Source organism: Pantoea sp. A4, from assembly GCF_000295955.2.
Taxonomy (GTDB): Bacteria; Pseudomonadota; Gammaproteobacteria; order Enterobacterales; family Enterobacteriaceae; genus Pantoea; species Pantoea multigeneris.
This window is the reverse complement of the sequence record NZ_ALXE01000027.1, coordinates 172,137-219,674: the sequence shown is the minus strand read 5'-3', so window position 1 is coordinate 219,674 and position 47,538 is coordinate 172,137. Positions and strand designations below refer to the sequence as shown.

General features: G+C 54.7%; 44 protein-coding genes and 1 tRNA gene (1 of these 45 cut by a window edge). 24 read left to right on the top strand and 21 right to left on the bottom strand.

The annotated features are described in order from the left end of the window. Positions 1-339 precede the first annotated feature (339 nt). Positions 340-1,137 (top strand): endonuclease/exonuclease/phosphatase family protein, encoded by a 798-nt coding sequence (locus B880_RS0113865; RefSeq protein WP_026042645.1) that lies wholly within the window; start codon positions 340-342, stop codon positions 1,135-1,137. A 177-nt stretch (positions 1,138-1,314) separates the two neighbouring features. Here the strand turns inward: B880_RS0113865 and mltD are convergent, their stop codons facing one another. Both mltD and gloB read right to left on the bottom strand, forming a co-directional pair. After that, positions 1,315-2,703 carry a murein transglycosylase D gene (gene mltD, locus B880_RS0113860; protein WP_026042644.1) on the bottom strand — a complete coding sequence of 463 codons (1,389 nt, stop codon included), beginning with the start codon at positions 2,701-2,703 and terminating at the stop codon, positions 1,315-1,317. Positions 2,704-2,774: 71 nt separating this feature from the next. Then, positions 2,775-3,530: a hydroxyacylglutathione hydrolase gene (gloB, locus tag B880_RS0113855; protein ID WP_017348028.1), complete on the bottom strand. Its 756-nt coding sequence runs from the start codon at positions 3,528-3,530 to the stop codon at positions 2,775-2,777. A 39-nt stretch (positions 3,531-3,569) separates the two neighbouring features. Here gloB and B880_RS0113850 point away from each other — a divergent pair, with 39 nt between their 5' ends. Beyond that, positions 3,570-4,307 carry a class I SAM-dependent methyltransferase gene (locus tag B880_RS0113850; protein WP_017348027.1) on the top strand — a complete coding sequence of 246 codons (738 nt, stop codon included), beginning with the start codon at positions 3,570-3,572 and terminating at the stop codon, positions 4,305-4,307. Here B880_RS0113850 and rnhA read toward each other — a convergent pair. Then, on the bottom strand, positions 4,289-4,756 hold the full coding sequence (rnhA, locus tag B880_RS0113845) for a ribonuclease HI (RefSeq protein WP_017348026.1): 468 nt from the start codon (positions 4,754-4,756) through the stop codon (positions 4,289-4,291). The two genes, B880_RS0113850 and rnhA, sit on opposite strands and share 19 nt — an antisense overlap. A gap of 55 nt (positions 4,757-4,811) precedes the next feature. On the opposite strand from rnhA, the gene dnaQ reads away from it, so the two are divergent. Continuing rightward, complete coding sequence (gene dnaQ, locus B880_RS0113840; protein ID WP_017348025.1) at positions 4,812-5,543, top strand: DNA polymerase III subunit epsilon; 732 nt, start codon at positions 4,812-4,814, stop codon at positions 5,541-5,543. Positions 5,544-5,678: 135 nt separating this feature from the next. Beyond that, positions 5,679-5,755: transfer RNA gene (locus B880_RS0113835), tRNA-Asp, on the top strand. 48 nt (positions 5,756-5,803) lie between these two features. On the opposite strand, the gene B880_RS0113830 is transcribed toward B880_RS0113835, so the two are convergent. The 4 genes from B880_RS0113830 to B880_RS0113815 all read right to left on the bottom strand — a co-directional run bounded on the left by B880_RS0113830 (position 5,804) and on the right by B880_RS0113815 (position 11,550). Then, a complete protein-coding gene (locus B880_RS0113830; RefSeq protein ID WP_026042642.1) occupies positions 5,804-7,291 on the bottom strand; it encodes an FGGY-family carbohydrate kinase in 1,488 nt (495 codons plus the stop codon). 55 nt (positions 7,292-7,346) lie between these two features. After that, positions 7,347-8,189, bottom strand: a complete 843-nt coding sequence (locus B880_RS0113825) for a class I fructose-bisphosphate aldolase (RefSeq protein WP_017348023.1) — start codon at positions 8,187-8,189, stop codon at positions 7,347-7,349. Further along, on the bottom strand, positions 8,173-9,909 hold the full coding sequence (locus B880_RS0113820; protein WP_017348022.1) for a glycerol-3-phosphate dehydrogenase/oxidase: 1,737 nt from the start codon (positions 9,907-9,909) through the stop codon (positions 8,173-8,175). Before B880_RS0113820 ends, B880_RS0113825 begins: the two co-directional genes overlap by 17 nt. A 162-nt stretch (positions 9,910-10,071) precedes the next feature. Further along, positions 10,072-11,550 carry an NCS1 family nucleobase:cation symporter-1 gene (locus B880_RS0113815; protein WP_017348021.1) on the bottom strand — a complete coding sequence of 493 codons (1,479 nt, stop codon included), beginning with the start codon at positions 11,548-11,550 and terminating at the stop codon, positions 10,072-10,074. A gap of 147 nt (positions 11,551-11,697) precedes the next feature. Between B880_RS0113815 and B880_RS0113810 the strand changes: the two genes are divergently transcribed. From B880_RS0113810 to puuE, 3 genes are read left to right on the top strand one after another with little or no spacing between them, the layout of a single operon-like run. Continuing rightward, positions 11,698-12,420, top strand: coding sequence for a GntR family transcriptional regulator (locus B880_RS0113810; protein ID WP_017348020.1), 723 nt, complete (start codon positions 11,698-11,700; stop codon positions 12,418-12,420). Beyond that, positions 12,417-13,148 carry an allantoin racemase gene (gene hpxA, locus B880_RS0113805; RefSeq protein WP_017348019.1) on the top strand — a complete coding sequence of 244 codons (732 nt, stop codon included), beginning with the start codon at positions 12,417-12,419 and terminating at the stop codon, positions 13,146-13,148. The genes B880_RS0113810 and hpxA overlap by 4 nt, the downstream gene beginning before the upstream one ends. 32 nt (positions 13,149-13,180) lie before the next feature. Further along, complete coding sequence (puuE, locus tag B880_RS0113800) at positions 13,181-14,140, top strand: allantoinase PuuE (RefSeq protein WP_026042641.1); 960 nt, start codon at positions 13,181-13,183, stop codon at positions 14,138-14,140. 37 nt (positions 14,141-14,177) lie between these two features. On the opposite strand, the gene hpxZ is transcribed toward puuE, so the two are convergent. From hpxZ to B880_RS0113780, 4 genes are read right to left on the bottom strand one after another with little or no spacing between them, the layout of a single operon-like run. Then, positions 14,178-14,561, bottom strand: a complete 384-nt coding sequence (gene hpxZ, locus B880_RS0113795; protein ID WP_017348017.1) for an oxalurate catabolism protein HpxZ — start codon at positions 14,559-14,561, stop codon at positions 14,178-14,180. A gap of 54 nt (positions 14,562-14,615) precedes the next feature. Further along, complete coding sequence (locus tag B880_RS0113790) at positions 14,616-15,995, bottom strand: AtzE family amidohydrolase (protein ID WP_017348016.1); 1,380 nt, start codon at positions 15,993-15,995, stop codon at positions 14,616-14,618. Beyond that, positions 15,986-16,177 (bottom strand): oxalurate catabolism protein HpxX, encoded by a 192-nt coding sequence (gene hpxX, locus B880_RS0113785; RefSeq protein WP_017348015.1) that lies wholly within the window; start codon positions 16,175-16,177, stop codon positions 15,986-15,988. Before hpxX ends, B880_RS0113790 begins: the two co-directional genes overlap by 10 nt. 12 nt (positions 16,178-16,189) lie before the next feature. Further along, the gene (locus tag B880_RS0113780; protein ID WP_026042640.1) at positions 16,190-17,776 is read right to left on the bottom strand and encodes a gamma-glutamyltransferase family protein; all 1,587 of its coding nucleotides are present in this window, start codon (positions 17,774-17,776) and stop codon (positions 16,190-16,192) included. 132 nt (positions 17,777-17,908) lie between these two features. Between B880_RS0113780 and hpxU the strand changes: the two genes are divergently transcribed. From hpxU to katG, 10 genes are all read left to right on the top strand, one after another. Continuing rightward, entirely contained in the window at positions 17,909-18,748 is an 840-nt protein-coding gene (hpxU, locus tag B880_RS0113775) for a MurR/RpiR family transcriptional regulator HpxU (RefSeq protein WP_017348013.1), read from the top strand. 191 nt (positions 18,749-18,939) lie between these two features. Next, positions 18,940-19,725, top strand: coding sequence for a transporter substrate-binding domain-containing protein (locus tag B880_RS0113770; RefSeq protein ID WP_017348012.1), 786 nt, complete (start codon positions 18,940-18,942; stop codon positions 19,723-19,725). Positions 19,726-19,734: 9 nt separating this feature from the next. After that, entirely contained in the window at positions 19,735-20,403 is a 669-nt protein-coding gene (locus B880_RS0113765; protein ID WP_017348011.1) for an amino acid ABC transporter permease, read from the top strand. Continuing rightward, entirely contained in the window at positions 20,400-21,056 is a 657-nt protein-coding gene (locus B880_RS0113760) for an amino acid ABC transporter permease (protein WP_017348010.1), read from the top strand. The genes B880_RS0113765 and B880_RS0113760 overlap by 4 nt, the downstream gene beginning before the upstream one ends. Then, on the top strand, positions 21,037-21,768 hold the full coding sequence (locus B880_RS0113755; RefSeq protein WP_017348009.1) for an amino acid ABC transporter ATP-binding protein: 732 nt from the start codon (positions 21,037-21,039) through the stop codon (positions 21,766-21,768). The genes B880_RS0113760 and B880_RS0113755 overlap by 20 nt, the downstream gene beginning before the upstream one ends. Before the next feature lie 25 nt (positions 21,769-21,793). Then, a complete protein-coding gene (locus tag B880_RS0113750) occupies positions 21,794-23,029 on the top strand; it encodes a pyridoxal-phosphate-dependent aminotransferase family protein (RefSeq protein WP_017348008.1) in 1,236 nt (411 codons plus the stop codon). Next, complete coding sequence (gene hpxK / locus B880_RS0113745) at positions 23,026-24,285, top strand: allantoate amidohydrolase (RefSeq protein ID WP_026042639.1); 1,260 nt, start codon at positions 23,026-23,028, stop codon at positions 24,283-24,285. Before B880_RS0113750 ends, hpxK begins: the two co-directional genes overlap by 4 nt. 9 nt (positions 24,286-24,294) lie before the next feature. Next, positions 24,295-24,789, top strand: coding sequence for a 2-oxo-4-hydroxy-4-carboxy-5-ureidoimidazoline decarboxylase (uraD, locus tag B880_RS0113740; protein WP_017348006.1), 495 nt, complete (start codon positions 24,295-24,297; stop codon positions 24,787-24,789). Further along, the gene (uraH, locus tag B880_RS0113735) at positions 24,786-25,121 is read left to right on the top strand and encodes a hydroxyisourate hydrolase (RefSeq protein ID WP_017348005.1); all 336 of its coding nucleotides are present in this window, start codon (positions 24,786-24,788) and stop codon (positions 25,119-25,121) included. The genes uraD and uraH overlap by 4 nt, the downstream gene beginning before the upstream one ends. Positions 25,122-25,237: 116 nt before the next feature. Further along, positions 25,238-27,436, top strand: coding sequence for a catalase/peroxidase HPI (katG, locus tag B880_RS0113730; protein ID WP_017348004.1), 2,199 nt, complete (start codon positions 25,238-25,240; stop codon positions 27,434-27,436). Positions 27,437-27,492: 56 nt separating this feature from the next. On the opposite strand, the gene B880_RS0113725 is transcribed toward katG, so the two are convergent. Together B880_RS0113725 and B880_RS0113720 are read right to left on the bottom strand one after the other, a co-directional pair. Then, on the bottom strand, positions 27,493-28,263 hold the full coding sequence (locus B880_RS0113725) for an amidohydrolase (protein WP_017348003.1): 771 nt from the start codon (positions 28,261-28,263) through the stop codon (positions 27,493-27,495). Next, a complete protein-coding gene (locus B880_RS0113720) occupies positions 28,251-29,411 on the bottom strand; it encodes a pyridoxal phosphate-dependent aminotransferase (RefSeq protein WP_017348002.1) in 1,161 nt (386 codons plus the stop codon). Before B880_RS0113720 ends, B880_RS0113725 begins: the two co-directional genes overlap by 13 nt. A 132-nt stretch (positions 29,412-29,543) precedes the next feature. On the opposite strand from B880_RS0113720, the gene B880_RS0113715 reads away from it, so the two are divergent. Genes B880_RS0113715 through B880_RS0113705 form a run of 3 tightly spaced genes read left to right on the top strand, consistent with a single transcriptional unit; the run spans position 29,544 to position 31,382 of the window. Next, positions 29,544-30,155 carry a methylthioribulose 1-phosphate dehydratase gene (locus B880_RS0113715; RefSeq protein ID WP_017348001.1) on the top strand — a complete coding sequence of 204 codons (612 nt, stop codon included), beginning with the start codon at positions 29,544-29,546 and terminating at the stop codon, positions 30,153-30,155. Next, on the top strand, positions 30,155-30,838 hold the full coding sequence (gene mtnC, locus B880_RS0113710) for an acireductone synthase (protein ID WP_017348000.1): 684 nt from the start codon (positions 30,155-30,157) through the stop codon (positions 30,836-30,838). Before B880_RS0113715 ends, mtnC begins: the two co-directional genes overlap by 1 nt. A gap of 1 nt (position 30,839) precedes the next feature. Next, the gene (locus B880_RS0113705; protein ID WP_017347999.1) at positions 30,840-31,382 is read left to right on the top strand and encodes a 1,2-dihydroxy-3-keto-5-methylthiopentene dioxygenase; all 543 of its coding nucleotides are present in this window, start codon (positions 30,840-30,842) and stop codon (positions 31,380-31,382) included. Positions 31,383-31,834: 452 nt separating this feature from the next. On the opposite strand, the gene mtnA is transcribed toward B880_RS0113705, so the two are convergent. Beyond that, entirely contained in the window at positions 31,835-32,854 is a 1,020-nt protein-coding gene (gene mtnA, locus B880_RS0113700; protein ID WP_017347998.1) for an S-methyl-5-thioribose-1-phosphate isomerase, read from the bottom strand. Positions 32,855-32,959: 105 nt separating this feature from the next. Here mtnA and mtnK point away from each other — a divergent pair, with 105 nt between their 5' ends. Continuing rightward, positions 32,960-34,159: an S-methyl-5-thioribose kinase gene (mtnK, locus tag B880_RS0113695; protein WP_017347997.1), complete on the top strand. Its 1,200-nt coding sequence runs from the start codon at positions 32,960-32,962 to the stop codon at positions 34,157-34,159. Between the two features lie 45 nt (positions 34,160-34,204). Here mtnK and fadE read toward each other — a convergent pair whose 3' ends face one another. Further along, entirely contained in the window at positions 34,205-36,652 is a 2,448-nt protein-coding gene (gene fadE / locus B880_RS0113690; RefSeq protein ID WP_017347996.1) for an acyl-CoA dehydrogenase FadE, read from the bottom strand. 244 nt (positions 36,653-36,896) lie between these two features. Between fadE and lpcA the strand changes: the two genes are divergently transcribed. Together lpcA and B880_RS0113680 are read left to right on the top strand one after the other, a co-directional pair. Next, a complete protein-coding gene (lpcA, locus tag B880_RS0113685) occupies positions 36,897-37,475 on the top strand; it encodes a D-sedoheptulose 7-phosphate isomerase (RefSeq protein WP_017347995.1) in 579 nt (192 codons plus the stop codon). An 88-nt stretch (positions 37,476-37,563) separates the two neighbouring features. Then, positions 37,564-38,331, top strand: coding sequence for a class II glutamine amidotransferase (locus B880_RS0113680; protein ID WP_017347994.1), 768 nt, complete (start codon positions 37,564-37,566; stop codon positions 38,329-38,331). On the opposite strand, the gene dpaA is transcribed toward B880_RS0113680, so the two are convergent. After that, complete coding sequence (gene dpaA, locus B880_RS0113675; RefSeq protein ID WP_017347993.1) at positions 38,302-39,042, bottom strand: peptidoglycan meso-diaminopimelic acid protein amidase; 741 nt, start codon at positions 39,040-39,042, stop codon at positions 38,302-38,304. The two genes, B880_RS0113680 and dpaA, sit on opposite strands and share 30 nt — an antisense overlap. 244 nt (positions 39,043-39,286) lie before the next feature. Here dpaA and dinB point away from each other — a divergent pair, with 244 nt between their 5' ends. After that, positions 39,287-40,342, top strand: coding sequence for a DNA polymerase IV (dinB, locus tag B880_RS0113670; protein WP_017347992.1), 1,056 nt, complete (start codon positions 39,287-39,289; stop codon positions 40,340-40,342). Here the strand turns inward: dinB and B880_RS0113665 are convergent. The 5 genes from B880_RS0113665 to pepD form a co-directional block, all read right to left on the bottom strand. Next, positions 40,293-43,049, bottom strand: coding sequence for a hypothetical protein (locus B880_RS0113665; RefSeq protein ID WP_157060556.1), 2,757 nt, complete (start codon positions 43,047-43,049; stop codon positions 40,293-40,295). The two genes, dinB and B880_RS0113665, sit on opposite strands and share 50 nt — an antisense overlap. A 160-nt stretch (positions 43,050-43,209) precedes the next feature. Next, a complete protein-coding gene (locus B880_RS0113660) occupies positions 43,210-44,280 on the bottom strand; it encodes a sugar ABC transporter substrate-binding protein (protein WP_017347990.1) in 1,071 nt (356 codons plus the stop codon). Between the two features lie 24 nt (positions 44,281-44,304). Beyond that, complete coding sequence (locus tag B880_RS0113655) at positions 44,305-45,303, bottom strand: ABC transporter permease (RefSeq protein WP_017347989.1); 999 nt, start codon at positions 45,301-45,303, stop codon at positions 44,305-44,307. Continuing rightward, positions 45,300-46,805 (bottom strand): sugar ABC transporter ATP-binding protein, encoded by a 1,506-nt coding sequence (locus B880_RS0113650; RefSeq protein ID WP_017347988.1) that lies wholly within the window; start codon positions 46,803-46,805, stop codon positions 45,300-45,302. The genes B880_RS0113655 and B880_RS0113650 overlap by 4 nt, the downstream gene beginning before the upstream one ends. Before the next feature lie 323 nt (positions 46,806-47,128). After that, positions 47,129-47,538: the final stretch of a beta-Ala-His dipeptidase gene (gene pepD / locus B880_RS0113645; protein WP_017347987.1), read on the bottom strand. The gene runs 1,048 nt beyond the window's last position; the window shows 410 of its 1,458 coding nt (coding positions 1,049-1,458); its start codon lies off the right edge, out of view; its stop codon occupies positions 47,129-47,131.

Here is a 47,538-nt window from a genome sequence, read left to right as displayed (position 1 = left end):
AGCCCCGTCCGTTCCGCCACTTTATTGAATAGCCCTGACAGAGATGTCAGGGCTTTTTCATTTTGCGCTTTAAAGTGATGTTTTAAGAGCTGTAACCACCGCTTATCGTTAGCATGATCTTGTTTTGAAGCTTCTGCTAACTGCCAGAACCGCACTTCATAGTGCACATTCTCGCCATACTGCTTGCCTTCTCCTCTCTTTTCCTTCAGACCAGATGTTACTTCGGGTTAATTATCCGCAAAACATCATGCTGAATCTCCTGAACGCCCATTGAAAGCCAGTGTCATAGCTCTTATAACAGGAAGAGCGAAACAACTATCACCAACTCCAGGCGGAAACGTGCGAAAGAAAACCTATGCCATGCGTTATGTGGCAGGACAACCAGCAGAACGGATCTCTCCCCCTAATGCGATGTTGCATATGGGGCAGGGACTACCACCTGGAGCGCCTCTGCCTGCACATCCGCAGCTTAAAGTCCTGGTGTGGAATATTTTCAAACAACAGCGCAGCGACTGGATGTCAGTGTTACAGGGCTTTGGTAAAGATGCGCACTTAGTTCTGCTTCAGGAAGCACAAACCACCCCTGAATTGATCCACTTTGCCACCAGCAACTACCTTGCGGCCGATCAGGTGCCCGCTTTTGTCCTGCCCCAGCACCCCTCTGGCGTCATGACACTGGCTTCGGCACATCCCGTCTATTGCTGCCCGTTGCGTGAGCGAGAGCCGCTGTTGAGGCTGGCTAAATCAGCCTTAGTCACGGCCTATCCGCTGCCAACAGGGGAGATGCTGATGGTGGTAAACATCCATGCAATCAATTTTAGTCTTGGTATTGATGTTTATAGCAAGCAACTGGGGCCGATCGGTGAACAGATCGTACATCATCGTGGCCCGGTGATCATGGCAGGGGATTTCAATGCATGGAGTCGTCAGCGTATCAATGCGCTGTACCGCTTTGCTCAGGAGATGGGGTTGGAAGAGGTCATGTTTGCTCACGATCATCGACGCACCGCTTTTGGCCGCCCGCTGGATTTTGTGTTCTATCGCGATATGAAAGTCAGTGAAGCGTCTGTGCTGGTAACACAGGCCTCAGACCATAATCCTTTACTCGTGGAATTCCTTTCTCAAGGCGTCATCTGATTTGCCGTAAGGCTGCACGGCAGAATGACAATAGGATGAAAAACGTGATGTGCTTGCCCTGATGAACCGTTCAGAGGTGAGACTGGCTGAGGGAAGATAAATAAAAACAGGCTATCCCACAGAGACAGAGGAACGCAGAAAGAGAAAAGGCTGACAAATGTCAGCCTTTTCGCGTCATCAGGTATCTGGTGTTGAGCTATTATTAACATACAACGTCAGCTTATCGCCGGGTTGGATGTTATGCGCGTTGCTTAGCACACTGTTCCAGCGCATCACGTCTTTAATATTAACGCCGTGACGTTGCGCAATACTGGCAAGAGAATCACCCTTACGAACACGATAGGTGATGCTGTTGCCGTTATCAGCCAGCTTGGTGCCACTATCGCCAACAGTCAGAGTCTGACCTGGACGTAAAGCTGCACTGCGCAGGTTATTTTGCTGTTTCAGTGTTGCTACGCTGACGCCAAGCTTACTGGCAATGCCAGACAAGGTGTCACCGCTTCGTACCTTATAACTGCTGCCTGCACCGCTGGACGTCGTATTACTCGCCAGTTGCGTCGGCTGTACCGCTGCAATATCGCCTGAAGCTAATGAGCTACGTAGCTGAGCAACATTTGCCTTGGGAACCATAATGTAATGGGGACCGTTTGGCGCGGTTGCGTTGCCTTTGTAGCCGGTGTTAAAGCTCTTCAGCTTATTCACTGAAATGCCAGCCATTTCGGCTGCCTGAGTCAGTTTGATCTGCTGTCCTACTTCAACACGTGCCAGTGCTCGGCTTTCGTTCGCGGTTGGCAGTTTAACGCCATACTGCTTGCTGTTTTTGAGGATTTCACTCAACGCCAGCATTTTTGGTACATAAACTTCGGTCTCGCGTGGCAGAGAAAGATGCCAGAAGTCAGCGGGCTTACCGCGCGCCTTGTTCTGTTTCACTGCCTTGAGCACACGTCCTTCACCGCTGTTATAGGCGGCTACGGTTAATAACCAGTCGCCGTCAAACATCTTGTTCAGACGTTGCATCATGTCTAGCGCAACCTTTGTTGAGGCAACCACATCGCGGCGTCCGTCATACCATTGGTTTTGCTTAAGACCGTAGTTTCTCCCCGTGGCTGACACAATCTGCCAAATGCCTGCGGCATTGGCGCTTGATGTCGCGTGAGGATTAAAAGCGCTCTCCACTATGGGTAGCAGTACCAGTTCCATCGGCATTTTACGTTTATGTATCTGCTCGACTATCCAGTACATATACGGCTCTGCCCGTAATGTTACATCGTGGAGATAGCTCTTGTTTTTCAGGTACTTCTGTTTCTGTTCGCGGATCCGGCTGTTTTCCGGGATCCCCATCTTCAACTCGTCACTAATGAAATTCCAGAGATCGGTATCTTCTGCGAGGCCTGTTCCATCATCCTGCCATCGCGGCGATAATAACTGCTCTCCGTACTTTCCGTTTTCACCTTGACCAGCTGAAGACAGACTCTGGGCATGCTGTTCGGGGATATTGGCGTCATTCCTTGATGCCTGACATCCAACCAGCAAGACCGAGGCGAGTAATATCGCTTTAGCCTTCATATGTGTGTCAATAGTTCGCTTAAAAGACGAGCAACTATACGTTACGAACTACCTCAACACAACCAGAAATATCAAAAATGATCTTTCTTCTCGCGTAGAACCGCAAAAGTTTGCCAGACGGGATGTTGTGCTGCATCAACTCCAATAGTTCTTTGTAAATCAATATCTTGTGTGCGCAAAAATAAATTTATTTGCCGTTCGTGCCCCAGTTTTGTGGGCAAACTAATGCCATTTTTAGCACGTAAGTCCTTAATTTTCTGATACTCCGCCAAAATTTGTGGGTCTTGCGGCATAATTGCACTGGCAAACTTCATATTGGATAAAGTGTATTCGTGCGCGGCACAAACCAGGGTTTCATCGTCATATTTACTAAGCTTTTGTATTGAATCATACATTTGTTGCGGAGTGCCTTCGAAAATACGGCCGCAGCCGCCAGAAAACAGCGTATCACCACAAAAAAGATAAGGCTTACTGTAATATGAGATATGTCCTAAAGTGTGTCCGGGCGTCGAAATAACCTCGAATTTCAGGCCAAGTAAGTCAAATTCATCGCCCTCAGTGACGATTTTTTGTGCCCCTTTGCTGCGTGTTTCCTCCGGACCGTACACTACCAACTGTGGATAGTGCCGCAGCAATTCTGCCACTCCTCCGACATGATCGTTGTGGTGATGGGTCAGGAGAATGGCCACCGGCAACCAGCCATTAGAGGCGATTTTTTCCAGAACGGGCTGGGCTTCACCTGGGTCAACAATGATGCAATGCTGGTGGTCATCTGTCAGCGTCCAGATGTAGTTATCCTGCAACGCGGGAATGCTGGTAAGATTCATAATCACCTCTCCAAGGCCGTAAAACGAGAATAGTAAAGCATGAAGTCTGCAAAAACTTGCCAGAAACTGACTGCCCCGGTCTCCTGGCGCGATATGCCGTGGGGAAACTATTTCAGTGCTGCTCTTACGCAAAATCTCCAGCCTTACCTCGGAAAGCTCTATGGCTTTCATATGCTTAAGCTTGGCAGCCTCAGCGCAGAGATCAATACCGAAAACTGCGCCATTTCACATCAGGTGAATGTTGGGCCCGAAGGTGAGGAGATGCAGGTGATAGCCCGGCTGGATCAACTGCCGTTTGAGTCCCGTTCAGTAGATGCTTGTCTGTTGGTTCATACGCTTGCCTGGAGTCAGGACCCTCACCGGGTGCTGCGCGAGGTTGATCGCGTATTAATTGATGATGGCTGGATGGTGATCAGTGGTTTTAATCCCTTTAGCCTGCTCGGGATCAGCAAGCTGGTGCCGTGGGTGGGGCGTAAAGCACCGTGGAGCGGTAGGATGTTCAGCCAGATGCGTTTGCTCGACTGGTTGAGCCTGCTTAATTATGAGGTGGTGTACCGGACACGTTTTCAGGTACTGCCGTGGCATCGGGAAGGCGGGAAGCTCATTAGTGCTCATCTTCCCGCGCTTGGCTGCCTGAATATTGTGCTGGCGCGTAAACGGACGCTACCGCTAACACCGGGCAAGGCTAAAAAGCCCCTGGGCCAGCCTCAATTGCGGCCTGCGGTAAATGCGACACGCCAGTTACGTGAAAGCAGCGATCAGGATTCCGGACGGTAGCCAATATCTTCAGATTGCGGGTTAGATGCAGCGGCGCGAGCCAGCTCATCGCAGCGCTCATTCTCCGGGTGGCCGGCATGACCCTTAACCCACTCCCATTGAATTTTGTGTTGACCGAGGGCGGCATCAAGACGCTGCCACAGGTCGACGTTTTTAACCGGCTTTTTATCGGCCGTTTTCCAGCCGCGTTTTTTCCAGTTATGGATCCAACTGGTAATACCCTGACGCACATACTGGCTATCGGTACTCAGTATGACCGAGCAAGGTTGAGTAAGTGCTTCCAGGGAGACAATCGCGGCCATCAACTCCATACGATTATTGGTGGTAAGATGAAAACCAGCACTGAAGGTTTTTTCGTGCTGTTGATAGCGCATAATTGCGCCATAACCGCCGGGACCAGGATTACCAAGACAGGAACCGTCGGTGAAAATTTCTACCTGTTTAAGCATCTCTGGTAGACTTCCTCGACTGATAAAAACGCCAAGTCTGACATAAACGGATAGCATGAGCACTGTAAATAACCGCCAAATCATTCTCGATACTGAAACCACCGGCATGAACATGATCGGCGTGCACTATGAAGGGCACCGCATCATTGAGATTGGCGCTGTGGAGGTGATCAACCGCCGTCTGACCGGTAATAACTTCCATATTTACCTCAAGCCAGATCGTCTGGTCGATCCGGAAGCGTTTGGCGTACACGGCATCGCAGATGAGTTTCTGGCAGACAAACCCAGCTTCAGTGATGTTGCCGATGAGTTTCTTGAGTACATTCGTGGGGCCGAACTGGTCATCCATAATGCCTCGTTCGATATCGGCTTCATGGACTACGAGTTCAGCCTGCTTAAGCGTGGCATCGCGAAAACCGATACCTTCTGCAAAGTTACCGATAGCCTGGCAATGGCGCGTAAGCTCTTTCCGGGCAAGCGAAACAGCCTCGATGCGCTGTGCTCACGTTATGAAATAGACAACAGCAAACGTACTTTGCACGGCGCACTGCTCGATGCCGAAATTCTGTCTGAAGTCTTCCTGACCATGACGGGTGGGCAAACGTCACTGGTGTTTGCCCATGACAGTGACAGGGCCGAGCAGACAGGTGGGGATGAAATTCAGCGCGTGGTGCGTTCTGCTTCCGCTTTGCGTGTGGTTAAGGCTAGTGAAGATGAAATGGTGGCCCATGAGTCACGTCTCGATCTGGTACTAAAAAAGGGCGGTAGCTGCCTGTGGCGCGGTTAATTAGCGCGTAATTGCAGATAAAAAGCACGAAAAGAAGAAAAAAGAAGCAAGTGATTCATCTGGTGAAGAAAAAGCATTGACGGGTTCGGCACTCACGATTAATATTCGCCTCGTTCTCGACGGGGAACACAGCGCGGAGCGGTAGTTCAGTTGGTTAGAATACCTGCCTGTCACGCAGGGGGTCGCGGGTTCGAGCCCCGTCCGTTCCGCCAAATATCTAACAAAGCCGATTCAGAAATGAATCGGCTTTGTGCTTTTTGTTATCCGGCTTTTTGCCACAGTACGCTCATCGCCTGCTCAAGCTGCTTAAACATGACAAAGCGCTCCTGATGGAAGGCGATGTGCTGTTCATCCGGTTGAATGATGCCCGGCCGCAGTTGAACTGCTGCCGCAACGCCCTCAGCCAGGCCTGGCCATAATCCCACACCGACGCCCGCACAAATTGCCGCACCCAGCGCGCCGGTTTCCTGGCACTCCGCCACCTGAACAGGCATGGCCAGCACATCAGCAAACATTTGTGGCCAGATGCAACTGCGAGCCGCGCCACCAGAGAGCGTCACTTGATGAAAGTCGATACCTGCCGCGCGTAAACGGTCAATATGCGCGTGATGTGCGAAGGTCACGCCTTCAAACAGGGCAAACAGCATATCTGCTCGCGTATGCCAGCCGCTGAGTCCGTAAAAGCCAGCTTTGGCACATTCGCCTTTGCGGCCCGACCATAAATAGGGGTGATAGAGCGGTAGCTGTGATGATCGGGCGACATGGGCCACGCTGTCGCTACAGCGCTGAGCACCCTGGCCGCCGCGCCCGTCGTCAAACTCACGAATAAACCAATCCAGATTTGCCGCCGAGGTGGCGCTGGCTTCAATCGCCATAAAGCGATCGCGTTCAATCATCGAATTCATAAAAATGGGGCGACGATAGTGCGGCTTGTCGACCACCACCTGATTGATGCTCCAGGTCCCTGCCACAATTGAGGCCTGGCCGCAGTTCACCACGCCCGATCCGACGGCGCTGGCAACCACATCAAACATCCCGGCAACCACGGGGGTTCCAGCTAATAAGCCGGTATGTGCTGCGGCCTGAGGCGTGACATAGCCAATAACGTCACTGGACTCATGCAGCGGTGGTAAAGCAGGCAGAATATCTTCAATCTCATACAGCGCCAGCAGCTCGCGATCGTAGCCACGTACGGCATAATCGATAAGCCCTGCACCGGCAGCATCGGAATAGTCCGCTGAAAATGCGCCACTGAGATAGTGGGCAATCACATCTTTGGCGCATAGCACCGTACCGATCTGGCGGTACACATCAAGCTGGTAGCGCTTTAGCCAGCTAAGTAATACTGGGGTGGAGGCCGCCCAGGGCTGTTGCAGGGATCGACGATAGATTTCCGCGCTGCGCACTGGCTCAGCCAGCTCATGGGCTAACTCGATGGCGCGATTATCAATCGACTGAATGCCAATCAGCGGCTGCTGCTGGCGATCCAGCGCATACAGGCCATTGCCATGTCCGGTCGCCCCGACAGCAATAATCTCGCCCCGTCCTGCTCCAGCTTGCTGTAGACAGCGCTGAATGGCCTGCTCAACGCCATGCCAGATATCCGTTATCGGACGCTCGGCAAAGCCAGCCTGCGGCTGATGGGTTTCGCCTGCGCACTCGCCGGTCGCGATGACTTTTCCGCTGGTATCAAACAGTATGGCTTTAATCATGGTATTACCGGCATCAATGCCGAGAATCTGGCTCATGGCTAACCCCGCAATCTTGTTGATGCGGCGCACCGCTTAAGCGCCGGGAGCTGATTTATTCACTGCGTAGGTAGAGATCGAGGGCTTCTGCTCCCGTTACGCCTTGATGAATAATAGCCATCAACGCGCGTACTACCCGTGCTGGATTTTGATGTTGATAAACGTTACGGCCATACACCATGCCGCTGGCACCCTGTGCCATCAGGCGGGCGCTTTTTTCTAACACTGCGCCTATTTCACCTTTGCCCCCGCCGCGCACCAGCGTCGGGCAGCGCGCCGCTTCCACCACGCGATAGAAGTCATCTGGGTTATCGGTAGGATCGGCTTTGATGATATCGGCCCCCAGTTCACGCGCCAGGCGCACTAGCGGCACAATTTTTTCCACGTCGCCCAGCGAGCCGTAGGCGGCACCTTGTCCGGCAGGGGCCATCACCAGAGGTTCAATCATTAATGGCATCCCATAACGTTCGCAGGCATGGCGCAGACGGCCAATGTTCTCCACACACTGACGGAAGATGCCCGGCTCATCAGGGATAAGATAGAGATTGACCACCACCGCAGCAGCATCTTGTTGCAGTGCCGCGAGGATCGGCGCTTCCGGGTTATGTAACACGGCCCACATTTCGCGATGGCGTGCCTGGTTGTAGGCATTGCCCACATCGGTACGCAGTACCAGTGCCGGTTTGCTGCCCGCGTGCTGTTGCAGTAAGTCGGCCTGCCCATAGTTCACCTGAATGGCATCGGGCTGGGCGTTAATCAGGTTGCGCATCACCTGCGTGATATCTTCCAGGCCGAGCAGAAAATCCGGTTCATTAGCAATACCGTGGTCAATCGCCACGTCCAGGCATTTGCCATGCTGAAACAACCGGTTCATGCGCACTTTACTGAGGTGTGACATCCGCTATCTCCTGAAGATTAAGGTGTTTAAAGACACATTGATGCTGTTGCTCCAGCCGGGTGCGGCAGGTCTCGACTTGCTGCTGGCGCTGGGTTTCACTCCAGCCCAGTTCGGTGGCGAGCAACTGACTGATCTCTTCCATCGTGGTTTGCGTAAGCGTGCCGCTCATGGCCAGTGAAGTACGGCGCACCAGCAGGTCTTCCAGCTGCATCACGTGTTCATGACGCGTCAGAAACAGCAGTTCGCTGGCACTGTAATCTGGTTGGCTACGGAGGGGCTGGTCATCCTGCTGCAACAGCGGCAGCATCAACAGAATGCGGCTGCCATAGCGCTGCACCAGCTGTTCAATACGGGGGAGTGGGAGTGCGGAATGGCGCACCAGCTGCTGTAACCACTGCTCGCGAGCTGGCCCTTGTGGGAGCTGTCTGCCACCGCCAATCGCGCGGTCTTCAGTGGAGTGCAGGCGGGGCTTGTTCAGGCGCAGTAATACCGCGTCTGCTGCCTGTTCACCGAAGCGACGGAACGTGGTCCATTTCCCGCCCACCAGGCTCAGAGTGGGAAAAGGCTGCTGGGCATCGGCTTCCTGAACCACAATGGCATGATTGCGTGAGATGCGGCCATTAACGCTGGCACTGCTGGCAGGCAGGGGGCGCACGCCGCAGAAGCTGTAAATCACATCGTCGTCATTGACGGTAAAATGCGGGAAGACAAAACGTAACGAGTTCAGAATGTAGGCGCGTTCCTCGGGGGTACATACCGCGTGGTCAGGATCGTCAGTACGGATATCCGTCGAACCCACCAGAACATGACCAAACCACGGGAACATAATACAGACGCGGCCCTCCTGGTTTTCAAAATAGACCATCTCATCGCCCAACTCCGTCAGCAAATGGGGATGATGCAAAATCAGATGTGATCCTTTGGTCCCCCCCATCAGGTGCGAAGGGCGCTGCAGCGTAGTGTTGAGTTGATCAATCCACGCGCCGCTGGCATTGACCAGCACTTCGGGCCGCAACAGGAAACGTTGTCCGCTCAGGCGATCTTCCAGCTCAATCGCACCATTGTGGATGCCGATAGCTGCCATATAGTTGAGGGCGAGTGCATCGGGGCAATTTTGCTCTCCCTCTTCAATCAGTTCGATACCGAGTCTTTCCGGCGCGCTGATCCAGGCATCGTAATAGCTGGCGCTACAGCGCACCCAGTCGGCAAAGCCGGGCCAGCGCGCACGCGTAGCCTGCTGACCAGACAGCCGGTGTCTGGGCATTGATGATGAACCCGCTGTGTAGAGATCGTAGAGCATCAGGCCGGTTTTTATCAGCAGTGCGCCACGGCGGCTCGGCCGCTCACTCAGGCGGAAAAAGCGTTTAACGGCGTTGATCAGTCCGCTGTGCCAGTTCTCAATGGGCACCGTAGTGCGCAGAGGAAAAACATAATGCGGGGCGTTTTTTAACAGGCGATTGCGCTCCTGGACCGACTCTTTCACCAGACCAAATTCGCCACTTTCCAGATAGCGCAGCCCACCGTGAATCATGCGCGAAAGCGCACCGCTGGCGGCCTGGCACCAGTCGTCTTTTTCCACCAACACCGCCGGAATGCCTTGCAAGGTCAGTTCACGCCAGGTGCTGATGCCATTGATGCCACCGCCAACAATCAGCACTGGCACCTTATTGCGCAGCTGAAGTTCGGCCAGCCGTGTGGCGCGAGATTTACCGTGATGCATAATCAGCTCCCTGCCAGAGAAAAAAATAATGTCTTAAGCAGGTATAAGAGACAAGCGGCGACAGGGCCAAAAAGTCGGCGGGTAATGTTATTAAAATGTGAACATGATCGGGCGGACATGATGTTTGAGCACGGCAAGTGGCAGCCGTGCTCAGAATGTGGATTACTCAGTAACGCTGGCGCGCACGGGCTTAACCTGGGTAATCACTTCACGCTCATGACGGGCAAGGAAGCGATAGAAGCCCAGCCCCAGGGCAACGCCAATGAACCAGCTAAAACTGGCAACCTCATGCAGCGCCGGCGTAAAGCTGATCGCAACCCCTATCGCCACCGCAGGCAGCAGGGCGGCAATCGCTTTCGGGTTAAAGCCACCGCGATACCAGTAGCGTCCTTTTGGCGTGGCATCAAACAGATCGTCGACTGAGATCTGGCTGCGTTTAATCAGATAGAAATCTGCCAGCAGGATGCCAAACAGTGGGCCGATAAAAGCACCCAGTACATCCAGCGTGTAGTGGATCAACTCCGGTGAATGGAACAGATTCCACGGTGTGAGCAGCACAGAGCCTACTGCGGCAATCATGCCACCGGCACGGAAGCTGATTTTTTGCGGTGAGCAGTTAGAGAAGTCAAACGCCGGTGAGACGAAGTTTGCGACAATATTAATGCCGATTGTCGCGGTGATCATGGTTAACAGTCCAATCGCGACCGCCAGATCGTTACCTACGCGGCTTACTGTTTCAATCGGGTCGGTAATCATGTGACCAAATAAGCTCTGCGTACCAGAGACAATCACCACCGTCACCAGAGAAAACAGCAGGAAGTTGAAGGGCAGACCCCAGCGGTTACCGCGGCGAATCTCACCCATGCTTTTGCCGTAGCGCGCAAAGTCGCCAAAGTTAAGCAGCGGGCCTGAGAAATAGGAGACCACCAGCGCAGTCGCGGTAATCATCTGCCACGTCTGCTCGCCGCCGCTCAGGGACTTGCTGGCCAGCGTCAAAGAGAGGCCGCTGAAACCGGTTTTGTATACAATCCATCCGGCCAGTGCCAACATCACGATATAGACGGCCGGTCCAGCCACATCGATAAAGCGTTTGATGGCATTCATGCCATGCCAGAACACCATCGCCTGCAACAGCCACATCACACCAAAGCAGCACCAGCCCAGTGCGCTAAGGCCCAGCCAACTGCTGTGGGTCAGCGTGGCGAGGCCTGGGAAGAATTTCAGCAGGACCAGCATCAGGGCATTCGCCGCCAGATAGGTTTGAATGCCGTACCAGGCAAAGGCGATCAGCCCTCGGATCACCGCAGGAATATTGGCACCAAACACTCCGAAAGCCTGACGGCACACGACGGCATAAGGCACGCCGGCGATTTGGCTCGGTTTTGCCACTAAGTTAGCGCATAGCTGAACAATGCAGATCCCCACCAGCAAGCACAGCAGCACCTGCCAGCTCGCCAGACCCAATGTGAAGAAACTCGCGGCAACCATATAGCCGCCCATGCTGTGTACATCAGACATCCAGAAGGAAAAAATGTTGTACCACGTCCAGTTCTTGTCCTGGGTGGGGGCGAGATCTTCATTACACAGACGCGGACTGTAGTGTGCGCTGGCAGCGTGTGAGTTATCAGTATGATTTGGCATGAAACCTGCTCCTGTTATCCAACAGAGGGAAATTAATCACTGTGTGTAATGGTGTTGCAGGATCCAGGCCAGAATGGGATTTTTGTATACAAAAAATTTAATTACCGTATACGATGTTCACCATGCATGCATTCACGGGAGCAGTTTATGAAGCTTGAAAACGGCGAGAAGGCCGCGCCAACAGGGCAAGACAAGGATGAAACGATCTACCAATCGCTGCTGACCGCGATTGTCGAACATCAGCTGCCGCCGGGCAGTAAATTGCCAGAAGAGGCGTTAGCAGAGGTGTTTGGTGTCAGCCGTACGGGCATTCGCAAGGTGTTGCAACGCCTTGCTGCGGTGCAAATGGTCACCCTGACGCCCAAACGTGGTGCGCAGGTGGCCACGCCGCCGGTTGAAGAGGCGCGCGATATCTTTACCACCCGCTCATTGCTGGAGTGCGCCAACTTGCCTGCCGTCATTGCCCATGTGCAACCGCCACACCTGGCGGCACTTGAAGCACTGATCAGTCAGGAAGAGCAGGCCCATCTGCATCACGATGGTGCTGCTGCTATTCGGCTGTCAGCCGCTTTCCATATTCAACTGCAGGCGATTTCGGGGAATCAGGTACTGACCGAAATGGTCACCGGTCTGGCTCAGCGTTCGTCGCTGGTTGTCGCCGCCTACGGTGCACCCTGGCAGCGCGGCTGCCGCTGTAACGACCACGATCGACTGTGTGAGTTACTCCGCCAGAAAGATCTGGTGCAACTCACGGCGGCCATGCAGCACCACTTTGAAGACATTGTCGCCGGGCTGCACTTTGAGCGTAGCGGCGATGTGCTACCCGATTTCAGCCGGTTATTTGCCGGTCATAAAGGCGTACTACCATGACTATCATTCAGGTGATCAATCCCAATACCAGCCAGGCGATGACCGAAACGATGGCACAGGCGGCCAGAAGCGTGGCGGCCGCCAGCACGCAGATTGTGGCGGTTTCCCCGCGCCACGGCGTGCCTTCCATAGAAGGTCATGCCGATGAAGCGATAGCCGCCGTTGGCGTGATGGATCTGGTGAAACAGGGCAAAGCACAGGGGGTGAGCGGGCATGTGATCGCCTGCTTTGGCGACCCAGGCCTGTTGGCCGCTCGTGAGCTGGCGAGCGGGCCGGTTATCGGGATCGCAGAAGCGGCCATGCACACGGCAACGTTGGTGGCGACGCGGTTTTCCATCGTCACAACCTTGCCACGCACGCTGATTATCGCCCGTCACCTGTTGCAGCAATATGGCTTCACGCACCACTGTGCGGCATTGCACGCTATCGATCTGCCGGTGCTGGCACTTGAAGATGGCAGCGGTCTGGCGCAGGAAAAAGTGCGTGAGCAGTGCATCAAGGCTAAGCAGCGTGATGGAAGCGGTGCCATTGTGCTGGGTTGTGGTGGCATGGCAACGCTGGCGCAGCAGTTGACGCAAGAGCTGGGGCTACCCGTTATCGACGGGGTCAGTGCGGCGGTCAAAATGGTGGAGTCGCTGGTCGCGCTGGGTTTCGGTACCAGCAAGCATGGTGATTTGGCTTATCCACTGCAAAAAAATGCCACAGGGATTTTTGAACACCTAAACTAACGGAAATGAAGGCACAACAGGAAGCGGAAACCATGACTGATGGTGTAGAGAAGAAAGAGTACAGCTTCAATAAAAGCTACCCGCGTGATCTGATCGGCTACGGCGCTAATCCGCCCCACGCGGCCTGGCCGGATAAAGCGCGCATTGCCGTGCAGTTTGTTCTCAATTACGAAGAGGGCGCGGAGAACAACGTGCTGCACGGAGATGCCGGTTCAGAGCAGTTCCTGTCCGATATTATCGGGGCAGCCAGCTATGCCGATCGCCACATGTCGATGGATTCACTGTATGAATATGGTTCACGCGCGGGTTTCTGGCGTATCCATAACGAATTTCAAAAACGCGGATTGCCGTTAACGGTGTTCGGCGTAGCCATGGCGCTGGCCCGTCACCCGGAGATCGTCGAAGCGATTAAACATGCAGACTATGATGTGGTCAGTCATGGCTGGCGCTGGATCCACTACCAGGGGCTGGACGCGAAAACCGAGCGCCAGCACATGCAGCAGGCGGTAGACGTGTTGATGGATCTGTTTGGCAAAGCGCCAACCGGCTGGTACACCGGACGTGACAGCCCGAATACGCGTCGTCTGGTGGTGGAGCAGGGCGGATTCACCTACGACAGCGACTATTACGGTGATGATTTACCTTTCTGGACCCAGGTGACCTGTCAGGATGGCACGGTAAAACCGCATCTGATCATTCCTTACACGCTGGAGTGTAATGATATGCGCTTTGCCACCCCGCAGGGCTTTAACACCGCCGAGCAGTTTTATACCTATCTGCGCGACAGCTTTGATGTGCTGTATGAAGAGGGAGAAAGCGCGCCGAAGATGATGTCGATTGGTATGCACTGTCGCCTGTTAGGCCGACCGGGTCGTTTTAAAGCACTGCAACGCTTCCTCGATCACATTCAGCAGCACGACGATGTATGGATCTGTACTCGCCAGCAAATCGCCGATCATTGGGTGAAGCATCACCCGGCACCTCAGCTGTAGTGTGACCAACAGCCGCACGCGGGTGCGGCTGTCAGCGTTAGCTCATCAGGCTGACTTGCGCGGCAACAATGCGCCAGCCTGCGGGCATTCGTACCCAGGTCTGTTGTTGACGGCCAATTTTATCCACACCTTCACGCGTAAACTCGGTACTGCACACGGCAAAATCGTGACCGAAAGTGGTGATCACCGTGTTACGAAGCTGGCGATCCAGCCCTTGTGGCGGACGCGCCGCGCGAAACGCACGAATCTCATCGATGCCGTACAGGTTTTCACCTGCACCGAGCCGCACGGTGCGCGCATCGTGCCAGAACAACTCATCCAGCACCTCCACATCGTTGGTGACCAGTGCCGTTTCATAACGATAAAAAGCGTCTGTCACCTCAGCCAGTACCGGCGGGTGGTTAATCTGTTCTGATGTCATGTTGCATCCTGTCTGGATTGCCGAAGCCAGCATCCGCTGACTTCGGGCGTGTCATTAATACGGAAAGGTTAATCCGGCCTGCTCCAGTGCATAGGCGGCACGCAGAGCATCTTCTTCACGGAAGGGGGCTGCGATTAGCTGAATGCCAATCGGCAAGCCACCGGCGGTTTTTAACGGCACGGTGCACACCGGAAGCCCGAGGTACGAGATGGGCTGGGTCAGCATGCCCATGCTGGCTTTGGTCGGGAGCTGCTGGCCGTTGACCGCAATGGTCTCCTGGCCGATCAGCGGTGCAGTACAAGGGGTTGCGGGCGCAATCAGCACGTCGAAATGTTCAAACAGCGGCAGCACCTGCTGCTGGAAGTGACGACGGAAACGCTGCGCCTGTACATACCATGCGCCCGGTAGCATCGCACCGGCCAGCAGGCGTTCACGGGAGTTCGGCTCAAAGCGGTCCGGGGACTGGCGCAATGCTGGCAGGTAATGATTTCCGCCTTCAGCAGCCGTCAAAATAAAGGCGGCCGAGCGCGCCAGTTCAGCCTGTGGCAGCGTGAGCTCATCAGTGGCTTGCAGTGCACCTGCGACAATATTCAACGCACTACGGGCATCATCGTCACACCAGGTGATGAAAAAGCCCCCCAACACCGCGCTACGCAGGCCTTCCTGACCTTGCACCAGTGAATTGAACACCGGTTCAGCATCACGATCGGCCTGGAAGGCATCAGTGGCGTCTCGCCCTTGCAGGCAATCATAGACCAGCGCCAGGTCATCCACCCGACGGGCAAACGGGCCAATATGGTCGAGGCTGGCGACAAAAGGATGACTACCGCTGCGGGACAGGCGGCCAAAGGTCGGTTTCAGGCCATAAATGCCGCACAGGGAGGCGGGGACGCGAATCGAGCCGTTGGTGTCGGTGCCGAGTGAAAACGTCACCAGCCCAGCCGCTACCGCAGCGGCGGAACCGCCTGAGGAACCTCCGGCAACGCGTGCTAAATCGTGCGGATTGTGCGTGGCGCCATAATGGCTGTTCTCGGTGGTAAAGCCATAGGCGTAGGCATCCATATTCACCATACCGCTCAGGGTGGCACCGTGGCGCTGTAGCTGCTGCACGGCAAACGCATCTGCGCGTGCGGCAGGGCGATCGCTGAACAGGCTGGCTCCGGCCAGCGTGCTGTAGCCGCTGACATCAAACAGATTTTTTACCGCATAGGGTATACCCGCCAGCGCTGGCAGTTGCCCGCCTTCGCGGCGCAGGTCATCAATGCGGCTGGCTTCTTTCAGCATGCGCTGGCCGGTGACATCCGTCCAGGCGTTGAGTGCCGGGTTATGCTGCTCAATAGCGGATAGCGTCTGCTCAGCCACTTCACGTGCCGCCAGTTCACCGCTGGCGATGGCCTGCTGTAGCTGGCGTAATGACAACTCACTTAATTGCATGGGTTAAACACTCCCGCCACTTCCAGTCGGTCGTCCAGCTTGACCGCCATCAGCGGTGCGGCCAGCCCGGCAATACGTTCAAACTGCACCCGCAGTTCTGCCCGGCGTGACTCGTCGAGTTCCAGGTCAAGAATCTGTTCCATCTGAGCGATATAGGCGGCCCAGTCTGTCTGCTGTGTCATGTTTATCTCCTGTCAAAAACCGGCGGCACTGCCGTTGCTGCGCGGATCGCTCGCGCCTTCCAGCATGCCGTTAATGTGACGCACAATCGCACCGGCGTGGCCGACGGCTTCGCTGTAGTCCGGCAGCAGCTCAACCTCATGACCTAGCTGGCGCAGTTGCTCCACTGTCTCCGGCGCGAAACGGCCCTCCAGCTTCAGCGAATCAGAGCTCTGGCCCCAGGTACGGCCCAGTAGCCAGCGTGGAGCACTTACCGCCTGTTGCAGCGGCACGCCTTGCAATACGTGACGGGTAAAAATCGCCGCCTGGGTCTGTGGCTGGCCATCGCCCCCCATTGATCCATACACCATTACCCGGCCATCTTTCAGACGCGCGGCAGCAGGATTGAGCGTATGGAACGGCTGTTTACCCGGTGCTAAGGCCAGCAGGTGATTCGGATCGAGGCTAAACGCCGCGCCACGGTTCTGCCAGGTGATCCCGCTATCTGGAATCACCACGCCGCTGCCAAATTCATGATAGATACTTTGAATAAACGACACGGCCAGCCCACTGCTGTCCATCACACCCATCCAGACCGTATCCCCTGGTCCACGTCCGGTGCCCCACGGGCTGGCACGATCGTCATCGATCCCGGCGGCAAAGGTCGCCAGTTGATCGCCATCTAGTATGGCTTGCAGATCTTCAGTGACGTGGCGTGGATCGGTAATGTGTTGATCGCGCAGGCTGAAGGCCTGTTTTGTGGCTTCGACAATACGATGTACCGTGTGCGCCTCATCGGCTTGCGCCATCGCGAGGTGGTCGGTGATCCCAAGAATAGACAGCGAAACCAGCCCCTGAGTCGGAGGCGCGACATTCCAGATATCGCCCTCGCTGTGTTTAAGATGCAGAGGCCTGGTGCGACGCGCGTGCTGCTGCTGCAAATCCTCCAGGGTGATTGGCATCCCCAAAGCAGAAAAACCGCGCGCCAGCTGGTGCGCCAGCGGGCCGCGATAGAAACTGGCTAACCCCTCTTCGCTGAGTTGCGACAACGTGCGCGCCAGCGCCGGTTGGGTGAAACGACTGCCTGGGTGCGGCACTTCGCCACCTGGCAGGTAGGTCTCAGCGAAGCCTGGCTGATGCTGAAGTTCAGCACGCTTGCTGGCGGTGGCAGCCGCTTGCGATGCTGTGACCGGAATCCCGTCGGCAGCGTAACGGATGGCATCACGCAGCAGGCGCGGCAGAGGCAGGCTTCCGCCGCCCAGCTCCTGCGCCAGTTGCAGCGCTTCGTCCCAGCCGCTGACCGTGCCTGCTACGGTTAGCGCGGCTTTTGGCCCACGATGCGGAATGGTGCGCTCACCATGATAAAAATCCGGGTGCGCCAGCGAGCCTGCGGCCCCACTGGCGTCAATGGCGATCGGCTCGCCCTGAGGCGGCACCACCAGCCAGAAACTATCACCGCCCAGTCCATTCATATGCGGGTAGACCACCGCAATCGTGGCGGCAGCGGCGACCATCGCCTCCAGCGCGTTTCCGCCTTCACGCAGTACCGCCAGGGCACTTTCACTGGCGAGATGATGAGGTGTGACCGCCATGCCCAACGGCGCCATATTACTCTGAATCATGATGATCTCTTTTTCATAGGGTGACAGGGTGAGTAAGCAAGAGCTGTTCCAGGTTGCTGCAAATGTGCAACCGGCATCAACCTGGATCAATTTATGCTAGGTTGTGCTGAAACGAAAGTTACAGGAACGGCGATGAAACAACTTGATGAACGGCTGCGCGAGCACTATTCCCAGCTCTCCCCGCAGGAACAGCGGATTGCAGACTTTGTTTTCGACCATTTTGACGACCTGATCAGCTACAACAGTGCTGAGCTGGCGCGTCTGAGTGGGGTTTCCAAGGCGACGGTGAGCCGGCTGTTTAAGCGCCTGGGCTATGAGAAGTACAAAGACATGCGCGATGAACTGCGTATTCTGCGTCAAAGCGGAATGCCGTTAACGGATAACCGTGATGCGGTGCAGGGCAACACGCTGTTAGCCCGCCATTACAAACAGGAAATGGCCAACCTGACGCAGTGGATCAATAACATTGATGCCCGGCAGTTTGCCGAGGTGGTAAGCGCGATGGCGCAGGCCAGACGGGTATTTATTATTGGGATGCGCAACGCCTATCCGGTCGCGCTGCACCTGCGCCAGCAGCTGTTACAGGCGCGCCAGCAGGTACACATTTTGCCGCAGCCCGGCCAGACGCTGGCGGAAGAGCTGGTGGATATTACCCCGGACGATCTGGTGATTGTGATGGCATTCCGTCGCCGTCCGCGCCTGATTCGCCCACTGATGCAGCAGTTACAGCAGAGCGAGATCCCGCTGTTGGTGCTGTGTGAACCGCAGGCGCAAAGCGTGTTGAACCTGGCGCGCTGGCAGCTGTGCGCCCCGCTGGACAGCGTTTCGGCTTTTGACAGCTACTCCTCCGCCATGAGCCTGATCAACCTGCTGGCAAATGCATTACTGCACGAACTTTTGACGGAAGGTCGGCAAAGAATTCACCAGATCGCTCACCTGTATCAGCAGTTAGATGAGCTGGAACAGCGATAACAGGGCGCTAAATTGGTGCATTGCACCATTATGACTCACACCTCTGAGACGGGCTTTTAGCCCGTTTTTTTATTTATACCCAGTAAAACAGGCAACTATTGCGTGCTGAGTCATTTGTTTCAGTTGGCACAACAGTTGCAAATGATTTGATCAAGAATCTTTTGTTTCATGTTTATTGACCGGGGTGCATAATGAAAAAAGTCGTGATGGCAGTGATCGGTGCAGCGCTGATGATGGCTCAGACGGGAGCCGCCTTGGCGGACCAGTTACAGGATATTGAAAAACGGGGTGTGATTCGTGTGGCAGTGCCACAAGACTTCCCACCGTTTGGATCGGTCGGGACCGATCTGCAACCGCAGGGTTATGACATCGACACCGCGAAATACATCGCGCAGCAGATGAAAGTAAAACTGCAACTGGTGCCGGTCTCCAGCGCTAACCGCGTTCCCTACCTGCAAACCGACAAAGTCGATCTGGTGATCTCCAGCATGGGGAAAAACCCGGAGCGTGAGCGAGTGATTGATTTTACCAACGCCTACGCGCCTTTCTTCCTTGGAGTATTTGGCCCACAGGGTGAAGCGCTGAATGATGCCGCTGCGCTGAGTGGAAAAACCATCGGCGTTACGCGTGGTGCGGTAGAAGATATGGTACTGAGCAGCGTCGCGCCGAAAGATGCCAGCATTAAGCGCTATGAAGATAACAACACCACGCTGTCGGCCTATTTGTCTGGTCAGGTGCAATATGTGGCGACAGGGAACCTGGTGGTGGCCGCAATTGCACGCCAAAACCCACAGAAAGCGCCAGTAGCGCAGTTCATGCTGAAAGACTCGCCTTGCTACATCGGCCTGAAAAAGAATGAAGATGGGCTGAAGGAGAAGCTCAATGCGGTGATTGCGCAGGGTATCAAAGACGGCACCCTGAACAAACTCTCCGAAGAGTGGTTGAAAGCGCCGCTGCCTGCCAATCTCGGCGCGTAAGGGGCGGGCATGATTGGGCAACTTAACTTTCCCGCCCTGTTGCCCTACTGGCCGGAACTCCTTTCCGGCCTGTGGGTCACGGTGCAGATCTCGCTGTTAGCGACGATAGGTGGTGTCAGCCTTGGCATTTTCGGTGCGGCGTTGCGCAGTGGCCGCCCGAGTGTGTTGAGCCGTGTATGGGGGCTGTATGTCGAGCTGATCCGCAACACACCGTTTGTGGTACAGCTGTTTTTCATTGTGTTTGGTTTGCCCAATCTCGGCCTGAAGCTGACGGCCGGTGAAGCGGCGCTGCTGGCGATGATTATCAATCTCGCGGCCTACAGCACTGAGATCATTCGTGCCGGGATTCAGGTTACTCCCAAGGGGCAGTGGGAAGCCGGACGCGTACTGGGTCTGACGCGCAGCCAGACTTTCCTGCGAGTGGTATTACCGCCCGCATTGCAGCGCATTTATCCGGCGTTGGTGAGCCAGTGCATTATTGTGATGCTGGGCTCGTCGGTGGTGTCGCAGGTGTCGTATGAGGAGCTGACGTTCTCGGCCAGCCTGATTCAGTCACGCACATTTTTGAGCTTTGAAGTTTATCTGGTGACCACGCTGATCTACCTGGCGTTGTCGATAGCGATGCGTCAGCTGTTAATGGCGGTCGGGCGTAAGTGGGTAGGAGTACAGCCGTCATGAGCACCTTTACCGATTGGGACATTGTGCGCAATCTACTGCTGGCGGCACGCTGGACGTTGCTACTGTCGCTGGTGGCCTTTTTCGGCGGCACGGTAGTGACCTTGCCGCTGCTGTTTTTACGTCTGCTAAACCGGCCGTGGCTGATGCGCCTGGTGCGCGCTTATGCGGGATTGTTTCAGGGGACGCCACTGCTGATGCAGCTGTTTCTCGCCTTCTTTGGCGTGGCACTGTTTGGCATTGATGTCTCGCCGTGGACCGCCGCTTCGCTGGCGCTGACCTTCTACACCAGCGCCTTTCTGGTGGATATCTGGTACGGCAGTATCCGTGCGTTGCCAAAAGGGCAGTGGGAAGCGTCTCGCTGTCTTGGCCTGAGCTTCGGCCAAACGCTGTTTCGCGTGGTGGCACCCCAGGCAATGCGCATCGCCATAGCGCCCACGGTGGGCTTTGCCGTGCAGGTGATAAAAGGCACTGCTCTGGCTTCAATCATCGGTTTTATTGAGCTAACCAAAGCCGGCACCATCCTTAACAACGTGACTTATCAGCCGTTTAAGGTGTTTGGTTTGGTCGCGCTGGGCTACTTCCTGATGTGTTATCCGCTGTCGCGTTACAGCCAGTTCCTGGAGAAAAAATTCAATGCCGCTCATCACCATTAATCAGGTACAGAAGTATTACGGCACTAACCATGTGTTGAAAGGCGTGGATCTGGATATCGAGATGGGTGAAGTGATCTCCATTATCGGCCGTAGCGGTTCAGGAAAAAGCACCCTGTTGCGTTGCATGAATGGCCTTGAAGGCTACCAGGAAGGCAGCATTAAGCTGGGCGGTATGACCATTACCGATCGCGAATCACAAGCGCGCGATATCAGCCGCTCGGTGGGCATGGTGTTCCAGAACTTCAACCTGTTTCCGCACATGACCGCCCTGGAAAACGTGATGCTGGCACCGCGTCGGGTGTTAAAGAAAAGCGAAGCGGAGTGCCGCGAGCTGGCGGCAAGAATGCTGGAGAAAGTCGGCCTGGGTGAACGCCTGAATTACTATCCGGCTAACCTCTCCGGTGGACAACAGCAGCGTGTAGCCATTGCGCGCGCGCTGGCAATGTCACCTAAAGTGTTGCTGTGTGATGAGATCACCTCCGCACTCGATCCTGAGCTGGTCGGCGAGGTGCTGAAAGTGCTGGAGCAGTTAGCTGCCGAGGGCATGACGCTGATCCTCGTCACCCATGAAATGAATTTTGCCCGTGATGTGGGCGACCGCGTGGTCTTTATGCATCAGGGGCGCGTCTGGGAGCAGGGCGACAGCAAGACGCTGTTTGCCAATCCGCAGAGCGCAGAGCTGAAACAGTTTATCTCTACCGTGCGCCTGTAAGCGCGCAGATTACAAGGAATTCACCATGGATATCACCCAATTCGCACAACTCAATCCACCGCAGCGCCTGCTGATGGGCCCAGGTCCGATCAACGCCGATCCGCGTGTGTTACGCGCCATGTCGAGCCAACTGCTCGGCCAGTACGATCCGGCCATGACGCACTACATGAACGAGGTGATGGCGCTTTACCGTGGTGTATTCCGCACTGAAAACCGCTGGACGCTGCTAATCGACGGCACTTCCCGCGCGGGCATTGAAGCGATCCTTCTCTCTGCTATTCGTCCGGGGGACAAAGTACTGGTGCCGGTGTTTGGCCGCTTTGGTCATTTGCTGTGTGAGATCGCCCGCCGCTGCCGTGCGGAAGTGCATACGATTGAGGTGCCGTGGGGCGAAGTTTTCACGCCAGACCAGATTGAAGATGCGATTAAAAAAGTGCAGCCACGCCTGCTGCTCACCGTACAGGGCGATACCTCAACCACCATGTTGCAACCGCTGGAAGAGCTGGGCGCGATCTGTAAAAAGTATGGCGTGCTGTTCTATACCGATGCGACAGCGTCACTGGGTGGCAATGCGTTAGAGACGGACGCCTGGGGACTGGATGCCGTGTCCGCCGGGATGCAAAAGTGTCTGGGTGGCCCGTCGGGCACCTCACCGATCACCCTGAGCCCAGCGATGGAAGCGGTGATCCGCAAACGTAAGTGTGTTGAAGAGGGGATCCGTACCGCCGATCATCAGGACGGCGATGACGAGATGATCTACTCCAACTATTTCGATCTCGGCATGATCATGGACTACTGGGGGCCGGAACGCCTCAACCACCATACTGAAGCCACCACGGCACTGTTCGGTGCCCGTGAATGCGCACGTCTGATGATGCAGGAAGGTCTGGATAACGGCATTGCCCGCCATAAGCTGCACGGCGATGCGCTGCTCAAAGGCATTCAGGGCATGGGACTGGAGACCTTTGGCAACCTGCAACACAAAATGAATAACGTGCTGGGCGTTGTGATCCCAGCCGGTGTGAACGGTGACCAGGTGCGTAGTCTGATGCTGAATGACTTTGGCATTGAGATTGGCACTTCGTTTGGCCCGCTGCACGGCAAAGTGTGGCGCATTGGGACAATGGGCTACAACGCGCGTAAAGACTGTGTGATGCAGACGCTGAGTGCGCTGGAATCGGTGCTCACTCACGTTGGTTTCCGCTCACCACAAGGGGCTGCAATGCAGGCGGCGTGGGATCACTACGGGAGCCAGGCATGATGACACCCCTGATGAGCGCCAGTGCAGCGCAGTTGGCCGCAACGCGCGTGATGGCGCGTTGCGATGCGCTGGCAGAGATCAGCGAGAGCGCCACTGGCCTGACCCGCGTTTATCTGTCACCGGAGCATTTGCGTGCCAATACGCGTGTCGGCGAATGGATGCAGGCAGCGGGCATGCGCGTCTGGCAGGATGAAGTCGGCAATATCTGCGGTCGCTATGAGGGCACTGAGCCTGGCGCTCAGGCACTCTTGTTGGGCTCGCATCTGGATACTGTGCGTAATGCAGGCCGCTACGATGGCATGCTGGGCGTACTCAGTGCGATTGAAACCGTGCAGTGGCTGCATGACCAGCAGATACGCCTGCCGCTGGCAATAGAAATTATCGGTTTTGGCGATGAAGAAGGCACGCGGTTTGGCATCACGCTATTAGGCAGCCGTGGCATTTGCGGCACCTGGCCGCAGGGCTGGTTAGAGCAGCAAGATGCCGCAGGGATTAGCGTGGCGCAGGCGCTGCAAGATGCCGGTCTGAATGGTGCCACCATTGCGCAGGCCGCACGTGAAGTGAGCAGCATTAAAGCTTACCTGGAGCTGCATATTGAGCAGGGGCCGTGTCTGGAGCAGGAAGATTTAGCGCTCGGCGTGGTGACGGCGATCAACGGCGCACGGCGGCTAAACTGCACCTTTATCGGTGAGGCCGGACATGCAGGCACGGTGCCGATGAGCCACCGTAAAGATGCGCTGGCCGCCGCCGCGGAATGGATGCTGTACATCGAACAGACCACGCAGCAGCAGGGGCCACAGCTGGTGGCAACGGTAGGGACGCTAAGCTGTGCGCCGGGGGCGGTGAATGTGATCCCTGGTGAGGTGCAGCTATCGCTGGATATTCGCGGCCCGCAGGACGAGCCACTGGCGCAGTTGCTTTCCACCCTGCTGGCGCAGGGGGAAATTATTGCCCAGCGCCGTGGGGTGCATTTTGCTGCCGCAGAGTATTACGGGATTGCCGCCACGGCTTGTGATCCCACCTTGCAGCGAGCGCTGGGACAGGCGGTTGAGCAGGTACAGGGGCGGACACTGGCATTGCCAAGCGGGGCCGGTCATGATGCGATCGCGATTGCCGAGCGCTGGCCGGTAGGGATGTTGTTTGTGCGCAACCATCGCGGTATTAGCCATCATCCTGATGAATCCGTCCAGCCAGCGGATGTGGCTTGTGGTGTACAGGCGTACTTACAGACGGTGAGCGCGTTGGCGCAGGCTTAAGGAACTATAATGGATCTATCCCGATTCAATACCTTACCGCAAGACGCAGCCCTGGCTGCGATTGCCCACTGTGTTGCGCTGCCAGAGTGGCAGCAGGCGCTGGTAAAAGGGCGACCCTACGCCAGCCCGGCGGCCTTACTGGGTGCGGCAGCAGAGCTGTCACAGTCGTGGCAGGCTGCTGAGCTGACTGCTGCGTTAGCAGCACACCCGCGCATTGGCGAGCGCGCGGCTGGGCAAGACAAAGAAGCGGCATTGTCGCGCAGCGAGCAGTCGGCGATGAGTGACGCAGACAGCGCATTGAAGCAGGCGATGGCGGCTGGAAATCAGGCTTATGAAGCGCGTTTTGGCCGGGTATTTTTGATTCGAGCTAAAGGGCGTAGTGGTGAGGAGATGCTGGCGCAGTTGCAGCGCCGGCTGGGCTTAGATGACGACAGTGAGCGGCAGGAAGCGCTGGAGCAGTTGCGTGAAATTACCCTGCTGCGGCTTAAGGAGAGCATTACGTGAGCACCATAACCACCCATATTCTCGATACGGCGCTGGGCAAACCGGCCATTAACGTGGCGGTTTCGCTGGAGCAGAACAGCCCAGAGGGCTGGCTACCGCTAACTCAGGGCTGTACAGACAGTGATGGCAGGATCAAAGATTTGACGCCAGAGCCGCTGACGCCCGGTCATTACCGGCTGATCGCCGAAATTGGTGACTATTTCGCGAAGTCAGGCCGTGATGCTCTGTACGTCAGTGCGCAAATCGATTTTGTGATTGCCGCGACCGGCAGCCACTACCATCTGCCGTTTATTATTTCTCCCTGGTCGTGGTCAACTTATCGCGGTAGCTAAGCTTTTAGCGCTGTTTCTAAGTTATTGTCTATCAAATCCGTTGGTTCATTCAAATATCTTCATAAAGAAGATGTAGATAATGTAGGGACATTCACTGGAAGCCAACGGAGTATGATATGAGCACGTCCAACGATAACAACAACACTGCCGCAGCCGGTAAATGCCCCTTTCATCATGGGCAGTCAGAAGAACAAAGCCCTCCAGCGCGTAGCGCGGGTGGCGGCACCACCAGCAGTGACTGGTGGCCAAATGCGCTGCGCATCGATCTGCTAAATCAACACTCCAACCGCTCTAACCCGTTGGGTGCGGACTTCAACTACCGCACGGAGTTCAGCAAACTCGACTACTCCGCGCTGAAAGGCGATATCCGGGCACTTCTGACCGACTCACAGTCATGGTGGCCAGCCGACTGGGGCAGCTACATTGGGCTGTTCATTCGCATGGCGTGGCACAGCGCCGGTACTTACCGCACCATTGATGGCCGTGGCGGTTCTGGCCGTGGACAGCAGCGTTTTGCTCCGCTGAACTCATGGCCAGATAACGTCAGTCTGGATAAAGCACGTCGTCTGCTGTGGCCAATCAAACAGAAATATGGCCAGAAAATTTCCTGGGCCGATCTCTATATTCTGGCGGGTAACGTCGCGCTGGAGAATTCGGGCTTCCGTACCTTTGGTTTTGCCGCCGGACGTGAAGACGTGTGGGAACCGGACCTGGATGTGAACTGGGGTGATGAGAAAGAGTGGCTGGCGCACCGCCATCCTGAAAGTCTTGCCAATGCACCGCTCGGGGCCACTGAAATGGGCCTGATCTACGTCAACCCAGAAGGCCCGGAAGCCAGCGGTAATCCTGCTTCTGCCGCGCCTGCGATCCGTGCAACCTTTGGCAACATGGGCATGAACGATGAAGAGATCGTGGCACTGATTGCCGGTGGACATACGCTGGGTAAAACCCACGGCGCTGGCGCAGCCAGCCACGTTGGGGCGGACCCAGAAGCCGCACCGTTGGAAGCACAAGGCCTGGGCTGGCAGAGCAGCTATGGCAGCGGTGCCGGGGCGGATGCCATTACCTCCGGTCTGGAAGTGATCTGGTCTCAGACGCCGACCCAGTGGAGTAACTACTTCTTCGAAAACCTGTTCAAATATGAGTGGGTGCAGACACACAGCCCAGCGGGTGCGATTCAGTTTGAAGCCGTGGATGCAGGCGATATTATCCCCGATCCGTTTGATCCGGCGAAAAAACGCAAACCCACCATGTTGGTGACCGATCTGACGCTGCGTTTCGATCCTGAGTTCGAGAAAATTTCGCGCCGGTTCCTCAACGATCCCCAGGCGTTTAATGAAGCCTTTGCGCGTGCGTGGTTCAAACTGACTCACCGCGATATGGGGCCAAAAGCACGTTACATCGGCCCGGAAATTCCAAAGGAAGATCTGCTGTGGCAGGACCCGCTGCCAGCGGCGACCCATCAGCCAACCCGTGCGGATATCGACAGCCTTAAAGTGGCGATTGCCGCTTCAGGTCTGAGCGTGAGTGAACTGGTTTCTGTCGCCTGGGCCTCCGCGTCAACTTACCGTGGCGGTGACAAACGCGGTGGTGCCAACGGTGCGCGTCTGGCACTCGCTCCGCAAATCGACTGGCCGGTCAATGCGAAAGTGAAGCCGGTAGTGGCGACGTTGCAGCAGCTGCAACAAGCCTCTGGCAAAGCCTCACTGGCAGATGTGATTGTGCTGGCCGGTGTTGTGGGTATTGAACAAGCTGCCGCTGCGGCTGGCGTGAGTGTGCAGGTGCCATTTACTCCAGGCCGGGTGGATGCGACTCAGGATCAGACCGATGTTGAGGCGTTTGATCTGCTGCAACCGCTGGCGGACGGTTTCCGCAACTATCGCCGCGTCCAGGGCGGGTCATCAACCGAAACCCTGCTGGTGGACAAAGCACAGCAGCTGACGCTGACCGCACCTGAGCTGACGGTGTTGGTGGGTGGCCTGCGCGTGTTGGGCGCTAACTTTGACGACAGCGAGCAGGGCATCTTTACCGATCGCGTGGGTGTCTTGAGTAATGACTTCTTCGTCAATCTGTTAGATATGCGCACCCAGTGGCTGGCGAAAGAGGGGAATGTTGAGCTGTTCGAGGGCCGCAGCCGCCTGGACGGCAGCGTACTGTACAGCGCAACCCGTGCCGATCTGGTGTTTGGTTCCAACGCCATTCTGCGCGCCCTGGCTGAAGTGTATGCCAGCAGCGATGCACAGCAGAAGTTTGTGAATGACTTCGTGGCGGCCTGGACCAAAGTGATGGAGCTGGATCGCTTTGACCTGCTGTAACCGAAGCTAAAAATAATCAGCCCGCTGTGAAGCGGGCTTTTTTATGCGTGGCGATCTCAGTTGAGCGTGAAATCATCCGCATCGCGCCATGCCGGGAAGCGCTCACGATAGGCATGTAGCTCTGTCAGGTTCAGGTCAGCATCGATCCGTGCTTGCTGGCCTGGGGCTGCGCTGCCGACAATTTCACCCAGCGGGGAAATTACCTGACTGTCACCGCTGTACTCAAGGCCTTTAGCATCACTGCCCACGCGGTTTACACCCGCAACGTAGGCCTGATTTTCAATCGCACGCGCCATGAGCAGAGCCTGCCAGTGATGGCTACGGGCACTAGGCCAGTTGGCCACATAGAGCGCCAGGTCGTAATCATTACGGTTACGGGCAAACACCGGGAAGCGCAGGTCATAGCAGATCAGCGGCAGGATGCGGCAGCCGCGCCACTCAAAGACGATGCGCTCATGACCCGCGTGGTAGTGGTGGTGTTCATCACCCATACGGAACAGATGGCGTTTATCGTAGCTGTGGACCTGGCCATTGGGTTCCACCAGCAGGAAGCGATTGACCGCCCCTTGTTCCGTCTGAATGGCGACACTTCCGCCGATCAAGGCATCGAGGCGCGCAGCGTGGCCGTGTAGCCAGGCAATCACTTCTGCTTCTGGTAACGAACTTTGCGCCGCTTCCATCGCGAAGCCGGTGGTGAACATTTCTGGCAGTACAATCAGATCGCGCCCGGTGACATTCTCCAGCACCCGATCAAAATGTTGCAGGTTGGCTGCGCCATCCATCCAGCTCAGCACTTCCTGTAATACGGTGACTTTTAGAGTTGACATAAACGTTCCGCAGCGGCGTCGAGCGTCGCTTCTTGTTTAGCGAAGCACAGGCGAATGAGCTTGTGCGGGAAAGGTCCAGCGCAGAACACTGAGAGGGGGATTGCTGCGACGCCGGCCTCTTTCGTCAGCCACTGGCAGAAGCTGACATCATCCAGATCGGAGATGGCGCTGTAATCGGCCAGCAGGAAATAGGTGCCTTCGCAGGGCAGCACTTTGAACCGGCTACCCGCCAGTCCATTAATCAGGCGATCGCGCTTAGCACGGTAAAACGCAGGCAGTTCACGGTAGTGCTCAGGATGCTGGCGCAGCATGTCGGCAATCGCCAGCTGGGCAGGTGTGTTCACCGAGAAGGTGATGTACTGATGCACTTTACGGATTTCAGCGCTGAGCGCGGCAGGAGCCACACAGTAGCCCACTTTCCAGCCGGTCATATGGAAGGTTTTGCCAAAGGAAGAGACGGCAATCGCGCGTGCGCGTAGGGCCTCATGTGCCAGCACGCTGGCATGTCCACGCTCATCAAAACAGATGTGTTCGTAGACCTCATCACTCAATACGTAGGTTTCCTGGCTGGCGATAGCCTGCCACAGCGCATCATAGTCGCTGCGCTGCCACACCGTAGCGGAAGGGTTATGCGGCGTATTGAGGATAACCAGGCGGGTTTTTTCTGATAACAACGCACGGAACTCGCGCCAGTCAACCTGGAACGCAGGAGGCTGTAAAGTGAGGGTTTTTAGTACGCCACCGGCCAGTTTGATGGCGGGGGCGTAGCTGTCGTAGCTGGGATCGAAGCAGATGACTTCATCGCCGGGCCTGACCAGCGCCGTGATGGCCGCATAGAGCGCTTCGGAGGCACCCGCCGTGACGGTGATGTCACTGTTTACATCGGGATGATGACCATACAGTTCGGCGGTTTTTTCTGCGATAGCTTCGCGCAGCGGCAGCGCTCCGGTCATCGGGGCATACTGGTTAGCCCCCTGGCTGACGTGAAACGCCAGGCGTTCCTGTAGATAGCCTGGACCATCGAAATCGGGGAAGCCTTGTGACAAGTTGATCGCGTTGTGCTGCTGCGCCAGTGCACTCATCTGGGTGAAAATAGTGGTGCCGAGTTGTGGCAGCTTGCTTTCGGGAGTCAGGTTGTGCAACGTCATTATTATTTAGCCTTTGTCGCGTATGTCGGTCCGTAGTAAAGCCCTGTTGCTGCTACTATAAACAGGATGATAATATTTGGCAATCGAGACGCTTAGACGTCTAAATCAACCCGATTAGAGGCCTGTATTCCAATGACTACCCCCTCTCAGCTCGAACAGCTTGTTGCTGCCTGCCACTGGATTGGTCAGAAAGGTTGGTCGCCGGCCACCGGCGGTAATATGTCCATCCGTCAGGATGAAACCCACTGTTTGCTCAGTGAGTCCGGTAAAGATAAGGGCAGCCTGACCAGGGATGATTTTATTCCCGTGGTCATTGCTTCTAACCATGCCCCTTCTGGCCGTCAGCCTTCGGCAGAAACCGGCCTGCATACCTTGATTTACCGACTGTTCCCGGAAGCGGGGGCGGTGTTGCATATTCATACCGTGAATGCGACGGTGTTGTCGCGCATTGAGAAGGGGGCAGCGCTGGCGTTGAGTGGTTATGAGATGCAGAAAACCCTGCGTGGGCAGACCAGTCATGAGGCGACGGTGTTGATTCCGGTGTTCGATAACGATCAGAACATTGCCCGGTTAGTGACGGAGATTGAAGACTCTGCGCGTCATCAGCCGCTGAAGTATGGTTTTTTGCTGCGCGGACACGGTTTGACCTGCTGGGGAAGAGATGTCGCTGAGGCGCGTCGTCAGCTGGAAGGCCTGGAATTTTTATTTGAGTGTGAAGTGCAACGACGCCTGCTGGAGGGCTGATGATTCGCGCAATTGTGACTGATATTGAAGGGACCACCAGTGATATTCGCTTCGTGCATAACGTGTTGTTCCCGTTTGCACGTGAGCACCTGGCGGGATTTATTGAGCAGCATCACAACGACGCTGAAGTCGCTGCCGCGCTGGAGGCAGTGCGGGTTGAAGCGGGAGAAGCAGAGGCTTCCCTTACGCGTTTGACCGAAATCTTACTTGGTTTTATGGATGAAGATCGCAAGTCGACCGGGCTTAAGGCGTTACAGGGCATGATTTGGCGTGCCGGATATGAGAATGGCAGTTTTCGCGGCCATCTGTATGCGGATGTGTTGCCTGCCTTGCAGCAGTGGAAGTCTCAGGGTATTGATTTGTATGTATATTCCTCAGGCTCGGTGGCGGCGCAAAAATTGTTATTTGGCTACAGTGATGCAGGTGATATTACTGGTTTGTTCAGTGGTTATTTCGATACCCATGTGGGTGCGAAGCGCGAAGTCGGCGCTTATCAAAATATTGCCGCGCAGATTGGCGTACCGCCTGAACAGTTGTTGTTTTTATCTGATATTCACCAGGAGCTGGATGCGGCCAGTGCAGCAGGCTGGAATAGCGTGCAGTTAATTCGTGGCGAAGCCGACACCCAGAGTCGCCATCGCCAGGTCAGCCATTTTGCCCAGATTTTCCCGGAGTCCGTTTAGTATGAGTGCACTGACGATTTTTTCTGATACCGAAGCCAGCCAGCCGGTGTGGCACAGTACCGATGCCAATGAGATTCAGCAGCGTTTGAATGCCAAAAATGTGCGTTTTGAGCGCTGGGAAGCCGATCGTGACCTGGGGGATAACCCGGATGCGGAGACGGTGATCAAAGCCTATCAACACGCTATCGATCGTTTAGTCGCAGAGAAGGGTTATCAGAGCTGGGATGTGCTGAGCATGCGCGCGGATAACCCACAGAAAGAGGTGCTGCGCACGAAGTTCCTGAATGAGCATACCCACAGCGAAGATGAAGTGCGCTTCTTTGTGGAAGGGGCTGGTCTGTTTTGTCTGCATATTGGCAATGAGATTTATCAGGTGCTGTGTGAGAAGAACGATCTGATTTCCGTGCCAGAAGGGACACCGCACTGGTTTGATATGGGTTCACAGCCGCATTTCACCGCCATCCGTATTTTCGACAATCAGGAAGGTTGGATCGCCAACTTTACCGGTGACGATATTGCGGATGCCTATCCGCGCCTCGCGTAAAATCGAGGGTAATGACTGGCAAGCCACTGTGAATACCGGTGGCAGCCAGATTCCCTTAGCAGGCCGAGCCTGTTTTGACCTTGCTGGCCGTATGTTGAGAAGCCGCTGGGCTTCAGGTGACAGGTCAGACAATGGGGGGTATGACTGCAAAGGAACCCGTATCCCTACGATCCGCTGGCACATCCATGTGCCAGAGGCATTTGCTGTCATACCCCCCATCATCTTCCCAGTAGCCGCAGTGCGGCTGTCAGAGGCCCGTGCGGTTTATCGCTTTGGGCACTGCATTGCAGACAATATTTTTCAGGCAAAACAACCGTATGGATTTCGGAGGGCAGGGGGATCGGAGCGAGCCACGTCGCAGCCCGATTCCCCTGACAGGCCGAGGCATCTCGGTTTCACAGACGATTGCCTTGACCTTGACCTTGACCTTGACCTTGACCTTGACCCCAACCTTACGGCTGGAAAATGCCCGCTTTCACCTGCTCTGGTGTGACTACGCCGCTGTCCAGCACCCAACCACTGATCAATGCTGCTGGGGTGACATCAAAGGCCGGGTTAAACACGCGGGCATTTTGCGGTGCCCACTGCACGCTACCGAAACTCCCGGAAACGCCGGTCACTTCGCTGGCAGCACGTTGCTCGATAGGAATCGCCGCCCCCTCCGGACAGTGGCGATCCAGCGTGGTTTGCGGCGCAGCAACGTAAAACGGAATCTGGTGATAGTGGGCCAATACCGCCAGACTATAAGTACCAATCTTATTCGCTGCATCACCATTCGCTGCAATGCGATCGGCACCGACCCAAACCGCATCCACTTCGCCTGCGGCCATCAGGCTGGCAGCCATGGAATCGGTAATCAACTGATAGGGCACCTGCAACTCGCCTAACTCCCATGCGGTTAAACGGCCGCCTTGCAACAGCGGGCGCGTCTCATCAACCCACACATTAACGACATTCCCTTGCTGATGCGCACGGGCAATCACGCCAAGCGCAGTTCCCACACCCGCAGTGGCTAAACCACCGGTATTACAGTGAGTTAACAGCTTGCTGCCGGGCTTGACTAACGCACTGCCTGCGGTGGCAATCGCCTCGCATAACTGCTTATCTTCCTCGACCAAACGCCACGCTTCCTGCGTCATTGCCGCCACAAAATCAGACTGAGCCAACGCCAGCTTCATGCGATCCAGATTATTCATCAGGTTTACGGCGGTAGGACGCGAGGCGCGCAACACCTCCAGCGCCTCGGCTAACTGCTGGCGCGACAGACCTTGCCCGGCCAACAGGGCTAACAGCAACGAGGCTGAAAGGCCAATCAGTGGCGCACCACGCACGCGCAGGGCATGAATATGACTGACTAACTGGGCCACATCATGGGCGGGCAGCCAGTTCTGCTGCTGAGGCAAAGCCTGCTGATCGAGGATCCACAACTGATTATCACGAACCCATAAACTGGTGGTGCGAAGTGTCTGCATTGGTATCAAATCCATATTGCGCGAATGGGGCTTATTGTGCCAACATGCTCAGCGGAAGTATAGACGTCTGAACGGCTTATTAAAATCAAACCAGAGGAACAGGCAATGTCACAATACCGTACGTTCACCGCCGCTGATGCCGTGGAGTATGCAAAACAATTTGGCGGACTGGACAATCCTGCTGTACTGACCAGTGCAGAGGAAGTGGGTGATGGCAACCTCAATCTGGTATTTAAAATCTTTGACCAGCAAGGTGTCAGCCGTATCGTTGTTAAGCAGGCTCTGCCCTATGTACGCTGCGTGGGAGAATCCTGGCCATTAACGCTGGATCGGGTGCGCCTGGAAGCTGAAACGCTGATTGAACACTACAAATATGCACCACAGCATACGGTCAAGGTCCTGCACTATGATGCAGAACTGGCGGTCATGGTGATGGAAGACCTCTCCGATCACAAAATCTGGCGTGGCGAACTGGTAAAAGGCGTTTACTACCCACAAGCGGCAGCACAATTGGGTGAATATCTCGCGCAGACACTCTTCCATACGTCCGATTTCTATCTGCATCCCCGCACGAAAAAAGCCGAGGTGGCGCGTTTCACCAACCCGGAACTGTGCGAAATGACCGAAGATCTGTTCTTCAATGAACCCTACATTGTGCATGAGCGCAATGCTTATCCGGCGGCGCTTGAACCCCTGGTTGCCAGCCTGCGCACTGACGATGAACTGCGTATTGCGGTAGCAGGACTCAAACATCACTTCTTTGCACATGCGGAAGCGCTGCTGCATGGCGACATCCATAGCGGATCAATCTTCGTCACGGAAAGCAGCCTGAAAGCCATTGATGCTGAATTTGGCTTCTTCGGGCCGATTGGCTTTGATGTTGGAACGGCGCTGGCAAACTTGCTCATCAACTACTGTGCACTGCCGGGCTTACTGTCTCCGCGTGAAGCGGCGGACGGGCGTGAACAGCGCCTGAAAGAAGTTCAGGGAGTGTGGTTGGCGTTTGCTGAACGCTTCCTCGCGCTGGCGTCCAGTAAAACCACTGACCTTGCGCTGGCCTATCCGGGTTATGCGCAGGCGTTTTTACGTCAGGTATGGACCGATACTGTCGGCTATTGTGGCGTAGAGATCATTCGCCGCACCGTGGGTATTTCTCAGGTGGCGGACATCAAAAATATCACTGACGAAGCGATGCGTCATGAGTGCCTGCGTCACGCCATTACTCTGGGACGGACGTTGATACTGGCGGCTGAACACATTGATGATGCAGAAGCGCTGATTGCGCGCGTACGGCAGGCCGGATAATCCTCATCAGAAAAAAGGCCAGACATTGCGTCTGGCCTGAGGGTATTAAGCGGCTTCACCGGTGTGATTTTGCGGTTTCGTCTTCTCTGCCACCGGAACGGCCAGCGCATCTGCGGCAAACTCATCCACATTGATCGCTGCCAGGCGGCTCACCTCGGCTCTTTTCAGGATTTCTGCATCCTGCACCGTGATCCACCCCTCTTTTAACGCGCGTTCTGCCAGCTCATCCAGCCGGGTAAAGGAAAAATGCTGCTTAGCGTGTTTGCTTAACCGGTCGTGAATGCTCTCTGCTGCCATGACATCTTTCAGTGCCTGCTCCAACTGCCCGACCGGATTATGCTCAGACGGTGTCAAATACTGACCACGTCCCAGACGGGTTCGCGTCGCTGAAGGCAACTGCAACAGTTTAGCCAGCTGATGGTCAAGCCTGTCGGACGGCGCGGGGCAATGTTTTCCTCCGGCGAAAATCACCAGCTGCATTGAACCTGCGATCAGGCGGTTCGGGAAATTACGCAGCAGATCGGCCATCGCTTCTTCGGCCTGATGCAGCGCATCTTGCACGCTCCAGTGGACTAACGGCAGATCGGCTTCATTGCGTCCCTCTTCGTCATAACGTTTCAGCGCCGCCGAGGCCAGATACAACTGGCTCAGCACATCCCCCAGACGGGCGGAAAGCCGTTCGCGCCGTTTCAGGCTGCCACCCAGCACCGCCATTGAAACATCAGAAAGCAGCGCGAGGTTGGCACTCAAACGGTTAATCTGCTGGTAATAGCGTTTGGTGGCGTCCTGCACCGGGCTGGCGCTGGTCCGTCCGCCGGTTAAGCCCAACCACAGGCTGCGCACCTTATTGCTGCCAATGTGGCCAATATGTTTAAACAGCGCGCGATCAAACGCGGGGACGTCATGCTCAGCGGCTGCCGCCATTTCGCTCAGAACATAAGGATGGCAGCGGATCGCACCCTGGCCGAAAATGATCATACTGCGGGTTAAAATATTCGCGCCTTCTACCGTAATCGCGATAGGTGCACCCTGATAAGCACGGGCGAGGAAGTTACTCTTGCCGAGCATAATCCCTTTTCCCCCGGCGATATCCATCGCATCGATAATGCTCTGCTGGCTCCGATGGGTGCAGTGATATTTCACGATGGCAGAAAGCACCGCCGGTTTTTCTCCCTGCATAATTCCGGTGGTAATCAATGTGGCCGCAGCATCCATCACATAGGCATTACCGGCAATGCGGGCCAGTGGCTCCTCAATCCCCTCCATCTTGCCAATGGAGACTTTGAACTGACGGCGAATATGCGCGTAGGCACCGATCCCCATCGCCACGCTTTTCAGGGCACCGGTAGAGTTGGAAGGCAGCGTAATCCCACGGCCCACGGACAGGCACTCAACCAGCATGCGCCAGCCTTGGCCTGCCATTGCCGGGCCACCGATGATGAAGTCGATGGGCACGAAAATATCTTTGCCCCGCGTTGGGCCATTCTGGAATGGCACATTCAGCGGGAAATGGCGTTTACCAATCTCAACGCCTGGGGTGTGTGTTGGGATCAACGCGCAGGTAATCCCGAGATTATCGCTATCCCCCAGCAAATGCTCTGGGTCAGACAGTTTGAACGCCAGCCCTAACACAGTGGCAATCGGTGCCAGCGTGATATAGCGCTTATTCCAGTTCAGCCGCATTCCCAGCACCTGCTCGCCCTGCCAGTTGCCCATACAGACCACGCCGGTATCCGGGATGGCACCTGCGTCTGAACCTGCCTCCGGGCTGGTCAGTGCAAAGCAGGGGATCTCATCGCCACGAGCGAGACGGGGCAGATAATGGTTTTTCTGCTCGTCAGTGCCGTAATGTTGTAGCAATTCACCTGGGCCGAGGGAGTTAGGCACACCCACGGTGATCGCCAGGATGCCTGAAACCCCGGCCAGTTTCTGCAACACGCGGGCCTGGGCATAGGCGGAAAACTCCAGTCCACCGTACTCTTTCTTAATGATCATGGCGAAAAAGCGGTGCTGCTTCAGATAGGCCCACAGCTCCGGTGGAAGATCGGCCATCTCATGGGTGATCTGGAAATCATTGGCCATACGGCAGGCTTCTTCGACTGGACCATCAAGGAATGTCTGCTCTGCTTCCGTTAAACGTGGCTGTGGGTAGTTGTGCAGTTTCTGCCAGTCCGGTTTCCCCCGGAAAAGATCGCCTTCCCACCAGGTGGTGCCTGCTTCCAGCGCCTCTTTTTCGGTGCGCGACATCGGTGGCATCACCTGCTGGAAGCGTTTAAGCATCGGCGCGGAAATAAACTGGCGACGCAGTGGAGTGAGATTCAGGGGAACCAGCACCAGAGCCAGCGGCACCAGCATCCACAGGCTCCAGAGAGACAGCAGTGACATAGTGACGGTCCAGGCTAACAGAATCAGGCTGCTGATCACCAGAGAAACCCGGTGATAAAACAGGATGCTTATTAGCACCAGTGTCAGAAGAATTGAGGCAATCAGCATAGTGAACGGCTCCGTTAATAGGTAAGAGGTCTGACCTGTTGTTAAGAGCAGGTTTAGTTCAGGTAGCGAGATTGATCAATGATGGAGGATATGAATTTCCACAGGCTTCACAAAAACGGGTGAAGCAGGGCAGAAAAGTTGTTTTTTTCACCGGGTAATCCCGCTTTCGCAGGATGATTGCTTTGCGCCCATGGCGCGTTTGGTTAAAATTGCGCGGTTATCTCTTTCCCTCTAAGGAACTCCTATGTACCAGGACATCATTCGCGCTGAACTCAATGAAGCAGCAGATACGCTCAACAACTTCCTCAGCGATGAAGCAAATATCCACACCATCCAGCGTGCAGCAGTACTGCTGGCAGACAGCTTCAAAGCCGGCGGAAAAGTGCTTTCGTGCGGTAACGGGGGTTCTCACTGTGATGCTATGCACTTTGCCGAGGAGTTAACGGGTCGCTATCGCGAAAACCGCCCTGGCTATCCCGCTATTGCTATCTCGGATGTGAGCCATATCTCCTGCGTCAGTAATGATTTTGGCTACGACCATGTGTTCTCTCGCTATGTTGAAGCCGTTGGCCGTTCCGGTGACGTGCTGCTCGGCCTGTCGACTTCAGGTAACTCAGCAAACATCATCAAAGCGATTGAAGCGGCACGTGCACAGGGGATGAAAGTCATTACGCTGACCGGGAAAGACGGCGGAAAAATGGCTGGCACCGCAGACATTGAAATCCGAGTGCCGCACTTTGGTTATGCTGACCGTATCCAGGAAGTGCACATTAAAGTGATTCATATCCTGATGCTGTTGATCGAAAAAGAGATGGCAAAATAAGTCAGCCAGTGGCTGGGTTTGGTAGGTCAATTCGAGAATCACTTTTATCTCCTGCGCAGGCAGGAGATGTTTGAATGAGGCAGAAGCTATGTGTGAATTGCTCGGAATGAGCGCCAACGTTCCGACAGATATCTGTTTTAGTTTCACCGGGCTGGTACAGCGTGGTGGTGGCACCGGGCCGCATAAAGATGGCTGGGGGATCACCTTCTACGAGGGCAAAGGCTGCCGGACGTTCAAAGATCCGCTCCCGAGTTTCAATTCACCCATTGCGCGCCTGGTGCAGGAATATCCGATTAAGTCACATTCGGTGGTGGCGCATATTCGTCAGGCCAACCGGGGTGAAGTCTCGCTGGAAAATACCCATCCCTTCACGCGCGAACTCTGGGGCCGCAACTGGACCTATGCCCACAACGGCCAGTTGAAAGGGTATAAAACGCTGGATACGGGCACCTTCCGTCCGGTAGGCGAAACGGACAGTGAGAAGGCATTTTGCTGGATCTTACATAAGCTGGCAGAGCGTTATCCCCGCACGCCAGGGCAGTGGCCAGCGGTGTTTCGTTACATTGGTGAGTTGGCCGCAGAGCTACGACAGAAGGGTGTATTTAATATGCTACTGTCGGATGGCCGCTATCTGATGGCGTTTTGTTCCACCAATCTGTTCTGGATCACCCGCCGCGCGCCTTTTGGCAAGGCACGCTTACTGGATCAGGATGTTGAGATTGATTTTCAGCGGCACACTTCTTCACAGGATGTGGTGACAGTGATTGCCACTCAGCCGCTGACCAGTAATGAAACCTGGCAGCGGATTATGCCAGGTGAGTGGGCGTTATTCTGTCTTGGAGAGCGCCAGGAATGATTTGGACGCGGCCGCGGGATCGACAATCACCGGGCTGTTGTTCATCACATACTGACCGCTGCTAACGGCAACGTTCGGCGGCACATGATATTTTTCAAACCAGGCATAACCCGGCTGTAGCTCACGCCAGAAGTTGATGTACGTCGAATCGCGATGATTTCTCATATTGCTGTCTGTCATGTGGAACGGATAGATAGCAATATTGACTTCCGGTTGACCGTTACGCAGTGCGGCATTCACATAGGTAAAGATCTCATCCATATAGGCATTGGTCATCGCGTAGCAGCCGATGGATTTGCAATCGCCGTGGATCATCAGATAGGCACCGCTGTAATTGTGATCGCGATCATACTGATTGGGGAAGCCGACGTTAATCGCACGATAGTAATGGCTATCAGGCTTTAACTGATTGAGTTTTACGCTGTAAAAACCTTCCGGACTTTTGAAGTCCCCTTCACGGCGTTTTGGCCCGAGCCCGCCGGAGAAGTTACAGATGCGATAGGTATCTAACAGACGGTACTGGCTGCCGACTTTACCGTACAGTTCCAGCACGCGCTCCTGCTTAAATATCTGAATATAAACCGGTGTACCCAGTAACTGCTGTTTAAGTTCTTTGCTCACTGGCGTGTTCGTTTGAACCGCATCTGGAGTCATTGCCATGCTGAGGGCTGGCAACAGAATCATCGCAAACATCAGTGCGATTCTGCCCATGCTGTGTGTACCTTAGAATAATAGTAAAAACCATGCGCAGAGCGCGCCACTGCCTGCGTTATAGGAAATATCCGCATCCGCCGCGCAACATTATCATTGTTTATTTTTTTATCAAGCTGCCGCCGATGAAATTCCCTGCCAGAAGGCGGGATTACGCCGACAATTTTGTAAACATTCATCGTTGTGCGGGGGGTGATTGCAGATTCGCCGATTGACTGTATACTTATCCAGTGCTGGAGGGGGTATGCGTAAAATCATTCACGTCGATATGGACTGCTTTTTTGCTGCGGTAGAAATGCGCGATGATCCCTCATTGCGTGATATTCCCATCGCGATTGGCGGCAGCCGCGAGCGGCGTGGCGTAATCAGTACCGCCAACTATCCCGCACGCAAATATGGGGTGCGTAGTGCCATGCCCACCGGTATGGCATTAAAGCTCTGCCCGCATTTACGCCTGTTGCCAGGGCGCTATGACGCCTATAAACAAGCTTCCGCACAGATTCGCGACATCTTCCAGCGCTACACCGCTTTTATTGAACCGCTCTCACTGGATGAAGCCTATCTTGACGTGAGTGACAGCCCGCACTGCCAGGGGTCGGCCACGCGTATCGCGGAGGAGATCCGCGCGACAATCTACCGTGAAACCGGCTTAACCGCCTCGGCAGGGGTGGCACCGGTGAAATTTCTCGCCAAAATTGCCTCCGATCTCAATAAGCCCAATGGGCAATATGTCATCACACCCCAGGCGATGCCGGATTTTCTGCTGACGTTGCCACTGGCAAAAATTCCTGGTGTGGGCAAAGTGTCGGCAAAAAAGCTGGAGGAGATGGGGCTAAAAACCTGTGGCGATGTGCAGCAAGCCGACCTCGCCACGCTGTTGAAGCGTTTTGGTAAATTTGGCCGCGTGCTGTGGGAGCGCAGCAACGGTACTGACGATCGTGATGTGGTGGTCGAGCGTGAGCGCAAGTCCCTTGGGGTTGAACGCACGCTGGCGGAGGATATTCATCACTGGGAGGATTGTCTGAGTATTATCGACTATCTCTATGCTGAGCTGGATCGCCGTCTGGCTCAGATCCGCCCTGATAAGCAGGTAGCACGTCAGGGGGTGAAGTTAAAATTCAGCGATTTTCAGCAGACCACTCAGGAACACATCTGGCCAGTCCTGAATAAGCAGGACATGATTGAGGTTGCCCGCCGAACCTGGGATGAACGCAGAGGCGGGCGTGGTGTGCGGTTAGTCGGTTTGCACGTTACTTTGGTAGAATCACATCTGGAGAGACAGCTGTTGTTAGCAATCTAAGCTGATTTTTTTCTGGCGCTTCTTTACCCCGAGCCGAGTTTCTTAATCCAGCGGTAATCAACTGGCGGATAATTTTTTCCAGCACCGGTTTTAGCCCTGCGGAATAACCAATTTCACTGGCACGGGCGGCAAAAGAGCTGATTTTAAGCGTATCAGAGGTGTGAAAGAGTATCAGCTGCTGCGAGAGTTTTCTGAGTGCGGGTGCCACGGAATAAACCGGTGAGTTGAGATCGATATGCGTAGCGCTGGGGCTCAGGATATTTTCATTGATCGAGCTGGCGAGTGACGTATCACGGGAAGGAGGTTGTACCTTTATTTTCGGTATTAGGGGCGAAGAAGGCGAGAAAAAGGCTTTCTGCAGATCAAAATCGCTCCAGTCTTCCAGATGTCGCAGGTTTTCCAGCGGACTCTCTCTTCCTGAGTGGGTGGCTTTATCCAGTTTCAGTCGCCGCAGGAAACGAATGATTTTTAGAATGATCTCATCCATAAATTCTGATGTGTCAATTTTCTCCAGGCTTAACATTGAGCGATCCAGCAAGCGTCGGGGTACGTTCAGCGAAGATTTAACGCTGTTTTGCAGCAGCTTAACCGGGCTGGAAAGGTGTGCCGGATTATTTTTTATCGCCTCAAAAGCGTTATTAGCACTGCGAAAGAATTTGGCTGCAAGCTTACCAGCGGCATAACCCACGCTTTCCATCAGCAGCGCTATGGCAATTTCATCTAATGCCTTCTCCCGTTTTACATTGGTATCCGCAGTGATGAATTTTAACATTTGCGGTGCGACAATGGTGGTTAATGTGATGATGAGGCCAGCCACTATGACATGAGGTGCGCCTACAACACCCAGTACCAGCAAGGGTACAGCGGCCATACCCGCAAGCTCTCGTCCTAATTTTGTCAGCAAAGAGACGATGCGTTCATCATATGAACGCATCAGTGTGTCAATGTTATGTTGAGTATGTTCGAAACGTCGGTTTAACAGCTCGGATGACAGTGACCCAAGCGTAAACCCTTGAGAAGAGAGCTGTAATCTGTTTTTTTGTCGAGAAGAGGGTGCACTACCCGTAAAAGTCGTGGCTGCTTTCTCTGTATAATAAAGTACCGGTAGCTTTTCATAATAAAGCGATAAATGATTCAGAATCCATTTTTTCTGCATTCCAGAAATGTTATAGCGAAGCTTGTTAATGGTTATCTTAAGTAATGGATTCTGTTTGTCTTTTAATGAAAAAAAGAGCGCAGTGATTTCATGGTCGGTCTCTTTTATCGGTATGGCAATAATATCAGTGAGTTTTATCCCCCCGCTATCACCAGGGGCGGCGATATTAACAACATGTGCATTGCTGGCACCGCTAAGGAAAGCGTTTATCGCTGAAAAATCCTGTTTGGTTATGCCATTCTCAAATTTAAGACACGATACAACCGTTTGCAAAACTGATATTTTCTGCACATCGGTATAAAACGCTAACTGTTTTTGATCTTTTTTTATTGTCGCGACGTCATCAGCATAGGCACGTCCGAAATTAATGTTGGTGAGTTCATCAATCAGTTTAGGTTGTTTTTTTAACTGTGGTGGCCAGAATATTTTTTCACAGGTAATAGTTTGAGTCAGAGTGTTTTCAATCAGTGCTCCTTCCGCCATGTTTTGACCCAGAATATGGCGCAAGTTCTCTCTTCGATAGATATGAGTCGGTTTGGCTGGATTAAGCAATCCGGTTGAAATAACCCGTTTTTTAAGGATGCCTGAAATCATCTCCTCTGGATCAAGGGTTGTATTGTATTTCATACCGGTATCTGTGATTTTTTTATCTATCCAGGTTTTTGCTGACAGTACACTCACTCTGTTGAGGTCGAACTTTCCAATGTTTAGTAACTGATTTTTTAATAAATCAACATTGTCTGCCAGAGTTTCAAATATTTCATGAATAATTTCTTGCCGCGTTTCCGGGCTCAGGTTTTTTAAGTTTTCATTAAGCGCACGATAAGCCACGGGGATGCCTTTCTCCTGCGTGTTAATCAGTATCGATGGGGTGTCTTCTGGCCACTGCACAGAAATTTCACCAGGAGTGAAATGGGTTGTACAGGCGACATTGTGTTTTACCCAAGTGGCAAATCCGGGGGTGAAGATGTCTTGTAAACTGTAAGGATACATAGAATGGGGTAAATCAGGATCTTCCTGCTCTATTTTAACCAGGACTTCTGTGTCGGGGTTCCATTCTTCATCTTCTGTAAGTACTTCATGCAGCCATGCCGTTACGTAGTCTGGTGTCTTCCACACGGCTCGTGCGGTAAAACTCTCAAGCCGATGAGTGGCATAGTCGTAATCGCTGTTTAGCATACGCGTTTTACGCTGCAATGCATCGACCATGGTGGCGTTAAGCGTTTTCAGGTATTCGGGCGTAAGACTGTCGGCATGTTGCAGCCTCGCTCTGTTCGCTTGCATTTTTTTACTCTGTGCCTCCTCCAGCATGACAAAAGTGACTTCCTGAAGCTGAGTGCGATTATCAGAACGGGGTGGAGGCAGCGTCGGGTTTAATAACGCATCGCAATAGCGATAACGAAAGGGTGAGGAGGTTGGGGTTGGGTCAGATAACTCCTGCAATTTTACGGGGGTTGGGGGCTTAGGAGGGGGGCGCTTAGTAGACAGACGCTCAGGGGATGGGCGAGCAGTCGATACGGCAGGAAAAAACGGTCCCAGTTGAAATGGCATTCTGAACTCCTGATAGAACAGTGGGGTTTCAGAGTGTAATTAAACTGAATTGATTAACGTAACTGGCGCAGTCTTTGTTTCAGCGCAGTTTTTTCGCACATGACGTATGGGCAGGACAGTGAAGCCTTTCCGCAGAAAGGCCTCAACGTGATAACAGGAATCAGTGTTTTGCGTATTTAGCTTCCAGGGTAGCAAACCAGGGGGCAACAAAGTCCTGATTACTGTCCCAGCCTGGGATGATTTTACTCAACGAGGCCATATTGACCGCACCTTGCTGGCTGTTGAGTAATTTCTGATCAATAGCTGCGGCTTTAAACTGGTAGGTCGCTGGGGTGGTTTCGCCGCCCAGTTTTTCCGCCACCAGACGCATGTTCACCGCGCCGATGGTTTTAGGGTCTACTGCGACTGTCTGCACCCACGAGCTGTTTTTCTGGTGCATCAGCTGGAGATCCTGATTGGAGACATCAATGCTGTACAGCTTGATTTCGGTACGGCCATTCTCCTGCAACGCTTTATAGGCACCCTGGCTAAAGGCATCCCAGGAGCCCCAAATCGCATCAATTTTCCCTTTCGGGTATTTCGCCAGGATCGCACCGATTTTATTGGCAGTGTCACCCTGTACATCGGTAGACACTGCGCCAATGGACTCCAGCTGATGAATACCGGGATTGGCTTTCAGGACTTTCTCGTACACCACCTGGCGGCGTTCCATTGCCGGGAAGCCCGCGACCCACAGCTTGACGATATTGGCTTTGCCGTTGAAATCTTTAACGATCTGATTCAGTGAGATATCCGCCAGAGAAGCATCATCCTGTGCGGTAACGGTAACGCCCTCCACCGGGGTATTTACTGGCGTATCAAACACCGAAACTTTGATCCCGGCATCCGCAATACGTTTTACCAGCGCGGTAGAGTAGGGGTCTTTGCCGTGCGACAGAATAATCGCATCATACTTTTCACTGATCGCCTGGTTAACAAAATCCTGGAAGCGCGCGTCATCACCGTTGCTAAGAAATGTGCTGACCTTGAAGCCCAGTTTGCGCCCTTGTTGAATGGCACCTGCCACGAACTGCGTGGTGTTGTCGTCGGAGCCGAGGTTGCGAATAATCGCAACGCGAATCGGACCTTGATGATTCGCAATCGCGGCAGGGACCGCTGCCGTGGTGTCAGCAAATGCTGCTGAGACATTCAGCAGGCTCAAAGCCAGCAGAGATAGGGCCACTTTTTTCATGATTTTTTCCCGTTATTGAGTGTGTCAGCGACGCTGCATATAAGTCATTGCCAGGGCCAGAGCCAGCACCAGGCCTTTGATGATATCCATGGCGTAATAGGGGACGGAGAGCATCACCAGGCCGTTTTGCAGAACGCCCAGTAATATCGCCCCAACCAGGGTGCCCAGCGCATTAGGTTTGCCGGAACCGGCAAGCGAGAATCCTATCCAGGCGGCCGCAACCGCATCCATCAAGTAACCGGCTCCCGCATTGACCTGTGAAGAGCCGATACGTGACGCCAGTAAAATGCCACCCAACCCCGCCAGCAGCGAAGCGATGACGTAAGCCAGCACGCGATAGCGTGTGGTCCGGATACCCGACAGGCGAGCCGCTTCTGGGTTGCCGCCCAGTGCGTACATGCGTCGACCATGTTTGGTTAGCGAAAGGGCAAGCTGAGCAACAATGGTTACCACCAGCATGATGATCACAATGGTCGGTACTTGTCCCAGCAGCCCAAAGTAGGCAGGCACCGTGCCTTCCGCCATATCACCACTTGGCATCACCATATTTTCAGTGATGGAGCCGCCAAAGCTGTAGGTCATCGCGACGCCCTGAATCACAAACAGCGTGGCCAGTGTGGCCAGCATGTCGGGAATACGCAGCACCACAATCAGGAAGGCATTGACCAGACCGACCAGCGCGCAGAGCGCCAGGGTCAGAACAATGGCTTCAGTCGTGCCCATGCCGTACCAGACGAACAGCGAGATAACGATGGAGTTCGCCAGCGTAGCAGTCGAGCCCACGGAGAGATCAAACCCTCCCACCACCAGCGAAACCGATACGCCAATGGCAATCACGGTGACGATGGCAATCGAGCGCAGGATATTAATGATGTTATTGGGATCGAGGAAACTGTCTGAGGCCAGACCAAAACCGGCAATCAGCAGGACCACGGTTAGCAGCATCCCCCATTTGTAGAGAAAGTCGAACAGTTGATGGCGCAGCGTCGGCTGCGGGGTCAGGGAAATATCTTTGCTGCTCACGCAGGGGTTCCTCCGGTGGAATAAAGCAAGAGTGTTTCTTCTGTGGCCTCATGAGCATCCAGCTCTGCCACGATGCGCCCGTCCCACAGCACACAGATGCGATCGCACAAGCCGACCAGCTCAGCAAACTCGCCGGAGGCATAAATAACGCCTTTGCCCTGGCGCGCCTGGCCGTCAATCAGCGTAAAAAGGTCTGTTTTAGCTTTGATATCAACGCCTTTGGTTGGCTCATCAAAAATCAGGATGTCGGCGTTGTTACGCAACCATTTACCGATGGCGACTTTCTGTTGATTCCCTCCGGACAGGCGGCGCAAATGCTGTGCCGGGCCAGTGGTACGTACGTTGAGGCGTTGAATGATCTCTTCAGCCCAGCGCCAGGCTTTGCGTTGTCCGAACAGGCTCCAGCGCGAGAAACTGTCATCCGCGCTGACGCTGAGGTTCATGGTTACTGATTCATCAATAAAGATGCCCTCTTTGCGCCGCTCTTCGGGCACCAGCGCCATTCCCTGCGCAACCGAATGATAGGGGGACTGCGGTCGCCAGGGCTTACCGTGCAACTCTCCGCGCGTCAGGCGACTTTTCGTGGCACCAAACAGCGCTTTACACAATTCGGTTTTACCGGCACCGGCTAATCCTGCGATGCCAAGAATCTCGCCTTTGTGCAGGCGTAATGAGATGTTCTGCAACAGTCGATCATCATGCAGCCCTTCAACCGCCAGGAGCTGCGTGGAATCATGGGGTGGACGGCGTGGAGGATAGATATCCTGCAACACGTGGCCGAGCATTTTCTCAACGATCTGCTCGCCACTGAGCTGAGCCATGGGGCCGCTTTCCACCAGCCGGCCATCGCGCAATACCGTCAGGCGGTCGCAGATGGCTTTTAACTCGTGAATGCGATGAGAGATAAAAATCACGCCAATTCCGCTCCGCTGTAAACGCCGCACCACGTTAAACAGGCGTTCGCTTTCATGTTGATCGAGCGGGGCAGTGGGTTCATCCAGAATCAGGAAGCGGCAGTGGTGTGACAACGCTCGCGCCAGCAGGATTTGCTGTTTCTCCGCCAGAGAGCAGCTTTCCACCAGACGATTCACATTGATGTCGATCTCTAACTGCGCCAGCAATTCCCGTGCCTGACGGCGCAGATGGCCCCAGTTATAGGTATGGCCCGGCTCTGCGAGCTGATCGAGCAGGATATTTTCCGCCACGCTCAGTTGCGGCACTAAAGCGACATCCACTTCCTGCTGCACAATATGAATGCCGAGCTGTTTAGCCTCACGCGGGCTGCGAATGACCACCGGTTTGCCATCCAGCAAAATCTCACCGCTGTAGTGGCTGTGCGCGCCGGATAAGACCGCCATCAGGGTCGATTTCCCCGCACCATTGGCACCGGTCAGCGCATGCACTGAATGACCCTCGGTCACAAAATCGACCTGAGTGAGTGCGGCGAATCCGCCAAAGGCAATGGAGATATTACGCATCTCCAGGCGGTTCAGGGCACTCATGCAGCGCTCTCCCAAAAATAATCAACTGGCCGCATTTTTTCCTGGAGTGACTATGCGAGCAACAAACGAAAGTGCATAAGCTAGCACAAAAGGTTATTAGCCATCCAGACGTCCAGGTATAAAGGTGGCTAAGACTAGCGATGTACATCAGCGCGCTATTTTTCGCTGGTTTTTATGATTTTTCTGGAGATTATCGCGGGTTTCAGGCGTAAGGCGGGGAAGGCACAGTGGCCGTTGAGGTGTGAAAGATGGGTAAGCAGATATAAAAAATGCCAGCCGCAAACGCAGGCTGGCACAGGTATAGCGCGGAAAACCGCAGTGAATTACTTCTCTGGCACCACTGACAGCAGTGCAGTCAGCAGCTGCCAGTAGAGGCCAACGCTTTCAATATGCACTTGCTCATCCGGCGAATGCGGTCCGGTGATGGTTGGTCCAATCGACACCATATCCATATTTGGATAAGGCTTTTTGAACAGACCACACTCCAGACCGGCGTGAATCACCTGAATGTTCGGCTCTTTGCCAAACAGCGCCTGATAGGTTTTACGCGTTAGCGCCATGATGGCGGAGTCGGCGTCTGGCTGCCAGCCCGGATAACCGCCTTTCGGTTCGGTTTTCGCGCCGGCTAACTGGCCGAGGGAGGTCAGGGTTTCCACCACGTAATCTTTGCCGGTATCGATCAGAGAACGAATCAGACAGATGATCTCGGCTTTATCCTGATCCATGGTCACGA

What these genes read in the sequence shown, in the direction of transcription:
- mltD (WP_026042644.1), bottom strand. Translation starts at nt 2,703, where the DNA reads ATGAAGGCTAAAGCGATATTACTCGCCTCGGTCTTGCTGGTTGGATGT.
- gloB (WP_017348028.1), bottom strand. Translation starts at nt 3,530, where the DNA reads ATGAATCTTACCAGCATTCCCGCGTTGCAGGATAACTACATCTGGACG.
- B880_RS0113850 (WP_017348027.1), top strand. Translation starts at nt 3,570, where the DNA reads ATGAAGTCTGCAAAAACTTGCCAGAAACTGACTGCCCCGGTCTCCTGG.
- rnhA (WP_017348026.1), bottom strand. Translation starts at nt 4,756, where the DNA reads ATGCTTAAACAGGTAGAAATTTTCACCGACGGTTCCTGTCTTGGTAAT.
- dnaQ (WP_017348025.1), top strand. Translation starts at nt 4,812, where the DNA reads ATGAGCACTGTAAATAACCGCCAAATCATTCTCGATACTGAAACCACC.
- B880_RS0113830 (WP_026042642.1), bottom strand. Translation starts at nt 7,291, where the DNA reads ATGAGCCAGATTCTCGGCATTGATGCCGGTAATACCATGATTAAAGCC.
- B880_RS0113825 (WP_017348023.1), bottom strand. Translation starts at nt 8,189, where the DNA reads ATGTCACACCTCAGTAAAGTGCGCATGAACCGGTTGTTTCAGCATGGC.
- B880_RS0113820 (WP_017348022.1), bottom strand. Translation starts at nt 9,909, where the DNA reads ATGCATCACGGTAAATCTCGCGCCACACGGCTGGCCGAACTTCAGCTG.
- B880_RS0113815 (WP_017348021.1), bottom strand. Translation starts at nt 11,550, where the DNA reads ATGCCAAATCATACTGATAACTCACACGCTGCCAGCGCACACTACAGT.
- B880_RS0113810 (WP_017348020.1), top strand. Translation starts at nt 11,698, where the DNA reads ATGAAGCTTGAAAACGGCGAGAAGGCCGCGCCAACAGGGCAAGACAAG.
- hpxA (WP_017348019.1), top strand. Translation starts at nt 12,417, where the DNA reads ATGACTATCATTCAGGTGATCAATCCCAATACCAGCCAGGCGATGACC.
- puuE (WP_026042641.1), top strand. Translation starts at nt 13,181, where the DNA reads ATGACTGATGGTGTAGAGAAGAAAGAGTACAGCTTCAATAAAAGCTAC.
- hpxZ (WP_017348017.1), bottom strand. Translation starts at nt 14,561, where the DNA reads ATGACATCAGAACAGATTAACCACCCGCCGGTACTGGCTGAGGTGACA.
- B880_RS0113790 (WP_017348016.1), bottom strand. Translation starts at nt 15,995, where the DNA reads ATGCAATTAAGTGAGTTGTCATTACGCCAGCTACAGCAGGCCATCGCC.
- hpxX (WP_017348015.1), bottom strand. Translation starts at nt 16,177, where the DNA reads ATGACACAGCAGACAGACTGGGCCGCCTATATCGCTCAGATGGAACAG.
- B880_RS0113780 (WP_026042640.1), bottom strand. Translation starts at nt 17,776, where the DNA reads ATGATTCAGAGTAATATGGCGCCGTTGGGCATGGCGGTCACACCTCAT.
- hpxU (WP_017348013.1), top strand. Translation starts at nt 17,909, where the DNA reads ATGAAACAACTTGATGAACGGCTGCGCGAGCACTATTCCCAGCTCTCC.
- B880_RS0113770 (WP_017348012.1), top strand. Translation starts at nt 18,940, where the DNA reads ATGAAAAAAGTCGTGATGGCAGTGATCGGTGCAGCGCTGATGATGGCT.
- B880_RS0113765 (WP_017348011.1), top strand. Translation starts at nt 19,735, where the DNA reads ATGATTGGGCAACTTAACTTTCCCGCCCTGTTGCCCTACTGGCCGGAA.
- B880_RS0113760 (WP_017348010.1), top strand. Translation starts at nt 20,400, where the DNA reads ATGAGCACCTTTACCGATTGGGACATTGTGCGCAATCTACTGCTGGCG.
- B880_RS0113755 (WP_017348009.1), top strand. Translation starts at nt 21,037, where the DNA reads ATGCCGCTCATCACCATTAATCAGGTACAGAAGTATTACGGCACTAAC.
- B880_RS0113750 (WP_017348008.1), top strand. Translation starts at nt 21,794, where the DNA reads ATGGATATCACCCAATTCGCACAACTCAATCCACCGCAGCGCCTGCTG.
- hpxK (WP_026042639.1), top strand. Translation starts at nt 23,026, where the DNA reads ATGATGACACCCCTGATGAGCGCCAGTGCAGCGCAGTTGGCCGCAACG.
- uraD (WP_017348006.1), top strand. Translation starts at nt 24,295, where the DNA reads ATGGATCTATCCCGATTCAATACCTTACCGCAAGACGCAGCCCTGGCT.
- katG (WP_017348004.1), top strand. Translation starts at nt 25,238, where the DNA reads ATGAGCACGTCCAACGATAACAACAACACTGCCGCAGCCGGTAAATGC.
- B880_RS0113725 (WP_017348003.1), bottom strand. Translation starts at nt 28,263, where the DNA reads ATGTCAACTCTAAAAGTCACCGTATTACAGGAAGTGCTGAGCTGGATG.
- B880_RS0113720 (WP_017348002.1), bottom strand. Translation starts at nt 29,411, where the DNA reads ATGACGTTGCACAACCTGACTCCCGAAAGCAAGCTGCCACAACTCGGC.
- B880_RS0113715 (WP_017348001.1), top strand. Translation starts at nt 29,544, where the DNA reads ATGACTACCCCCTCTCAGCTCGAACAGCTTGTTGCTGCCTGCCACTGG.
- mtnC (WP_017348000.1), top strand. Translation starts at nt 30,155, where the DNA reads ATGATTCGCGCAATTGTGACTGATATTGAAGGGACCACCAGTGATATT.
- B880_RS0113705 (WP_017347999.1), top strand. Translation starts at nt 30,840, where the DNA reads ATGAGTGCACTGACGATTTTTTCTGATACCGAAGCCAGCCAGCCGGTG.
- mtnA (WP_017347998.1), bottom strand. Translation starts at nt 32,854, where the DNA reads ATGCAGACACTTCGCACCACCAGTTTATGGGTTCGTGATAATCAGTTG.
- mtnK (WP_017347997.1), top strand. Translation starts at nt 32,960, where the DNA reads ATGTCACAATACCGTACGTTCACCGCCGCTGATGCCGTGGAGTATGCA.
- fadE (WP_017347996.1), bottom strand. Translation starts at nt 36,652, where the DNA reads ATGCTGATTGCCTCAATTCTTCTGACACTGGTGCTAATAAGCATCCTG.
- lpcA (WP_017347995.1), top strand. Translation starts at nt 36,897, where the DNA reads ATGTACCAGGACATCATTCGCGCTGAACTCAATGAAGCAGCAGATACG.
- B880_RS0113680 (WP_017347994.1), top strand. Translation starts at nt 37,564, where the DNA reads ATGTGTGAATTGCTCGGAATGAGCGCCAACGTTCCGACAGATATCTGT.
- dpaA (WP_017347993.1), bottom strand. Translation starts at nt 39,042, where the DNA reads ATGGGCAGAATCGCACTGATGTTTGCGATGATTCTGTTGCCAGCCCTC.
- dinB (WP_017347992.1), top strand. Translation starts at nt 39,287, where the DNA reads ATGCGTAAAATCATTCACGTCGATATGGACTGCTTTTTTGCTGCGGTA.
- B880_RS0113665 (WP_157060556.1), bottom strand. Translation starts at nt 43,049, where the DNA reads ATGCCATTTCAACTGGGACCGTTTTTTCCTGCCGTATCGACTGCTCGC.
- B880_RS0113660 (WP_017347990.1), bottom strand. Translation starts at nt 44,280, where the DNA reads ATGAAAAAAGTGGCCCTATCTCTGCTGGCTTTGAGCCTGCTGAATGTC.
- B880_RS0113650 (WP_017347988.1), bottom strand. Translation starts at nt 46,805, where the DNA reads ATGAGTGCCCTGAACCGCCTGGAGATGCGTAATATCTCCATTGCCTTT.